The 57,671-nt window shown below is 34.5% G+C and carries 60 protein-coding genes (2 of these 60 only partly in view); 29 read left to right on the forward strand and 31 right to left on the reverse strand.

Annotated features, from left to right (window positions below):
• The 3 genes in view from H5V42_RS04770 to trmB are tightly spaced (at most 5 nt apart) and all read right to left on the reverse strand, a layout consistent with a single transcriptional unit that may run on beyond the window.
• On the reverse strand, positions 1–240 hold the 5' portion of the coding sequence (locus H5V42_RS04770) for an MGMT family protein (protein ID WP_185781984.1). It extends 90 nt beyond the left edge of the window; only the first 240 of its 330 coding nucleotides appear in the window; it begins with the start codon at positions 238–240; its stop codon lies off the left edge, out of view.
• A gap of 3 nt (positions 241–243) precedes the next feature.
• Positions 244–873, reverse strand: a complete 630-nt coding sequence (locus H5V42_RS04775; protein ID WP_185781985.1) for a LysE family transporter — start codon at positions 871–873, stop codon at positions 244–246.
• 5 nt (positions 874–878) lie between these two features.
• A complete protein-coding gene (gene trmB / locus H5V42_RS04780; protein ID WP_185781986.1) occupies positions 879–1,550 on the reverse strand; it encodes a tRNA (guanosine(46)-N7)-methyltransferase TrmB in 672 nt (223 codons plus the stop codon).
• Positions 1,551–1,621: 71 nt separating this feature from the next.
• Between trmB and H5V42_RS04785 the strand changes: the two genes are divergently transcribed.
• Entirely contained in the window at positions 1,622–2,737 is a 1,116-nt protein-coding gene (locus tag H5V42_RS04785) for a glycosyltransferase family protein (protein WP_185781987.1), read from the forward strand.
• On the opposite strand, the gene H5V42_RS04790 is transcribed toward H5V42_RS04785, so the two are convergent.
• Positions 2,623–3,666, reverse strand: coding sequence for a sensor histidine kinase (locus tag H5V42_RS04790; protein WP_390809393.1), 1,044 nt, complete (start codon positions 3,664–3,666; stop codon positions 2,623–2,625). The genes H5V42_RS04785 and H5V42_RS04790 overlap by 115 nt on opposite strands.
• Positions 3,667–3,716: 50 nt before the next feature.
• Positions 3,717–4,403, reverse strand: coding sequence for a response regulator transcription factor (locus H5V42_RS04795; protein ID WP_185781989.1), 687 nt, complete (start codon positions 4,401–4,403; stop codon positions 3,717–3,719).
• Between the two features lie 175 nt (positions 4,404–4,578).
• Between H5V42_RS04795 and H5V42_RS04800 the strand changes: the two genes are divergently transcribed.
• From H5V42_RS04800 to H5V42_RS04825, 6 genes are all read left to right on the forward strand, one after another.
• Positions 4,579–7,506 carry a TonB-dependent receptor gene (locus H5V42_RS04800; protein WP_185781990.1) on the forward strand — a complete coding sequence of 976 codons (2,928 nt, stop codon included), beginning with the start codon at positions 4,579–4,581 and terminating at the stop codon, positions 7,504–7,506.
• Positions 7,507–7,561: 55 nt separating this feature from the next.
• The gene (locus H5V42_RS04805) at positions 7,562–10,594 is read left to right on the forward strand and encodes a beta strand repeat-containing protein (protein WP_185781991.1); all 3,033 of its coding nucleotides are present in this window, start codon (positions 7,562–7,564) and stop codon (positions 10,592–10,594) included.
• Positions 10,595–10,817: 223 nt separating this feature from the next.
• The gene (locus H5V42_RS04810; RefSeq protein ID WP_185781992.1) at positions 10,818–11,132 is read left to right on the forward strand and encodes a T9SS type A sorting domain-containing protein; all 315 of its coding nucleotides are present in this window, start codon (positions 10,818–10,820) and stop codon (positions 11,130–11,132) included.
• 183 nt (positions 11,133–11,315) lie between these two features.
• Positions 11,316–11,612, forward strand: a complete 297-nt coding sequence (locus H5V42_RS04815; RefSeq protein WP_229665604.1) for a T9SS type A sorting domain-containing protein — start codon at positions 11,316–11,318, stop codon at positions 11,610–11,612.
• 69 nt (positions 11,613–11,681) lie between these two features.
• Positions 11,682–12,668: a LuxE/PaaK family acyltransferase gene (locus tag H5V42_RS04820; protein WP_185781994.1), complete on the forward strand. Its 987-nt coding sequence runs from the start codon at positions 11,682–11,684 to the stop codon at positions 12,666–12,668.
• Between the two features lie 102 nt (positions 12,669–12,770).
• Complete coding sequence (locus tag H5V42_RS04825) at positions 12,771–13,307, forward strand: cupin domain-containing protein (protein ID WP_185781995.1); 537 nt, start codon at positions 12,771–12,773, stop codon at positions 13,305–13,307.
• A gap of 2 nt (positions 13,308–13,309) precedes the next feature.
• On the opposite strand, the gene tyrS is transcribed toward H5V42_RS04825, so the two are convergent.
• Entirely contained in the window at positions 13,310–14,605 is a 1,296-nt protein-coding gene (tyrS, locus tag H5V42_RS04830; RefSeq protein WP_185781996.1) for a tyrosine--tRNA ligase, read from the reverse strand.
• A gap of 81 nt (positions 14,606–14,686) precedes the next feature.
• On the opposite strand from tyrS, the gene H5V42_RS04835 reads away from it, so the two are divergent.
• Positions 14,687–15,691, forward strand: coding sequence for an NAD-dependent epimerase/dehydratase family protein (locus H5V42_RS04835; RefSeq protein ID WP_185781997.1), 1,005 nt, complete (start codon positions 14,687–14,689; stop codon positions 15,689–15,691).
• On the opposite strand, the gene H5V42_RS04840 is transcribed toward H5V42_RS04835, so the two are convergent.
• Genes H5V42_RS04840 through H5V42_RS04850 form a run of 3 tightly spaced genes read right to left on the reverse strand, consistent with a single transcriptional unit; the run spans position 15,669 to position 18,170 of the window.
• Positions 15,669–16,100: a DUF4296 domain-containing protein gene (locus H5V42_RS04840; protein WP_185781998.1), complete on the reverse strand. Its 432-nt coding sequence runs from the start codon at positions 16,098–16,100 to the stop codon at positions 15,669–15,671. The genes H5V42_RS04835 and H5V42_RS04840 overlap by 23 nt on opposite strands.
• Positions 16,100–17,437: a dihydroorotase gene (locus H5V42_RS04845; RefSeq protein WP_185781999.1), complete on the reverse strand. Its 1,338-nt coding sequence runs from the start codon at positions 17,435–17,437 to the stop codon at positions 16,100–16,102. Before H5V42_RS04845 ends, H5V42_RS04840 begins: the two co-directional genes overlap by 1 nt.
• Before the next feature lies 1 nt (position 17,438).
• Positions 17,439–18,170: a polyprenol monophosphomannose synthase gene (locus H5V42_RS04850; RefSeq protein ID WP_185782000.1), complete on the reverse strand. Its 732-nt coding sequence runs from the start codon at positions 18,168–18,170 to the stop codon at positions 17,439–17,441.
• A 106-nt stretch (positions 18,171–18,276) separates the two neighbouring features.
• Here H5V42_RS04850 and H5V42_RS04855 point away from each other — a divergent pair, with 106 nt between their 5' ends.
• Genes H5V42_RS04855 through H5V42_RS04865 form a run of 3 tightly spaced genes read left to right on the forward strand, consistent with a single transcriptional unit; the run spans position 18,277 to position 21,342 of the window.
• The gene (locus H5V42_RS04855; protein ID WP_185782001.1) at positions 18,277–19,953 is read left to right on the forward strand and encodes an ArnT family glycosyltransferase; all 1,677 of its coding nucleotides are present in this window, start codon (positions 18,277–18,279) and stop codon (positions 19,951–19,953) included.
• Entirely contained in the window at positions 19,937–20,593 is a 657-nt protein-coding gene (locus H5V42_RS04860) for a DUF4271 domain-containing protein (protein WP_185782002.1), read from the forward strand. Before H5V42_RS04855 ends, H5V42_RS04860 begins: the two co-directional genes overlap by 17 nt.
• A gap of 5 nt (positions 20,594–20,598) precedes the next feature.
• Positions 20,599–21,342 (forward strand): uroporphyrinogen-III synthase, encoded by a 744-nt coding sequence (locus tag H5V42_RS04865; RefSeq protein WP_185782003.1) that lies wholly within the window; start codon positions 20,599–20,601, stop codon positions 21,340–21,342.
• Positions 21,343–21,385: 43 nt separating this feature from the next.
• Here H5V42_RS04865 and H5V42_RS04870 read toward each other — a convergent pair whose 3' ends face one another.
• The 3 genes from H5V42_RS04870 to H5V42_RS04880 all read right to left on the reverse strand — a co-directional run bounded on the left by H5V42_RS04870 (position 21,386) and on the right by H5V42_RS04880 (position 24,171).
• Positions 21,386–21,985 carry a helix-hairpin-helix domain-containing protein gene (locus H5V42_RS04870; protein ID WP_185782004.1) on the reverse strand — a complete coding sequence of 200 codons (600 nt, stop codon included), beginning with the start codon at positions 21,983–21,985 and terminating at the stop codon, positions 21,386–21,388.
• Positions 21,986–22,093: 108 nt separating this feature from the next.
• Positions 22,094–23,710 (reverse strand): phosphoenolpyruvate carboxykinase (ATP), encoded by a 1,617-nt coding sequence (gene pckA, locus H5V42_RS04875; protein WP_185782005.1) that lies wholly within the window; start codon positions 23,708–23,710, stop codon positions 22,094–22,096.
• 80 nt (positions 23,711–23,790) lie between these two features.
• Positions 23,791–24,171, reverse strand: coding sequence for a DUF423 domain-containing protein (locus H5V42_RS04880; protein ID WP_185782006.1), 381 nt, complete (start codon positions 24,169–24,171; stop codon positions 23,791–23,793).
• Positions 24,172–24,244: 73 nt separating this feature from the next.
• Here H5V42_RS04880 and H5V42_RS04885 point away from each other — a divergent pair, with 73 nt between their 5' ends.
• From H5V42_RS04885 to H5V42_RS04905, 5 genes are all read left to right on the forward strand, one after another.
• Positions 24,245–25,618 carry a saccharopine dehydrogenase family protein gene (locus H5V42_RS04885; RefSeq protein WP_185782007.1) on the forward strand — a complete coding sequence of 458 codons (1,374 nt, stop codon included), beginning with the start codon at positions 24,245–24,247 and terminating at the stop codon, positions 25,616–25,618.
• A 47-nt stretch (positions 25,619–25,665) separates the two neighbouring features.
• Positions 25,666–26,136 carry an Lrp/AsnC ligand binding domain-containing protein gene (locus H5V42_RS04890; protein WP_185782008.1) on the forward strand — a complete coding sequence of 157 codons (471 nt, stop codon included), beginning with the start codon at positions 25,666–25,668 and terminating at the stop codon, positions 26,134–26,136.
• A 36-nt stretch (positions 26,137–26,172) separates the two neighbouring features.
• Positions 26,173–26,493, forward strand: a complete 321-nt coding sequence (locus H5V42_RS04895) for a hypothetical protein (protein ID WP_185782009.1) — start codon at positions 26,173–26,175, stop codon at positions 26,491–26,493.
• 96 nt (positions 26,494–26,589) lie between these two features.
• The gene (locus tag H5V42_RS04900; RefSeq protein WP_185782010.1) at positions 26,590–27,108 is read left to right on the forward strand and encodes a ferritin; all 519 of its coding nucleotides are present in this window, start codon (positions 26,590–26,592) and stop codon (positions 27,106–27,108) included.
• Complete coding sequence (locus H5V42_RS04905; RefSeq protein ID WP_185782011.1) at positions 27,101–28,078, forward strand: lipid A-modifier LpxR family protein; 978 nt, start codon at positions 27,101–27,103, stop codon at positions 28,076–28,078. Before H5V42_RS04900 ends, H5V42_RS04905 begins: the two co-directional genes overlap by 8 nt.
• A 58-nt stretch (positions 28,079–28,136) precedes the next feature.
• Here H5V42_RS04905 and H5V42_RS04910 read toward each other — a convergent pair whose 3' ends face one another.
• The 3 genes from H5V42_RS04910 to leuS form a co-directional block, all read right to left on the reverse strand.
• Entirely contained in the window at positions 28,137–28,832 is a 696-nt protein-coding gene (locus tag H5V42_RS04910; protein ID WP_185782012.1) for a zinc metallopeptidase, read from the reverse strand.
• 163 nt (positions 28,833–28,995) lie between these two features.
• Positions 28,996–30,099, reverse strand: coding sequence for an alanine dehydrogenase (gene ald, locus H5V42_RS04915; protein WP_185782268.1), 1,104 nt, complete (start codon positions 30,097–30,099; stop codon positions 28,996–28,998).
• 319 nt (positions 30,100–30,418) lie between these two features.
• The gene (gene leuS / locus H5V42_RS04920; RefSeq protein ID WP_185782013.1) at positions 30,419–33,241 is read right to left on the reverse strand and encodes a leucine--tRNA ligase; all 2,823 of its coding nucleotides are present in this window, start codon (positions 33,239–33,241) and stop codon (positions 30,419–30,421) included.
• An 89-nt stretch (positions 33,242–33,330) separates the two neighbouring features.
• On the opposite strand from leuS, the gene H5V42_RS04925 reads away from it, so the two are divergent.
• The 5 genes from H5V42_RS04925 (at position 33,331) to H5V42_RS04945 (ending at position 36,765) form a co-directional block, all read left to right on the forward strand.
• The gene (locus tag H5V42_RS04925) at positions 33,331–34,209 is read left to right on the forward strand and encodes a cell division protein FtsX (RefSeq protein WP_185782014.1); all 879 of its coding nucleotides are present in this window, start codon (positions 33,331–33,333) and stop codon (positions 34,207–34,209) included.
• A gap of 9 nt (positions 34,210–34,218) precedes the next feature.
• Positions 34,219–34,482 (forward strand): DUF3098 domain-containing protein, encoded by a 264-nt coding sequence (locus H5V42_RS04930; protein ID WP_185782015.1) that lies wholly within the window; start codon positions 34,219–34,221, stop codon positions 34,480–34,482.
• Positions 34,483–35,277, forward strand: a complete 795-nt coding sequence (locus tag H5V42_RS04935; RefSeq protein WP_185782016.1) for an undecaprenyl-diphosphate phosphatase — start codon at positions 34,483–34,485, stop codon at positions 35,275–35,277.
• 5 nt (positions 35,278–35,282) lie between these two features.
• Positions 35,283–35,978 (forward strand): tRNA pseudouridine(55) synthase TruB, encoded by a 696-nt coding sequence (truB, locus tag H5V42_RS04940; protein ID WP_185782017.1) that lies wholly within the window; start codon positions 35,283–35,285, stop codon positions 35,976–35,978.
• 70 nt (positions 35,979–36,048) lie between these two features.
• Positions 36,049–36,765: a hypothetical protein gene (locus H5V42_RS04945; protein ID WP_185782018.1), complete on the forward strand. Its 717-nt coding sequence runs from the start codon at positions 36,049–36,051 to the stop codon at positions 36,763–36,765.
• On the opposite strand, the gene H5V42_RS04950 is transcribed toward H5V42_RS04945, so the two are convergent.
• From H5V42_RS04950 to H5V42_RS04970, 5 genes are all read right to left on the reverse strand, one after another.
• On the reverse strand, positions 36,740–37,372 hold the full coding sequence (locus H5V42_RS04950) for a thioredoxin family protein (protein WP_185782019.1): 633 nt from the start codon (positions 37,370–37,372) through the stop codon (positions 36,740–36,742). The genes H5V42_RS04945 and H5V42_RS04950 overlap by 26 nt on opposite strands.
• A 109-nt stretch (positions 37,373–37,481) precedes the next feature.
• Positions 37,482–38,876, reverse strand: coding sequence for a TolC family protein (locus tag H5V42_RS04955; protein ID WP_185782020.1), 1,395 nt, complete (start codon positions 38,874–38,876; stop codon positions 37,482–37,484).
• Entirely contained in the window at positions 38,873–40,231 is a 1,359-nt protein-coding gene (locus H5V42_RS04960; RefSeq protein ID WP_185782021.1) for an HlyD family secretion protein, read from the reverse strand. The genes H5V42_RS04955 and H5V42_RS04960 overlap by 4 nt, the downstream gene beginning before the upstream one ends.
• On the reverse strand, positions 40,224–41,906 hold the full coding sequence (locus H5V42_RS04965; protein WP_185782022.1) for a peptidase domain-containing ABC transporter: 1,683 nt from the start codon (positions 41,904–41,906) through the stop codon (positions 40,224–40,226). The genes H5V42_RS04960 and H5V42_RS04965 overlap by 8 nt, the downstream gene beginning before the upstream one ends.
• Positions 41,899–42,576 carry a TetR/AcrR family transcriptional regulator gene (locus H5V42_RS04970; protein WP_185782023.1) on the reverse strand — a complete coding sequence of 226 codons (678 nt, stop codon included), beginning with the start codon at positions 42,574–42,576 and terminating at the stop codon, positions 41,899–41,901. The genes H5V42_RS04965 and H5V42_RS04970 overlap by 8 nt, the downstream gene beginning before the upstream one ends.
• A 159-nt stretch (positions 42,577–42,735) precedes the next feature.
• On the opposite strand from H5V42_RS04970, the gene H5V42_RS04975 reads away from it, so the two are divergent.
• Positions 42,736–43,125: a hypothetical protein gene (locus tag H5V42_RS04975; protein ID WP_185782024.1), complete on the forward strand. Its 390-nt coding sequence runs from the start codon at positions 42,736–42,738 to the stop codon at positions 43,123–43,125.
• Between the two features lie 64 nt (positions 43,126–43,189).
• On the opposite strand, the gene H5V42_RS04980 is transcribed toward H5V42_RS04975, so the two are convergent.
• On the reverse strand, positions 43,190–44,122 hold the full coding sequence (locus tag H5V42_RS04980; protein WP_185782025.1) for a LysR family transcriptional regulator: 933 nt from the start codon (positions 44,120–44,122) through the stop codon (positions 43,190–43,192).
• An 80-nt stretch (positions 44,123–44,202) separates the two neighbouring features.
• Here H5V42_RS04980 and H5V42_RS04985 point away from each other — a divergent pair, with 80 nt between their 5' ends.
• Genes H5V42_RS04985 through H5V42_RS05000 form a run of 4 tightly spaced genes read left to right on the forward strand, consistent with a single transcriptional unit; the run spans position 44,203 to position 46,283 of the window.
• Complete coding sequence (locus H5V42_RS04985; RefSeq protein ID WP_185782026.1) at positions 44,203–44,439, forward strand: hypothetical protein; 237 nt, start codon at positions 44,203–44,205, stop codon at positions 44,437–44,439.
• Between the two features lie 2 nt (positions 44,440–44,441).
• Positions 44,442–44,744: a hypothetical protein gene (locus H5V42_RS04990; protein ID WP_185782027.1), complete on the forward strand. Its 303-nt coding sequence runs from the start codon at positions 44,442–44,444 to the stop codon at positions 44,742–44,744.
• Between the two features lie 6 nt (positions 44,745–44,750).
• Entirely contained in the window at positions 44,751–45,713 is a 963-nt protein-coding gene (locus tag H5V42_RS04995; protein WP_185782028.1) for a sodium-dependent bicarbonate transport family permease, read from the forward strand.
• A gap of 9 nt (positions 45,714–45,722) precedes the next feature.
• Positions 45,723–46,283, forward strand: coding sequence for a DNA-3-methyladenine glycosylase I (locus H5V42_RS05000; protein WP_185782029.1), 561 nt, complete (start codon positions 45,723–45,725; stop codon positions 46,281–46,283).
• Here the strand turns inward: H5V42_RS05000 and aat are convergent.
• Entirely contained in the window at positions 46,264–46,926 is a 663-nt protein-coding gene (gene aat, locus H5V42_RS05005; RefSeq protein WP_185782030.1) for a leucyl/phenylalanyl-tRNA--protein transferase, read from the reverse strand. The genes H5V42_RS05000 and aat overlap by 20 nt on opposite strands.
• Positions 46,927–46,992: 66 nt before the next feature.
• Positions 46,993–47,373, reverse strand: coding sequence for a DUF3127 domain-containing protein (locus tag H5V42_RS05010; RefSeq protein WP_185782269.1), 381 nt, complete (start codon positions 47,371–47,373; stop codon positions 46,993–46,995).
• A gap of 121 nt (positions 47,374–47,494) precedes the next feature.
• On the opposite strand from H5V42_RS05010, the gene H5V42_RS05015 reads away from it, so the two are divergent.
• A complete protein-coding gene (locus tag H5V42_RS05015) occupies positions 47,495–48,643 on the forward strand; it encodes a sensor histidine kinase (RefSeq protein ID WP_185782031.1) in 1,149 nt (382 codons plus the stop codon).
• 1 nt (position 48,644) lies between these two features.
• Positions 48,645–48,995, forward strand: coding sequence for a hypothetical protein (locus H5V42_RS05020; protein ID WP_185782032.1), 351 nt, complete (start codon positions 48,645–48,647; stop codon positions 48,993–48,995).
• On the opposite strand, the gene H5V42_RS05025 is transcribed toward H5V42_RS05020, so the two are convergent.
• Positions 48,988–49,380: an HIT family protein gene (locus tag H5V42_RS05025; RefSeq protein ID WP_185782033.1), complete on the reverse strand. Its 393-nt coding sequence runs from the start codon at positions 49,378–49,380 to the stop codon at positions 48,988–48,990. The two genes, H5V42_RS05020 and H5V42_RS05025, sit on opposite strands and share 8 nt — an antisense overlap.
• 75 nt (positions 49,381–49,455) lie before the next feature.
• On the reverse strand, positions 49,456–49,932 hold the full coding sequence (gene greA, locus H5V42_RS05030) for a transcription elongation factor GreA (RefSeq protein WP_185782034.1): 477 nt from the start codon (positions 49,930–49,932) through the stop codon (positions 49,456–49,458).
• Between the two features lie 171 nt (positions 49,933–50,103).
• Between greA and H5V42_RS05035 the strand changes: the two genes are divergently transcribed.
• The gene (locus tag H5V42_RS05035; RefSeq protein ID WP_185782035.1) at positions 50,104–50,541 is read left to right on the forward strand and encodes a Rieske (2Fe-2S) protein; all 438 of its coding nucleotides are present in this window, start codon (positions 50,104–50,106) and stop codon (positions 50,539–50,541) included.
• On the opposite strand, the gene H5V42_RS05040 is transcribed toward H5V42_RS05035, so the two are convergent.
• The 6 genes from H5V42_RS05040 to pnuC form a co-directional block, all read right to left on the reverse strand.
• Positions 50,534–51,517 carry a Gfo/Idh/MocA family protein gene (locus H5V42_RS05040; protein WP_185782036.1) on the reverse strand — a complete coding sequence of 328 codons (984 nt, stop codon included), beginning with the start codon at positions 51,515–51,517 and terminating at the stop codon, positions 50,534–50,536. The genes H5V42_RS05035 and H5V42_RS05040 overlap by 8 nt on opposite strands.
• A 65-nt stretch (positions 51,518–51,582) precedes the next feature.
• Entirely contained in the window at positions 51,583–52,488 is a 906-nt protein-coding gene (locus H5V42_RS05045) for an ABC transporter substrate-binding protein (RefSeq protein WP_185782037.1), read from the reverse strand.
• Between the two features lie 2 nt (positions 52,489–52,490).
• Positions 52,491–54,695, reverse strand: a complete 2,205-nt coding sequence (locus H5V42_RS05050; RefSeq protein WP_185782038.1) for a TonB-dependent receptor — start codon at positions 54,693–54,695, stop codon at positions 52,491–52,493.
• A 454-nt stretch (positions 54,696–55,149) separates the two neighbouring features.
• Entirely contained in the window at positions 55,150–55,311 is a 162-nt protein-coding gene (locus tag H5V42_RS05055; RefSeq protein WP_185782039.1) for a hypothetical protein, read from the reverse strand.
• A gap of 115 nt (positions 55,312–55,426) precedes the next feature.
• Entirely contained in the window at positions 55,427–57,523 is a 2,097-nt protein-coding gene (locus H5V42_RS05060) for a DUF4301 family protein (RefSeq protein ID WP_185782040.1), read from the reverse strand.
• Positions 57,478–57,671, reverse strand: partial view of a nicotinamide riboside transporter PnuC gene (pnuC, locus tag H5V42_RS05065; protein ID WP_185782041.1) — the end only. The gene runs 445 nt beyond the window's last position; 194 of the gene's 639 nt are visible here — the last part of the coding sequence; the start codon falls outside the window, past its right edge — the gene reads right to left on this strand; it ends in the stop codon at positions 57,478–57,480. The genes H5V42_RS05060 and pnuC overlap by 46 nt, the downstream gene beginning before the upstream one ends.

A 57,671-nucleotide genomic window follows, 5' to 3' on the forward strand; every position in this document is an offset into this window, starting at 1 on the left:
TTGCTGCATAAGATTGGTGCCATCAAAATGATGTTTACCTGTTAGCACACCTACCCTATTTACCACTCTATGCGCTGGAACACTAGGCATGCTATGAGAATTATTCATGGCCCAACCCACCATTCTTGCACTTCTTGCTGCCCCTAAATATTTAGCTATAGCACCATAAGAGGTTACTCTACCGGGTGGAATTAATTTGGCAACCTCGTAAACTTTATCAAAGAAATTAGACTCTTCCATTCACTAATAATTAATTCTAATTAGTGTAATTATCAAGAGTATTACCATTAAAACACCTAAAATATAATATGAGTTTTTGGAAAATTTTGAGCTATTGGCGTCTAGTTTATTAAAGTAAAAAACATACAAATACATTACTAAAAAAGTGCCTATACCTGCGCCTGCAATAAAAAATACTTCATCAATAATCTCATAAGTCATAATACCGTTAGCTCCAAAAAAGGTGTTTAAGCCGCTATAAAAAGGTATCTGTAGAAAATTTAGTGATGCTAGAAAAAGACCTTTACCAAAGTCACCAAGTGTTTTGCCCTGTTTTATTTCTGCTGAATGTTGTATTTGTTTTCTTGTTGCCTTTATAAAGAAAAACACGGCTAGTACGGCAAAGACCACGACGGCAGCTTTCATTAACCAACCAACTACGTGAGGATTTCGAATTAAAAATTTTGCAATTCGTACCGAAATATAGGCCTGTATTAAGACCATTACTGCAATACCTAAACTAAAAACAATACCACTTTTCTTGCCTTTTTCAACACTTATCTTAGCAGCATTAACGTTTAAAAGTCCTGGAGGAGCAGACGCTACAATAGCTGCCAGCAAAGTGGCAAAAAACAAAATGGGCAAGTGTTCCATTATTCTTAGTTGGTCAGTCGAAATTGAAGATAAGTAATTGCTTTATCAATTTCAAGATATTGCTTCTCATAAAAAGTCTGAATCTCTAAAACTTCTTTTGGACTACCTGAATTTTTATAGATATTATGATTGGCATACAACACCTCATGACCTAAACCATGTAACAATCCTAAGGTATAGCCATGCATAAATTCACTATCTGTTTTTAAGTGAACAGTACCATTGGGCTTTAGAACTTTTTTATAGTTATCTAAAAAGACTTTGTTGGTCATTCTATGTTTAGTTCTTTTATATTTTATCTGAGGGTCTGGAAAAGTAATCCATATTTCAGAGAGCTCTGCTACACCAAATACATAGGTTAAAAGCTCAATTTGAGTTCTCACAAAAGCCACATTTGGCAAATCTTCATCAATAGCCGTTTTGGCTCCTCTCCAAAATCGAGCACCCTTAATATCAATGCCAATGAAATTTTTATTAGGAAATCTTTTGGCTAGTCCTACTGTATATTCCCCTTTACCACAACCTAATTCTACCACAATTGGATTATCATTCTTAAAAAAAGATTTCCAATTACCTCTCCATTCAAAATCATGAAGCACCTCATCTCTAGTTGGTTGAATTACGTTAGAAAAAGTGGCATTCTCTGCAAACCGCTTTAGCTTATTCTTACTTCCCAAAACATAAATTTAAAGATTTGGCAAAGCTAAGGAAATCATTAGACCAGCCTGTTTTTGTTGCTTTGTAAATTATGAAGTTCTCAACTAAAATTTTGGTAGCCCCATTAAATTGGGGTCTTGGGCATGCCACAAGATGCATACCCCTAATCAATGCTTTACTAGAAAACAAATTTGAAGTTTTTATAGCTTCTGATGGTGTAGCTCTTGCGTTGCTGCGTAAAGAATTTCCGAACTTACCATTTTTTGAACTTTCTTCTTACCAGATTAAATACGCTGAAAAAGGAAAAAATTTTAAGCTAAAGATGCTGTGGGATTCTCCTAAAGTTTTAAAAGCGATGGCTAAGGAGAAAAAGCAAATCAAAAAAATTGTTGAAGCTCATCACATCGACGGTATAATTTCAGACAATAGACTTGGAGTATTTTCAAAAAAAATTCCTTGTGTATTTATAACTCACCAACTCAATGTTTTATCTGGTAACACCACTTGGTTTAGCTCTAAAATGCACCAAAAAATTATTCGAAAATTTGCAGAATGTTGGGTGCCAGACGTAGAAAATAAACCAAACCTAACCGGAAAACTTGGGCACTTAAAAAAATCAAAGCTTAAAATTAGATACCTGGGTCCGTTAAGTAGATTTGAAAAAACTAAGGTCGAAGAAAGATTCGATTTATTGGTGTTATTATCTGGACCAGAACCCCAACGAACCTTTTTAGAAGAAAAATTACTTGAGCAATTAATTAGCTATAATGGCAAAGTTGTATTCGTAAAAGGCAAAATTGAAGAGCAGCAAACTCAAGAAAATATAGCATTAAAGAAAGGAAGCATTCAATTAGTCAACTTTATGCAGTCTAAGGAGTTGGCAGCTGCCATTAATGCCAGTAAGCTTGTGCTTTGCCGTTCTGGCTATACCACGGTTATGGATTTGGCTAAACTTGAAAAAAAGGCGTTTTTTATTCCAACACCTGGCCAATACGAGCAAGTATACCTTGCAAAAAGGTTAGACAAATTAGGTTTAGTGCCTTTTGCTAAACAAGAAGACTTTAAACTAAAAGATTTAAAAAGGGTAAAGCGTTATGAAGGATTAGCTAAACTTGAAGATTCTTCAACCAATTTTTCTGAGTTGTTTTCTGTTTTTTCTAGCGTAAAAGAGAATTCAGAACCCACATCAACTTCGCTTTCTACATAAATTTTTTCTCCGTGAGCTTCCACAATATGTTTTACAATTGCAAGGCCTAATCCTGAACCACCTTCTTTACGACTACCACTTTGATCTACACGGTAAAAACGCTCAAATAACCTAGGAATATGCTGTTTCGGAATTCCTTCACCATTATCTGTAACCCTAACAATAACCTTATTGCGAATTAAATTCTCTACGCTAATTTCTGTTGTACCGTTTTTATGACCATACTTAATTGAATTGACCAATAAATTGGTTAATACTTGCTGTATTTTTTCTTGGTCAGCATAAACCATAATAGGTTCTGGGTATTCAATATCAAAAGTTAGCGTAATTTCTTTCTTGGCAGCTTTCATCTCTAGCAATTCAAATACATTTTGAATTAATTCTATAATGTCAAAATACTTTTTATCTAAACGAAGGTTGCCTGCTTCGAACTTGGTGATTAAATCTAAATCTTTTACTATATAAATAAGACGCTCTACACCTTTACTAGCACGTTCTAAATATTTGGTGCGTACCTTTTTGTCTTTAATTGCGCCATCTAAAAGCGTTAAAATGTAGCCTTGAACCGTAAAGAGTGGCGTTTTTAGTTCGTGAGAAACATTACCTAAAAAGTCTTTGCGGTACTCTTCTCGAATCTTTAGGGTATCAATTTCAATTTTTTTGTCTTCGGCAAACTTTCCTAACTCCTCAGTTAAGGTTTTCATATCTGTCGTAATTGGCTTTGACGAGAATGTGGCAGATTCTAAAAGCGAAAAATCATCATAAATCTTTTTAATTCGACGGTAAATAAATCGCTCTACACGAACTTGAATAACTATAAGGGAAACCACGAAAACTAGCAAGCTAATGCCCAAAGTAGCCCACCAATTAAAAGTATTGAGAATAAGCTGAAAGACAATTAACATAGCGATAACCAATATGAAAATCATAAAAGATGATCGCAATGCAAACCTATATGACTTTACAAGCTTTGTAGCCATTACAGTACAAACTTATAGCCTACCCCTTTTACCGTTTTAAAATGGTGGTCGCCTATTTTTTCACGAAGTTTTCTAATATGTACATCAATTGTTCTACCGCCAACAACTACCTCGTTACCCCAAACCTTATCTAGAATAACTTCTCTTTTAAATACTTTGCTTGGTTTTGAAGTCAATAAAGACAGTAATTCAAATTCTTTTCTAGGTAAGATAATTTCTTCACCGTCATTAATAATTTTATACTCTTCACGGTTAATCACAATATTGCCCACTTTTACAATATCTTCAACCTCTTCTTTATCTTCTTTAAGTCTTCTTAAAAGCGCTTTAACCTTGCTAACCAATACTTTTGGTTTTATAGGTTTGGTAATGTAATCGTCAGCACCAGCTTCAAAACCAGCAACTTGCGAATAGTCTTCACCTCGGGCAGTTAAAAAGGCAATGATACTATTTTCTAATCCTGGAGTATTACGTATAACCTCGCAGGCTTCAATACCATCCATTTCTGGCATCATTACATCTAAAATAATTAAATGCGGTTGTTTCTTTTTAGCCTTAGCTACACCCTCTGCCCCATTCTTTGCGGTGTAAACCTCATAGCCTTCGGCAGATAAATTATAACTAACAATTTCTAAAATGTCTGGTTCGTCATCTACCAAAAGAATGCGAATATCTTTTGTTTTCATGGTTGGAATATTTCTTAACATCCAAATGTAAATATATTAAACACAATGGTTTTCACCCTTAACATTGATTTAATGTGGTAACACTAAAGTAACCTTATTGAAAAAAACACTTAACATACAAGTAACATGACATTTAAAGTGTGTAGCGTTCTTTGCGCCAAATTCTTACCTAGAAATGAAATTGAAATTACTGATTTTTTCCTTGTTCACAATAATGTGCGCAAGTGCCCAGCAAACAGGAAGTGTTGTTGGGAAAGTTACAGACAGAGAAATGAATGATGACCCTCTTCCTTTCGCCAATGTTTTAATTAAAGGTACAACCACCGGTACTACTACAGATTTTGATGGTCTTTATGAAATTGCTGACCTAGAGCCTGGTATCTACACCATAGAATTTAGTTATTTAGGCTATGAAACAGTGGATATTCCTAATGTAACCATTGAAGCTGGTAAAGTTACCACAGTTAATGTACCCATGAGTGCAGGTGGTGGACTTTCTTTAGATGAAGTAGTGGTAACCACAGTTGCCAGAAAAGATTCTGAAGTTGCTTTATTATTAGACCAAAAAAATGCAGTTACTGTTGTTGAAAGTATTGGTGCTAAAGAGTTGGGTGATTTAGGTATTTCTGATGCTAAAACAGCAACAACCAAAATTTCTGGTGTTTCTGAAAGCGAAGCTTCTGGAGATATTTTTGTACGTGGGCTTGGTGATAGGTATTTATCTACCACGCTAAATGGTCTACCTATACCTTCTGATAACGTAGACAAAAAGAATATTAATTTAGGTTTATTCCCTACACGAGTTATTCAGAATGTAAGTATTAGCAAAACGTATGCAGCTAGAACCTCAGCAGACCAAGCTTCTGGTAATATTAATATAACCTCAAGAGAACTAATAGGTAGCTCAGAGCTAAGTGTTGGTATTTCTGGTGGTGTTAACTCATCTGTAAATGAAGATGGAGCTAAAGATAATTTCAAAATTAGCCCCAATCTAGCTGATGAAACCACTTTTGGTTTTTATGACCCTAATAGTAATTTAATTCAACAGTTAACAGAACAATCCTGGGACCCGTCCATAAAAAGCAATCCTTACAACTACGGTTTAAACCTAACTTTAGGTAAAAAGTTTTTTGACGGAAAACTATCTTTTGTACTTACAGGTTCCCATGATGAAAGTTATAGATTTAATAGAGGAGTTTATCAAATCTTAGAATACGGTTTTGTTCAAGTTGGTGCTTCTGATTATACCACTTTTGAATCAGAAATTAACAATACCGCTTTATTAGATTTAACCTGGTTTATTAATGATAAAAACAAGTTAAAATCGACTACTACATATTTAAGCACCTTAACTGATGAGGTAGTTGAATTTGGTAGAAATGGTGAAGCGCAGGTTAGTGATGATACAGGTGCTTTTAGTAGTTTTGGAATTCCTTTAGAATTTGTTAGAGACCAAAATACTAAGCAAACTAACCTGTTAGTAAGCCAATTACTTGGTGAGCATAAACTATCTGAAAAAAACCAGTTAAACTGGGCTTTCGGTTATAATTTATTGAATGCAGATGAACCAAACCGTATTCGTAATCAGGTATTTTTTGATACTACACCAGAAAGTTCAGTAGCGCTAAACTCGCAGGGTGGCTTTAACCAAAGAAAAGCTGCGCAGCTAATTGAGGATAACGAATACAATGGCTACATTAAAGATGTTCTACACATCTTAAAAGAAGAAGATTCTAATAAGGCTTTTGATATTGAGTTAGGTGTGTTCTATCGAAATAAAGAAAGAGACTTTAGTTCTGAATTCGTTGGGGTTGTAGAGTCTAATAATGTAGATAGATTTAGCACACGTTCTTCTAGTTTAGATGATTTAAATTCTATAATTTCTACTCAAAATTTTGGGAATGGTTCACTTGAAGTTCGCAGATTAAGTTTGAATCAAAATGGTGTTCCCCAAGATATATATACTGGAGAATACACTTCTCAAGCGGCCTATGCCGACTTTAATGTAGCCTTAAATAAATTAAATATTAGTGCAGGTTTAAGAGCGCAAAAAGATGATATTAATGTTATTTACGATGTGGGTGGTAGTGGAACACGTTTAGTTGGTGAAACCAACCAAGAATACCAAAATTTCTACCCGAGTTTAAATTTAAAGTATACACTAAACGATAAGCATGCTTTACGTTTTGCCGCAAGTAGAACTATTACACTACCTGAATTTAAAGAAATAGCTCCTTTTAGATATGTTGCTCCTTCTGGACAAGAAGTTACAGGTAATGCTGATAATTTAACTGCTTCTTTTACCAACAACTTTGATATTAAGTGGGAATTCTTTCCATCTAATGATCAGTTAATTTCTTTAGCCGTTTTCTACAAAGACATTAAAGATCCAATTAACAGAACGGTTCAAAGAGGTGGTGAAAGTATTTGGACTTATGAAAATACCGGAGAAAAGGCCGAAGTGTTAGGTTTAGAATTGGAAAGTAAACTAAACTTATTGAAGCCATATTATAATGAGGAGAATGATGTGTATTCAGGAGTAGATTTAAGTTTGGTGTTCAATGCAACAGTAATGCATCATGAACAAGACCTAAAATTTGTACCTACAGATGACGGGTTAAGTGCCCTTGAATTTTTCAAATTTGGAACTAACAACACTACAGGTTTAGAAGGTGCTTCTGATTTTATCTTAAACACCAACCTAAATCTTAAAACCTCATCTGAAAATCCATTTACAGCATCTTTAAATGCTAATTACGCATCAGATAAAATATATGTTTTGGGTAGTCCTGAAGGTTTTGCTATCTACGACTATTCTTATAATGACAACATAATAGAGAAAGGTTTTGTGGTTTTAAACGGTAGAATCAGCAAAGAGTTCGCTGAAAAATGGCAAGTTTCTTTAAGCGGACAAAATCTTTTAAACCCTGAAATAAAAAGAACACAAGGTGTTCTTGATAATAGAAACGAAATAAGAGCTTTTTCTGATGACATTAATGAAAGGTTAGGGCCTAATGCACCAGAAAGAATTATTAGAACAGAAACCGTAAGATCATACAAATTAGGTAGAACTATTGGTATTGGTCTTACATATACTTTTTAACTCTTTAAACACTAAAATTTAAATATTAAACCCTAATTAAATTCTAAACCCTATTATGAAAACGAAAGTCTTTAAAATTACAATGCTTTTCGTTGCGGCTTCAGCCTTGATTTTGTCAAGCTGTAGCAGTGATGATGGAGATACTGGCCCTACCTGTAGTGACGGTATCCAAAACGGAATAGAAACTGGTGTAGACTGCGGCGGTACTTGCCCGAACACATGTGAGGTAGAACCAACTTGTACTGATGGTATTCAGAACGGTGATGAAACTGGTGTTGACTGTGGTGGTTCTTGCGATGCTTGTCCTGCTGAATCAGTTGATTTAACTACAATGAGCCCTATTACTGCTGACATGACCTTAGATGCAGCTGTTGAATACACTTTATCTGGTCAAGTAAGTGTTGAAAGTGGTGCAACCTTAACTATACCAGCTGGTACGGTTATTACTGCTGCTGCTGCCTCTGGTGATGAGACTAGTACTTATTTGGTTATTCAAAAAGGTGGTGCTATTGATGTTCAAGGTACTTCTTCTAGTCCTGTAATAATGACTTCAAGCAACGAAACTCCTGGTGACTGGGGTGGTTTAGTTGTTGCTGGTAACGCTACTACTACTAAAGGTGTAGATGCTACTGCTGAAGTTGGTGAAATTACTTATGGTGGTACTGATGATGCTGATAGCTCTGGTAGCATTGAATACTTAATTATCAACTATGCTGGTGCTCAAATTAATCCTGAGTCTCAATACAACGGTCTTACTTTATATGCTGTAGGTTCTGAAACTACTATCGAAAACGTAGCTATCTTAAATGGTACTGACGATGGTGTTGAATTCTTTGGTGGAACTGTTTCTGCTTCTAAATTCTACTTAGAAAACAACCAAGATGATGCTGTTGACTGGACAGAAGGTTGGAACGGTACATTAACTGATGCTTATGTGTTACATACTGAAGCTGGTTTCTCTACGGCTGTTGAAGCTGATGGTGATAACAACAACCCATCTTTAGTAAACTTTACTGCGGTTTCTACTGTTGGTGGTACTGCTTTACAATTCAAAAAAGAATCTGGTGCTACAATCACTGGTCTTTCTTTAACTGGTTATGACACTTCTATCGACTATAGAGATGGTGGTGCTGTTACTAACGTAACTATCGAAGGTGAAACTTCTAACCCTGCCTTATCTTATGTTGCTCCTGCTACTGTTGATGTTGATATCTTTAGCTGGGTAGGCACTAACAATACTGTTGAAAGTAACGTATTAAGCGGTGCTATAGGTTCTGATTTAACTTTAGACCCTGCAATTGATTACTTCCTAGAAGGTAATTTAAGTATCGAATCTGGTGCTACATTAACTATCCCTGCTGGTACAAGAATTGTTGCTGATGTTCAGGCGGGTGAAGAAACTAGTACGTATATCGTAGTTCAAAAAGGAGCTCAAATTGATGTTCAAGGTACTGCTGCTGAGCCAGTAATTATGACTTCTGTTAGCGAAACTCCTGGTGACTGGGGTGGTTTAGTTATCGCTGGTGACGCTACTACTACTAAAGGTGTAGATGCTACTGCTGAAGTTGGTGAAATTACTTATGGTGGTACAAATGACACAGATAGCTCTGGTAGCATTGCATACTTAATTATCAACTATGCTGGTGCTCAAATTAATCCTGAGTCTCAATACAATGGTCTTACTTTATATGCTGTAGGTTCTGAAACTACTATCGAAAACGTTGCTATCTTAAATGGTACTGACGATGGTGTTGAATTCTTTGGTGGTACTGTTTCTGCTTCTAAATTCTACTTAGAAAACAACCAAGATGATGCTGTTGACTGGACAGAAGGTTGGAACGGTACATTAACTGATGCTTATGTGTTACATACTGAAGCTGGTTTCTCTACGGCTGTTGAAGCTGATGGTGATAACAACAACCCATCTTTAGTAAACTTTACTGCGGTTTCTACCGTTGGCGGTACTGCTTTACAATTCAAAAAAGAATCTGGTGCTACAATCACTGGTCTTTCTTTAACTGGCTATGACACTTCTATCGACTATAGAGATGGTGGTGCTGTTACTAACGTAACTATCGAAGGTGCTACTTCTGACCCAGCATTAACTTATGAAGGTCCTGCCACTGTAAGTGCATCTTTATTTTCTTGGGCTACTGGTAACGCTGAAGCGCAATCAGCAGTTTTAACTGGTTCAGTTTCAGGTGCTGTAACTCTTGATGCAAACATCACTTACTTTTTAAATAGCTCTTTAAGCGTTGAAGATGGTGGTTCATTAACTATCCCAGCGGGTACTTTAATCGTTGCTGATTCAGAAGCTGGTGAAGAAACTAGTACGTACATTGTTGTTCAAAAAGGTGGTACTATTGATATTCAAGGTACAGCTGCAAATCCAGTAGTAATGACTTCTGCTAACGAAACTCCTGGTGACTGGGGTGGTTTAGTTATCGCTGGTGACGCTACTACTACTAAAGGTGTAGATGCTACTGCTGAAGTAGGTGAAATTGCTTACGGTGGTACTAACGATGCTGATAGCTCTGGTAGCATTGAATACTTAATTATTAACTATGCTGGTGCTCAAATTAATCCTGAGTCTCAATACAACGGTCTTACTTTATATGCTGTAGGTTCTGAAACTACTATCGATAACGTAGCTATCTTAAATGGTACTGACGATGGTGTTGAGTTCTTTGGTGGAACTGTTTCTGCTTCTAACTTTTATTTAGAAAATAACCAAGACGATGCTATCGACTGGACAGAAGGTTGGAACGGTACATTAACCAATGCTTATGTTTTACATACTGAAGCTGGTTTCTCTACTGCTGTTGAAGCTGATGGTGATAACAACAACCCTTCTTTGGTGAATTTAACTTGTGTATCTTCTGTTGGAGGTACTGCTTTACAATTCAAAAAAGAATCTGGTGCTACTATTACTGGTCTTTCTTTAACTGGTTATGATACTTCTATCGACTATAGAGATGGTGGTGCTGTTACTAACGTAACTATCGAAGGTGCTACCTCTGACCCAGCATTAACTTATGAAGGTGCTGCAACTGTTGATGTAGCTATTTTTGACTGGGCATCTAACTAAGTTTTAGCAACTAATTATATTCTAAAGCCTCGCAAATGCGGGGCTTTTTTTATGTCTTAGCTTTATTTTTATCAATTATTCTTTTTAATACTTCGATGAACTACACCAATCTTCGGTCAAGTACTGCATTTCATCGATCTTTTTAATTTTTGTCCCTCGCTAACCTTTCTATCTGAGGAGGTTATGACTATATTTGTGGCATACCCTTTGATAACTTACTTGCATGAAGAAACTTTACCTAACGCTTTTCTTATTCTTTGCAGTAGCATCAATGGCCTTTGGTCAACTAGATCAAACCTCATCAGATATTGATGGATTAAAGTTATATCCCAACCCAACTACTTCTGGTAAAATATTTATTAGTACTGCGCAAAATGCTGCTAAACAGATTGCTGTTTTCGACGTTCTTGGAACAAAAGTTTTAGAAACTACACTTCTTGGTAAGGAACTGAGCTTAGCCGAATTAAAAAAAGGAGTTTATATAATTAGGGTTGTTGAGAAAGATAATGTAGCCACTCGAAAGCTAATTATTAAGTAATTACTTACATTTCAAATATTTTAAAGCACACTTTGTCGGTTATTTTTAACCGTTAGTAGACAAGACCAACAGTATTCTTACATACACAACATAAACTATACACAATCATAGTCTAGACGTAATTTTGTTGTGCAGTTCCCCAAATTTTAATGCATGAAACAATTTTACTTTTTTTTCCTACTTATGAGCATCCCAATAGTTGTTGCTGGACAAGATTTGGTTTCAGTAAACAACAAAAATTTTGAAGAAATTAAGGGGCTTAGGTTATATCCTAATCCGGCTTACGGAAACGAAGTTTACATTACTACTAAAAGTAATGATGATAAAGAAATAAAGGTTTTTGATGTTTTTGGTGAGGTAGTATTATCTAACAAGTTAGAAAACAATACGCTCAACATCACTAATCTTACCCCAGGTATCTATGTGGTACAGGTAGAAGAAAACAAAAAAACAATTACCAGAAAACTGGTAGTTAAATAAACCAATTTCAATATTAACTATGAGCCTTGATTTATCGTCAAGGCTTTTTTTATTCGCTAATTTTGCACCATGCAGCAAAGTTTAGAGGCATCCATATTTAAAATTAACACTACATCAGAATTTGATGCATTGGCTTTAAAAGTATTTGAATTTCAATATCATACTAATAGTATTTACAAAAGATATTGTGATTTAATAGGCGTTAACGTCAATTTTATAAAAACACCTTATCAAATACCTTTTCTTCCTATTGAATTTTTTAAAAATCATAAAATAGTAAGTACTACAACTAAACCAGAAATAGAATTTACCAGTAGTGGTACTACTGCCACCGGCACAAGCAAACATTTAGTTTCTAACTTAAGACTTTACGAGCAAAGCTTTATCAAAGGTTTTGAGTACTTCTATGGTCCTATTGAGGAGTACTGTATTCTTGCCTTGCTACCTGCCTATTTAGAACGCCAAGGCTCTTCTTTGATTTATATGGTAGAGTCTTTTATGCAGCGTTCTAAACATTTAGAAAATGGGTTCTTTCTCTACAATCATGACACGCTCTACTCCAAATTACAGCAACTTGAAAAAATCAAACAAAAAACCTTGCTCATTGGTGTTTCTTTTGCGCTTCTAGACTTTGTAGAATCCTATAAAACAAAGCTAAATAATACAATTGTGATGGAGACAGGCGGAATGAAAGGTAGAAGAAAAGAAATTCTTAGAGATGAACTTCACCAAATTCTTAAAGCTGGTTTTGGAGTAAGTGATATACACTCAGAATACGGAATGACAGAATTGCTTTCTCAAGCGTATTCTAAAGGCAAAGGAATATTTGAAACTCCACCATGGATGCGAATTTTCTCTAGAAATACAGAAGACCCCCTAACGCTACAAAATAAAGGCACCACCGGCGGACTAAATATTATTGATTTAGCTAACCTAAATTCGTGTTCCTTTATTGCTACACAAGACCTTGGCCGAGTTCACAGAAATGGTGACTTTGAAGTTATTGGCAGGTTTGACCACTCTGATATTAGAGGATGCAATCTAATGGCCATGTAACCACAACTGCCATACTTACAATACTTTAAGCTTTCTATACAATTTAACCTGATTGATTTTAAGAATGGTCTATCTTAAAAATTCAACCAATCTATATATAATATGAAACGCAAGCAATTTATTAAAACAAGTCTAACGGTAACTTCCGCGGCACTAGTTACACCCGTTTTTGGTTCTAGAACATCATTAAAAAAGAATTTAGACCCAAAAATTGTTAGAGCTAAAGAGGGTAAACAAGTTAATGTTATTGGAGATCAACAAACATTTAAATTAACTGGTGAAGACACCGACGGACAATTTACGCTTATTGAAGAAGTAAATCCTCCGGGAACCATGATACCCCCTCATGTACACACTAAAGAAGACGAAATTTTTAAGGTTCTTGAAGGTGAGCTAGAGGTTACTGTAGGTAGTAATACTACTATTTTAAAAGCTGGAGATTTGGCGTTTGCCCCAAAAAACATTCCACATTCGTGGAAAGTTGTAGGGGAGATACCTTGCAAAACTATACTCAGCGCATTCCCCTCAGGAATAGAATTAATGTTTGAAGAATTGGGAGCATTACCTCCAGGAAAACCAGATTTTCCAAAAGTGGCTGCTATTTGCAATCGCTACGGTATCTCTTTCTTAACCGCTTAGTTCTATTTTACAATAAGAATAAAGTAGTTCTTTTTACCTCGTTGAAGTAAGACAAATTTATCACTAATAAGGTCGGTAGTGGTTATGGTATAACTCTCACCGACTTTTTCTTTATTTACAGAAATTGAGTTTTGCTTCAACTCGCGTCTAGCTTCACCATTGGAACTTAAAAAACCTGTCTTAGCTGCTAAGGCTCCAATCATATCTAGCCCTTCTGTAATATCATCTTTAGAAATTTCGGCTTGTGGAACACCCTCAAATACATCTAAAAATGTTTTTTCATTAAGCTGCTTTAAATCCGCTGAAGTAGACTTGCCAAATAGAATATTACTAGCCTTTACTGCATTTTCTAAATCTTCTGCTGAATGCACCATAGTAGTAACCTCTTCGGCCAATTTTTTCTGAAGTTGTCGTAAATGCGGTTCTTTTTTATGCTTAGCAACTAATTCTTCAATTTCGTCTTTACTTAAGAATGTAAATATCTTTATATACTTTTCAGCATCTTCATCTGAAGTATTTAGCCAATATTGATAAAAACGGTATGGTGAAGTTCGTTCTGGGTCTAACCAAACGTTGCCACCTTCTGTTTTTCCAAATTTTGTTCCGTCTGCTTTTGTTATCAGTGGGCAAGTCAATGCAAAACCTTTACCACCGCCAATACGTCTTATAAGTTCAGTACCTGTAGTTATGTTACCCCATTGGTCACTACCACCCATTTGCAGGGTGCAATTGTGCGCTTTGAATAGGTGCAAAAAATCATACCCTTGTACTAACTGATACGTAAATTCAGTAAAAGACATACCTTCTTTTGCTTCGGCAGAAAGTCTTTTTTTAACTGAATCTTTAGCCATCATGTAATTAACCGTAATATGCTTACCTACATCACGAATGAAATCTAGAAAAGAAAAATCTTTCATCCAATCGTAATTATTCACAAGTAAAGCTGCATTAGGAGCATCACTATCAAAATCTAAAAATTTAGACAACTGATTTTTTATGGCTTCTTGATTATGCCTTAAAGTGGCTTCATCTAACAAGTTACGTTCTGCAGATTTTCCAGAAGGGTCTCCAATCATTCCCGTTGCTCCTCCTACTAAAGCCAGTGGCCTATGACCTGCTAATTGAAAATGTCTTAGTAACATTACCCCAACTAAATGACCAATATGTAAAGAGTCTGCTGTTGGGTCAATGCCCACATACGCAGATTGCATACCTTCTAATAAATGTTCTTCGGTACCTGGCATAACATCATGTAACATTCCTCTCCAGGTAACTTCTTCAACAAAATTCTTCTGCATTTCTAAGCTTATTATGTATTGGATTTGCAAATATAGAATCTTGGTTGGGCTTCAGCGTAATTTATTTAGCTACTTTTAAGCATGATTTTAGTTACAGGAGCAACAGGTCTTGTTGGAGCGCATTTATTACACCGCCTAGTTCTTAAAGGTGAAAAAATCAGAGCCGTTTATAGAACAGAAAAACGGCGTTCTCAAGTTGAAAAAATCTTTAGTTATTATAGCGAAAACTCAAAAGAATTAATTGAGAAAATAGAATGGTTGCCATGTGATATTACTGATGTACCCAAACTTAGTAAAGCGTTTAAAAACATCACCAAAGTCTACCATTGCGCTGCCTTTATCTCATTTGATCCCAGTAAATTATCTCAACTAACAAAAACAAATATCGAAGGCACCGCTAATATTGTAAACTTGGCTATTGCTAATAAGGTAGCTAAAATCTGCTATGTAAGTTCCATTGCCACTTTAGGTTTACCAAAAAAAGATGAAGAAATTGATGAAAATACCGAATGGAACCCCACGAGCGCAAATGTATATTCTTTAACAAAATACGATGCTGAATTAGAAGTTTGGAGAGGTACTCAAGAAGGAGTACCAGCGGTAATTGTAAATCCTGGTGTTATTTTAGGACCTGGAACTTGGAAAAGAGGTAGTGGTTCTTTTTTTAGTCGGTATTCTAGAAAACAAAACTACGCCTTACCGGGAAGCACAGGCTATATTGGCGTAGATGATGTAGTTGCAGTAATGACATTTTTAATGGATGCTGAAATAGAAAATGAAAGATTTGTCTTGGTCGCTGAAAATCTGCCATTCAAAACTGTACAAACACAAATTTTAAAGGCCTTTGGTTTACCTGCACCAAAGTATATGATTAAACCTTGGCAGCTTCAAGTATTCTGGAGACTAGATTGGCTACGGCATAAAATAACCGGCTCTAGAAGGGTTTTATCTAAAAATTTAGCCAATACCATACCTACTCACAGCACATATTCAGGTGAAAAATTAAAACAGTTTTATCCCGAGAAATTAGAACCGATACAAGAAGTAATTAAAAAATGTTGTGCTATTTACGTTCAGGAACATTAGCACTCCTTAATTTTTGAATGCTATCTGAGCGTTTTTCATTAGCCGCTTTTATACTATCTGCTCTTTTCTTTCTAGCCTCATCATACACTTCAGAAGCTGCCAAAAGTCTACTTTCGACTTCTTCATACATTAGTTGATATTCTAACGGTATAGAAGCATAATATTTATCACTACTAACATATTGCATACTATCTATACTGTGTTTTTTAAACAGGTACGGCATAATCTCATCAATGTTATTCTCTTTTAACGATGCGGGATTTGTTGAACGTATACTGTTATAGATAGCCAAATCGTAATAAATGGCTATCATCTTTTCTTTTTCAATAAGATTATTAGGCTCTTCTACCACTTTTTCACCACAAGAAAAAGCCAAAATCACCAATAAAAGAAAACAAAACTTTTTCATTAATCTCTATCAAATGTAAGACGGCGCCCTGCTTTTTGTTTATTTACCTTGCCATTTTCGTAAGCTAAAAATCCATTAACAAAGGTGCGCTTTACTTTGTGATCAAAGGTAACACCTTCAAAAGGTGACCATCCACATTTATACAAAATATTAGCTTTTTTAACCTGCCATTTAGAATTTGGCGCAACCTCAACAAGGTCAGCAAAATAGCCTTCTTTAATATATCCTCTTTTTTCAATATCAAATAATAATGAAGGATTATGGCACATTTTTTCAACCACTTTTTCTATACTTATTTTACCCTCTGTATAACTCTGCAGCATTGCAGGTAGCGCATGTTGCACTAAAGGACCACCTGAAGGCGCTTTAGTATACACATTCTGCTTTTCGTCCCAAGTATGCGGAGCATGGTCTGTTGCTACAACATCAAACCTATCATCTAGTAGGGCTTCCCATAACGCTGTTCTGTCTTTTGCAGTTTTTACAGCAGGGTTCCACTTTATTAATGTGCCTTTTTCTTGATAATCTTCATCTGAAAACCACAAGTGATGAATACATACTTCTGAGGTAATTTTTTTATCCTTTAAAGGAATAGTATTGTCAAATAAGAATGTTTCTTTACCTGTAGAAACGTGAAAAACATGAAGCCTCGCTCCTGTTTTTTTAGCTAGCGCTATAGCTCTAGAAGAAGATAAATAACAAGCTTCTTCACTACGTATAATAGGATGATATTTTATTGGAATATCATCACCATACTTTTCTTTATAAATTGCTAAATTATTTCTGATTGTAGTTTCATCTTCACAATGAGCAGAAATGACCATTTGGGTGTTCTTAAAGATGTTTTCAATAACCTGTTCATCATCTACCAACATGTTACCTGTTGAAGAACCTAAAAACAACTTAATTCCAGAACAACTTTTAGGGTCAACTTTTTTTAATTCTTCTAAATTGTCATTGGTGCCACCAAACAAAAATGAGTAATTGGCGTAAGACGAAGCTGCCGCCATTTGAAATTTTTCTTCTAATTTTTCAATGGTGGTAGTTTGCGGATTGGTATTAGGTTGCTCCATAAAGGAAGTAATACCCCCTGCAATAGCCGCGCTACTTTCTGTTGCAATAGTACCTTTGTGGGTTAATCCTGGTTCTCTAAAATGTACTTGGTCATCAATAACACCAGGAATCACCCAGTTTTCTTCGCAGTCAATAGTTTTAATGTTAGCTTCCGTAATGTTCGAATCTAATCGCTCTATATATTCACCATGAATTAAAATATCTTGAACTTTTACCGTTCCTTCATTTACAGTTTTTGCATTTTTAAGTAGCACTTTACTCATCTTACTGAAAACTTTTTTTATCGAAAATACTCCTAAATCGCATTTTTACAACTCCAAAAATAGCTTCCTTAATAATAGAGGTATTCATTTTAGATTGGCCGTTAACCCGGTCTGTAAATACAATCGGAATTTCTTTTAAATTGAATTTTTTTAGATAGGCTCTATATTTCATCTCTATTTGAAATGCATACCCAATAAATCGAACCTTATCTAAATTAATAGCTTCTAACACCTTTCGTTGATAACAAACAAAACCTGCGGTTGGGTCATGCACTCGCATACCAGTTATTAACTTAACATACCAAGATGCACCATAAGAAAGTAGTATTCTATTCAATGGCCAATTAACAACGTTAACTCCTTTTATATACCGTGAACCAATAGCGATGTCAGCACCATTTAAACATGCTCGGTGTAAGCGCAACAGATCACTTGGAGTATGAGAAAAATCTGCGTCTATTTCAAAAATATAATTGTAGTGTTTTTCTAACGCCCATTTAAAACCGTGAATATACGCCTTACCTAATCCTGATTTTCCTGGTCTAACTTCTAAGAACAAACGCTCTCCAAATTTGGTCTGTAATTCTTGTACAACTTGCGCTGTACCGTCTGGCGAATTATCGTCTACTACCAAAATGTGAAAAGGGGTTTTTAAATCTAAAATGGTCCTTATAATGGCTTCAATATTCTCAATTTCATTATAAGTTGGTATGATAACAAGACAGTCTGACACTGGACAAATTTTAGCTTGTAAAAATAAGGGTTTGTAAAGATATGTAATTAAGCTACCAAACCACGGCAAAGGCTTTTGTAAATTTGTACTTTAAATTAAATCAACCATGCAGAAATACTTCCCTCGGCTTTTTCTATTACTCTTGGGATTACTGTTTTTAATCAACCTTCTACAAAGCAATTTTACACAGTTGATTTATGATGAAGCCTATTATTGGTACTATGCTCAACATATGGCATGGGGTTATTTTGACCATCCGCCAATGATAGCGGGCATGATTAAGCTAAGTAGCTGGATAGCTACTGGTGAATTAGGGGTTAGATTGGTTACCACCGTATTCAGCGTGGGTACATTAGCATTACTATGGTTACAAATAGACCATAAAGACAAAAACAAAAACATACCCTTGTTCTTTCTTTTAGTCTTTGCTATGCCTTTACTCAATGCCTACGGTTTTTTTACACTACCAGACACCCCATTGCTATTTTTCTCAGCGCTTTTTTTACTAATCTATAAACGGTTTTTAGTAGAACCATCTTGGACTAAAGCCCTTGTAATGGGCATTGTAATGGCTGCCATGATGTATAGTAAGTACCATGCAGCTTTAATCATAATTTTTGTGCTACTTTCTAATATTTCTCTTTTAAAAAATAAGTATGCATGGGCCGCTGTTAGTGTAGCTTTATTAAGTTTTGTGCCACACTTTATTTGGCTAAATAAAAACGATTGGGTTACTATATTTTTTCATATTTACGAAAGACCCAATCAAGCATACACTTTTACAGGAAATACCCTAGGCTATCTAGTAAACCTTATTGCAAATTTTGGATTGCTTTTTCCTTTTGTTTATTGGGCACTTTATAAAACTAAAATCACAGATAAATACACTAAAGCACTAGTTTACTTAAGTGTAGGGTTTATTCTGTTTTTCTTTATTTCAACATTTAATAGACGTTCTCAAGCCCAATGGGTTATTGCCCTTTGTATACCGTTAACAGTACTAACCTACAATTGGTTACTACAAAATACAAAAGCAAGAATTTGGACGTTTCGTTTAGGAATAGCCAGTTTATTACTTCTATTGTATGCTAGAGTTTGGCTCATTTACCAACCCTTATTACCAAAGGTTTTTGAGACCCATGGTAATAAAGCATTTACTGAACGTATTTTAGAAAAGGCGGACGGCGCAGCAGTAATTTTCGAGAATAGTTACCGTAGAGCATCAATGTTTAGTTTTTACGCTGGTCAACCTTCTTTCAGTTTAAACAATCTGTTTTATCGTTACAATCAATATGCGCTTGATGATTCTGAAAACTACTTTCAGGCCAAAAGAGTGGCGTATATTTCTCCGCATTATCCTGCAAAAGATTTTAAAGTAATGTATAAGGATAGTAGTTCGTTTAATGGAACTTTTATCGACAATTTTACTTCTTACCGAAAATTAAAAGTAATTATTCCAGAAGATGAGGTTTTACTAGACGTAAACCCTATTGAAATAAAGATTTATAATCCTTACAAGGTTGATATACCTGTAGATTCTTTGAAATTTTACGGTGGATTTACAGATGGGTATAAGAAAATGCAAAAATCTTATCCATTAGAACTCAACAAAGAATATTCACAGCTGCTATTAAAACAAGATACTACTACAGTGCATGTAAATATACCTAGTCTGCCAGAAAACGATTTTGAATATATTAGATTTGGCATTTTAGAGAATAATCTTTTTCCTGGAATAAACAGTAAACCCTATAAACTAGTATCTGGTGGAGGCAATAACTAGACAGATTCAAAATCTTGACCTGGTAACACTATTGTTATTTGTTTCGCTATGCGCCTTTGCAGGAGCTAAAATTTTTGACAAAAATAAATTTGGAGTTTATATAATTCTTCCTGTAAACAACAAATACTTAACCATTCACAATAAAAAAGGAAAACTAATTTCTTGGTTTCATTTACTAAATACAGCTTTTCAACTTCTTAACTTTTCAATTTTCGGGTATTTAACTATTAAAGTTTTTACTGCTAATCAATACTTAGAATTAAAAGACTTGCTCTGGTATTTGCTTTTATGTCTCTTCTTTTTTGTAATGGTTAAGTTGATTTTACAGCTTTTAACTGGTTATATTTTTAATATTGAAAACCGAATTTTAGAATATATTTTCAACAAACAATCTTATTTTAATTATAGTGCCCTTATAGCCTGTGTAGGAAACATTATTTTGGCGTATGTATTACCAGAATCTGTAACTGTGGTATACCTCATTATTGGGCTTATTTTTCTACTAAATATTGTAGGATTAGTTAATACAATAAAAACCCATCAAATCTATATTAAGTCTCACTTGTTGTATTTTATTTTGTACCTTTGCGCACTTGAAATTGCACCCCTAGTAATTTTTGGTAGCTATCTAAAAGGTTGAAACAGATGAAAGTAAAGACGATTTTGGTTTCACAACCAGAACCGAAAATGGAAAACTCTCCTTACTCACGACTTATTGACAAGGAAAAGGTAAAAGTTGATTTTAGACCTTTTATTCATGTAGAAGGTGTTCCTGCAAAGCAAGTACGTGAGCAAAAGATTGATTTATCTCAATTTACGGCTATAATTTTAACTAGTCGTAATTCTGTGGACCATTTCTTTAGAATTGCTGAAGAAATGCGTTTTAAAGTTCCAGACAGTATGAAATATTTCTGCCAGTCTGAAGCGGTTGCCTATTACCTTCAAAAGTATGTGGTTTACCGTAAGCGTAAAATTTATGTTGGTAAACGGTTGTTCAGTGATCTTACTCCAATGTTTAAAAAATATAAAGACGAAAAGTTTTTATTACCATCATCAGATGTTTTAAAAGCAGACGTTCCTAAGGTTTTAGACGATTTAAAATTAGATTGGATAAGAGGTGTTTTTTATAAAACTGTTATTAGCGACCTTTCTGATTTAAGAAATGTGTATTATGACATTCTTGTTTTCTTTAGTCCTTCTGGTATAGAATCATTACTTCAAAACTTTCCAGATTTTGAACAAAACAATACAAGAATAGCGGTCTTTGGTAATAGTACTGTTAAAGCAGCCACGACTGCTGGTTTACGAATAGACATTCAGGCTCCGACACCAGAAACACCGTCGATGACAATGGCATTGCAGAAGTACATTTCTGACGCCAACAAATAAATTAAAAAACCCAACTTAAAAAGTTGGGTTTTTTTATGCTCTTTTACTTACCTCCATCCAATTTATCTTGTAACTTTTTCAACTCATCCCACTTACCTTGATGGGCAAGTTTAGCCTGTTTAGGCCATGAGTTTGGTTTGTGCATGCGATATCTTGAACCTGCATTCTCCAAAATTGTAGCTAAGGTTTTTACCTTTGCTTCACTTAACAGTTTAAAGGTATTTATTCCGTTTTCTGCCAGCAAACCAGCAATTTTAGGACCTATTCCTTCAATTTTTGTTAAATCTTCTTTATTAGATTTTTTAACCGCCCTTTTAGGTTTAACCACATTTGTTAAATCAACTACACTATTATCAATTCCGTGAAAAGGCGATGGTACATAAGAATCTGCGGCATCGTCATTAAACCAAGTAAAATCTAAGTTTACATACCTAAATTCATATTTACTACCATTTTTTAAAGTTACCTTTCTAACATAAGAACCCCTTTTCTTTTCCATTTTAAAATCTTCATCTGCCATTCTCCAATTATTGAAGTCTCCAATTAGGAATATATCTGATTCTGACGGAATGTTATTTGGGTCTAGCTTAAAGGTAACCTCAGTATGTTTACCATCTTTAGTAATATTTTTTTTAAGTGCCATAATATGTGGATTAGATTACAAACAAAAGTACTATTACAATTAACACGCAATCAACTATTTGAGTAAAATAATTGTAAGCTTTTACAATTCCACACAACTCAAATAATACTAAAAAGCGTATCGCTGCGGACCTCCTCGTCTTATTTCTTCACTAGCGTAGGCCTCAAACTTTTTAAAATTATTTCTAAACGCATTAGATAACTTAAATGCCGTTGTGTAATACGCTTGGTCATCATTCCAAGTAGCTCTTGGACTTAATACCTTCGTAGGCACACCCGGACATTCTCTTGGTTGTGCTACCCCAAAAACTGAATGTATGTGATAATTATCGTAGCTATACAGACCTAATTCACCACTTAACGCTGCGCTTATCATTGCTCTGGTGTATTTAAGTTCCATACGCGTACCAACTCCATAAGGTCCACCGGTCCAACCAGTATTAATTAACCATACATCAACCCCAGATTTTTTCATCTTCTTGCTTAACATTTCAGCATAAACCGTAGGATGCAATGGCATAAATGGTGCACCAAAACATGCTGAAAAAGAGGGTTGCGGCTCTACAACACCTGCTTCTGTACCTGCAACTTTTGCAGTATACCCAGAAATAAAATGGTATGCCGCCTGTGATGGCGTTAATTTTGAAATTGGAGGTAGCACACCAAATGCATCTGCTGTTAAAAAGAAAATATTTTTTACGTTTTCACCAATCGAAGGTTCTTGAATATTTTCTATATGATAGATGGGATAGCTAACTCGCGTATTCTGAGTTATAGAAGTATCTGCAAAATTTACATTACCACTATCATCCATAATCACATTTTCTAAAATGGCCCCTTTTTTAATTGCGCCATAGATTTCTGGTTCTTTTTCTGCAGATAGGTTAATTACTTTGGCATAGCAACCACCTTCAAAATTAAAAACAGAATTATCTGGTGTCCAACCATGTTCATCATCTCCAATCAGCTTTCTATTTGGGTCTGTAGAAAGTGTGGTTTTACCTGTACCTGAAAGCCCAAAGAATATAGCGGTATCACCATCTTCGCCTACATTGGCAGAACAATGCATAGGCAATACATTCTTAAATGTTGGTAAAATAAAGTTTAAAGCTGAAAAAATACCTTTCTTAATTTCACCGGTATAGCCAGTTCCACCAATAAGCGCAATTTTTCTAGTAAAGTTCAAAATGGCAAAATTGTGTTGTCTAGTGCCATCTTCTTCTGCATTAGCCATAAAACCAGGAGCGTTAACCACCGTCCATTCGGGTTCAAAATTGTCTAGTTCAGCTTCGGTAGGTCTTAAAAACATGTTGTATGCAAACATATTTGACCATGGGTATTCATTGATTACCCTTAGATTCAATTTATAGTTTGCATCAGCGCATGCATAAGCATCTCTAACGTATAATTCTTTATTGTTTAAATAAGAAATTACCTTATCATATAACTTATCAAACGCTTCTGGTTCAAAAGGTATATTAATATCTCCCCACCAAATTTTCTCCTTAGTTATTGCATCTTTTACAATAAATCGGTCTTTAGGAGAACGACCGGTAAATTCTCCTGTATTGATAGCAATTGCACCAAGAGAAGACTCTTTTCCTAAGTCTTTATCGAGTATTTCTTGATGTAGTTCGTTTGAGGTTAATTGGTATTTAATGTTTTCGTGAGTAATTCCGTAAGTTTTTAACGAAATCGTTTTCGAAGTCTGGGCAGAATTTGCCATGTAAAATATAATTTGAAGTTTAGTTACTACAAAACTATAGATTTTTAACAGTACAGCCCTTTAATTTTGGATTTATAACATTAATTATTGGTTAAAATGCGAAATAGTAAATAACCCCATCCTCCTATTAACATTGTACCACCTATTGGAGTGATAATTCCGATTTTTCTAAAATCAAAGGCAGTTAAATTGTTGGTTGCTAGTAGATAAATTGAAAAAGAAAACAAGATTACACCTAAAGTTATAAGAATATAAACTGGCTTTTTAGCTACTTCATTTAAAGTTAATACACTTAAAAAAATTAAAAATAAAGCATGATACATTTGATACTTTACCCCTGTCTCAAAGGTGTTTAATTCTTCTGGTGATAGTACTTTTTTGAGTCCGTGTGCTCCAAAAGCACCCAAAACCACAGCAAGTATGCCAAAGACTAATCCTGTAATTAAAATTGTTTTATTCATAACTTTTTATCGTCTTTTTATTAGAAAATATAACAAGTTGCTATTTTAGAACTCTGAAAACAAAAATACACCTATGTCTAGAAATATATTAGTTATTGGAGCTGGTAAATCTACTGCTCATTTACTTGATTACTTTTTTGATAAATCAGAAGAGGAGCAACTTTACATTACCATAGCTGATTTAAACCCAGACAACCTGCCTGAACATATTAGAAATCATAAAAATTGTAATCCTGTTAAACTAGATATTACAGATGTTAATGCCAGAAATATTTGCATTGAAAAGGCGGACATTGTGGTTTCTATGCTTCCTGCCCGTATGCATTTAATAGTAGCACAAGATTGTTTAACATTTAATAAAAACCTCATAACCGCTTCTTATGTAAGCAATGATCTCTTAAAACTAGATGAGGAAGTTAAAAAGAAAGGTCTTGTTTTTATGAATGAAATTGGTCTTGACCCTGGTATTGACCATATGAGTGCCATGGAAGTTATTGATAGAATACGTGCTAAAGGCGGTAAAATACTGCTTTTTGAATCTTTTACAGGTGGATTAGTAGCACCTGAAAATGATAATAACCTATGGAATTATAAATTTACATGGAATCCAAGAAATGTGGTGTTAGCCGGTCAGGGCGGTGCTGCAAAATTTATACAAGAGGGTACTTATAAATACATTCCTTACCACAAACTATTCAGACGTACAGAATTTTTAGATATAGCTGGGTATGGAAAATTTGAAGGCTATGCTAACAGAGACTCATTAAAGTATAGAGAAGCTTATGGGTTAACTAATGCGTTAACTCTTTATAGAGGCACTATGCGTAGAGTAGGATTTTCAAAAGCATGGAATATGTTTGTACAATTAGGAATGACAGATGATTCTTATCAGATTGAGAATACAAACGGTATGTCTTACAGAGAATTTGTAAATCTGTTTTTACCATACTCCCCTACAGATTCTGTTGAATTAAAACTAAGACATTACCTTAAAATTGATCAAGATGATATTATGTGGGAAAAATTAGAAGAACTCGATTTGTTCAGCCCTTCTAAAAAAATTACCATTGAAAACGCTACACCTGCACAATGTTTACAAACTATTTTGGAAAATAGCTGGACACTTGGTAGCAATGAAAAAGACATGATTGTGATGTACCATAAATTTGGTTATGAACTAAACGGAGTAAAGAAACAAATAGATGCCAACATGGTGGTTTTAGGCGAAAATAAATCTCATACTGCTATGTCTAAAACTGTTGGGTTACCCGTTGCTATAGCCACCCTGCAAATACTCAATAAAAAAATTACCAAACCTGGCGTTCAAATACCTATTACCAAAGAAGTGTATGAACCTATTCTCAATGAACTTAAAAAGTACGATATCATTTTTAATGAGTTCGAAGTACCGTATTTAGGTTATAATCCTGACTCAGTAGCAAGTTAACAATTGATTGTAGTTTGCTATCTTTAGTTATAATTTGAAAGCTAAAGATGAAATCTTCGAACACAACAATAAAAATAGACGGAATCGACAAGAAAATTCTAAGATACTTAATGGATGATGCCAGAAAACCAATCTTAGAAATTGCCCGAAACATTGGAATTTCTGGTGCTGCTATTCATCAACGTTTACGAAAATTAGAATCTTCTGGTCTAATTGCAGGCTCCAAATTTGTGGTGAATCCTAGAGTTCTTGGATATTCAACCATGGCTTATATTGGCATTTATTTAGATAGAGCAATGAGTAACCCAAAAGCCGTAAAGGCATTAGAAAAAATCCCCGAGGTATTAGAGTGTCATTATACTACAGGTAACTGGTCTATTTTAATAAAAGTGTTATGTAAAGATAACGAGCACCTTATGCATGTCTTAAACAAAAAGATTCAACAAATTGAAGGGGTATCAAGAACTGAAACCTTTATTTCTTTAAACCAACAAATAGACCGACAAATTGAAATTTAACTTGATTCAGTCTAAATAAGCATTATATTTGCGTTCATGCTTTTATTAGAAAAGTCAACATATTATTCGGTTCATCAATCTGAAACTAAACGTTTGTTTCATGTAGATTTTGGACAAAAAGTTGTTAAGCTCAACTTTTGTCAAATGCTTGCACTTAGAGAAAAAGTGAATGCCATTCAGTTAGATTTACTTTTTGATAGCGAAGTAAACAAGCATGGTTTACATATGTTAACCCTTTGCAACAACGAACACCTTTTTGTTCTTAGCATTGAACAGGTGATAGATTTAGTAAGATTAGTGCACAATAGTTTTGCCGCTATGGGACTTTCACAAAAATACGTTCCCGTTTCGTTATAATTAATTTATATTAAGTCTTAAATCATTTACAAAGTAGAACCCGTAGTACTTTTTTGGGTTTGCATTTTGTATTTTTATATTTCAAAATTGGAAACAATGAAAGATATTGCAAGACAACAGTTAAGCATACAAGTTGAGTCTATGGATTTGCTTAACAACCAAATAAAAATGGAGGCACACGCCTCTGCCACATACTTAGCCATGGCATCTTGGTGTGAACAAAATGGTTTTTTTACCAGCGCTAAATTCTTTTTTAAACAATCAGAAGAAGAACGTGAGCACATGATGAAGATTTTTCATTTTTTGGTAGATGTAGGTGGTAATCCTATTTCGCCAGAAGTAACAGGAATTAATCATGAATTTTCTTCAATTTTAGAAGTATTTGAATCTGCCTTAGAACATGAAGTTAAGGTTACAGAATCTATAAAGAACATTGTCAAAAAAGCTAGACAATCTCTAGATATTACAACAGAACGCTTTTTAGATTGGTTTATATTAGAGCAAGTAGAAGAAGAAAATACGGTTCGTGATATTGTTGACATGATTGAACTTACTGGCATGGAAGGTGTTGGCAAACAAATGATAGATGATAAAGTAGCTGATTGGATTGAATAGTTCTATTCCAAAAAGTTTACAAATTAGGGTAAGCAGTTATGAATATAAAACCATAACTGCTTACCTTTTTTTATGTCTTTTTTTCTTTCAATTCAATATTTACGGCCAATTAACCTATCCTGAAAAACAATATAAAAATCAAATAGAAATTGGTCATGACAATGACTTTTTTGTAGTTACAGACCGGTATTATTCTTCTGGCTTGTTTTTAACCTACAGAAAACTTCTTAAGAATACACTAGTTACTCCAGCAGAACAACTAGAATTTAGTTTAGCTCAAGAAATGTATACGCCGAAATATACACTTTCAACTGATGTTAACGATTTTGATAGACCCTATGCTGGTTTTCTCGGGGTTACCACTAAATGGTCTGCACCATTTAAAAATCAGATGAGCAACGTAGCTGTTTTAGTAGGTTTAGCTGGACCCGCTAGTGGAGCTGGTCAACTTCAAAAGTGGTATCATAAGGCCGTGGCTATTTCTGATTCTCCATTATGGATAGATGAACTCAACAACTCGTTTCACTTAAATATCTATTACCAACATGTTTTTGAATGGAAGATAGCCCCAAACCCATTTGGAATATTTATGGCGTTTACACCTAAACTTGCTGCTGGCTCAAGAGACATCTACATTCAACCGGAAGGTGTTTTCTATTTTGGTCGACGTAACGAACTCAAAAATAGTATTGCCTATAATCGATTGGGTAGTAATAATCGTGAAATTTACTTTTCACTTCGTTTTGCTTATCGGAGTGTTTTCTACAATGGTTTAATTCAAGGCAATGGATTCAACACAACCTCTAGCTTTACCACTGAAAGCGCCAAATATCTCTTCATTGGTGGATTTGACTTTAATCATCGTTTTAATAAAAATGATTTTAAAGTAGGTATTCGCTATAATACCAAAGAAACACCGCTAGCAGACAAACACATCTATTTTAAACTTGGCTATGCTTTAGCTTTTTAATAAAAAAAGCCAGTATCCAAAACATACCGGCCATAATTTTTAAGGGAACTAAAAGTAATTAGTCTCTACCCCCTAATACTTGTAAGCCCCAATATACCAAGGTAGCTAAAGACCCTATTGCAGCAACTAAATATGTTCTAGCTGCCCATTTTAATGCGTCTTCTGAACCTTTATATTCTTGTTGGGTCACCATATTTTTTTGCTGTAACCAGACTAAGGCTCTTTTACTAGCATCATATTCTACAGGTAAAGTAATAAAACTAAATAGTGTTGCAGCTGCCATCATTACTAAACCAGCAACAGCTATCCAATAGCCCATTCCTACTCCTGCAGCTGCCCCTAAGGCAAGTCCGCCAAATACTACCCAGGTAGACATACCAGAAGTAACGCTAACAACCGGTACTAATTTTGAACGCATGGTTAACCATTCATATGCTTGTGCATGCTGTACAGCGTGACCAACCTCGTGAGCTGCCACAGCTGCTGCAGCTGCGTTTCTTTGACTGTAAACAGCTTCACTTAAGTTTACCGTTTTGTTTTTAGGATTATAATGGTCAGTTAATCTACCAGGTGTAGAAATAACCTTTACATCTCGTATACCATGGTCGTCTAACATTTTTTGAGCTATCTCAGCTCCGCTCATTCCGTTTTGTAAATGAACCTTTGAATAATGCTTGAACTTACTTTTTAATCGTGAACTAACTAACCAGCTTATTAGCGCTATTGCACCGATTAATATATAATATCCTGTCATAGTGTTTAATTTTTACCTTTTAAATATACTATTATATAACAAAAATCTAGCCAATTCTTTTTTTAACTGAAATCTGACAAAAAGACAACTGTAAAAAAAAGGCCCATGAATTAACATGGGCCCCTTTTGACTGAATTAACTATAAAACTAAACCGAAAATCTTCTATACCAATACGGGCTCATTCCAATTAAAAGCCTCTATAATTTCTTTATATATTATTTTACCCTCTACAACATTTAAACCTTTTTCTAAAGACTTATCTTGCCTACATGCTGCTTGCCAACCTTGATTTGCCAATTTTAAAACATATGGTAAGGTTACATTTGTCAACGCTATAGTAGAGGTATATGGCACTGCTCCTGGCATGTTTGCCACACAATAGTGAACTACATCATCTATTACATAAACAGGCTCTTGATGCGTTGTTGCTCTTGTAGTTTCTACACACCCACCTTGATCTACAGCAACATCTACAATCACTGTACCTGGACGCATTTCTTTTAACATGTCACGAGTAATTAGGTTAGGTGCTTTTTTACCTTTGAGTAGTACACCACCTATAATTAAATCGTGTGTTTTAATATGATTTCTTATACTAAGTTCTGTAGAGTAATCTGTAACTACATGATTAGGCATTACATCATTAACATAACGCAACCTTTTCATGTTAACATCCATAATAGTTACATGAGCTCCAAGTCCTGCCGCCATTTTAGCGGCCTGAATACCTACAGTACCCGCACCTAATACTAACACTTTACCAGGAGCAACTCCTGGCACCCCGCCCAATAATACACCACGACCTTTTTCTGGTTTTTCTAAATATTTAGCACCTTGCTGAATTGCCATTCTACCTGCAACCTCAGACATTGGTGTTAATAAAGGTAAAGACCCATCTTCATCTTCAACCGTTTCATAAGCTATACAGATGGATTTGCTGTCAATCATAGCTTTGGTCAAGGGTTCACTCGAGGCAAAATGAAAATAAGTAAAAACCACTTGTCCTTTTTTTATGAGACCATACTCTTCGTCGATGGGTTCTTTAACCTTTACAATCATATCACTTATAGCATATATCTGACCTATAGTATCTAGAATCTGAGCACCTGCTTCTTGATAATCTTTGTCAAAAAATCCACTTCCCTCACCCGCGCTTGCTTGCACATACACTGTATGGTTGTTTTTTACCAATTCAAAAACGCCAGAGGGAGTCATACCCACTCTGCTTTCATTGTTCTTTATTTCTTTTGGAACACCTACTATCATTTCGTTTTGTTTTTGTTTGTGCATCAAAACTGGTTCAAAAATAAACTTTAAAACAATATACTCGACAAAATGTAGGGTAAAAATCGACAAAAAGATGTTTTTTTATTTTTTACCCCCTTTTTTATAGGGGTATAAAATTATTATTAATATATTTTTTAGAATAAACCTGTGTTTTTAAAGGGTAAAATCTTTTTAGGCTAACAAATAATTATTTTTAGCAATAATTAGTAGTATTTGTTTCTGTTTTAGCAGTTATAACAAAAAACCCTTGCTATCTGAAGACAACAAGGATTTAAAATTGTAAAAGGTTCTTTTGGCGTTAGCCTACAATATTTACGATTTTTCCAGGGACTACAATTACCTTTTTGGGAGTTCTACCATCTAGGTACTTTATTGTTTGTTCGTGAGCCATCACGGTTTCTTCTATTTCTTCTTTAGTTAAGTCTAAAGGTAGCTCAATGGTAAACCTCATTTTACCATTAAAGGATATAGGATATTGCTTAGTGCTTTCAATTAGAAACTTTTCTTCAAATTTTGGAAAAGCTGCATTAGCTATAGATTCTGTATTACCTAACTTCTCCCATAGCTCTTCTGCAATATGGGGTGCGTAGGGCGAAACTAAAATAGCTAACGGACCTAACACTTTTTTACTTGTACACTTTTGTGCCGTTAGCTCATTTACACATATCATAAACGTAGAGACTGACGTATTAAAGCTAAAGTTTTCAATATCTTCTTCTACTTTTTTTATGGTCTTATGTAAGGTTTTAAGATTATCAGCGGTGGGTTCACTGTCATTTTGCGTTAAGTATAATTTCCAAAGCTTCTTTAAAAATCCATGAACCCCTGTAATACCAGCCGTGTTCCACGGTTTTGATTGCTCTAAAGGCCCAAGGAACATTTCATACAATCGTAAACTATCTGCTCCATACTCTTCACAAATATTGTCGGGGTTTACGACATTATATTTCGATTTGGACATTTTTTCAACTTCTCTACTCACAATATATTTTCCATCTTCTAGGATAAACTCTGCTTCTGCCAAATCTGGCCTCCACCGCTTAAATGCCTCAATATCCAATTCATCTGAAGCATTAACCAAAGAAACATCTGCATGAACTGGATTAACCTTTTTATCACCAACTACCCCTTTTGAATACACTTTGTTTTCTTCAACATCTTTATATACAAAAGCACTGGTGCCAGTTATCATTCCTTGATTGATGAGTTTTTTGGCAAACTCTTGTTTAGGAGCAACACCTCTATCAAATAAGAATTTTTGCCAAAAACGAGAATACAATAAATGCCCCGTGGCGTGTTCACTTCCACCTATGTACAAATCAACATCTTCCCAATAATTAATAGCTTCATCTGAATAAATAGCTTCAGTGTTACGCGGGTCCATATATCTATTAAAATATTGAGAACTACCTGCCCAACCTGGCATGGTATTAAGTTCTAATGGTCCTCCTATTTTACCTACCGGATTTGCATTCGTAAATTCTTCTTTGGTTACCACTTTTCCTTCGTCACCATATTGTAACCAATGCCAAGCTTTGGCATTACCTAAAGGAGGTTCACCGGTTTCTGTTGGTAAGTATTTATCAACTTCAGGTAATTCTAAGGGTAAAAATTGTTGTGCTAACATTTGTGGCAGTCCATCTTGGTTGTAATATACCGGAAATGGCTCTCCCCAATAACGCTGTCGACTAAAAACCGCATCGCGTAAGCGGTAGTTTATTTTACCTTTTCCTTGACCTAATTTCTCCAACTCTGCTATAGCTTTTGTCACGGCATCTTTATAAGGCAACCCGTTTAAAAAGTCAGAATTAGCTATTACCGTATTGGCTTTATCAGCAAATGCTTCTTCTGAAATATCAACACCCTCAAAAATATTTGGAATAGCGATATTAAAATGTTTAGCAAAATCATAATCGCGCTGATCACCACAAGGCACTGCCATAACAGCCCCTGTACCATAACTTGCTAGTACATAATCACCAATCCAAATTGGAACTGGTTCTTTAGTAAACGGATGTTCTGCATACGCTCCTGTAAATACCCCAGAAATTGTTTTAACATCTGCCATACGCTCCCGTTCGGAACGTTTTGCAGTAGCTTCTACGTAGGCTTCAACAGCTTCTTTTTGTGCTGGTGTGGTAATTTTTGACACCAATTCGTGTTCTGGTGCTAGCGTCATAAAAGATACACCAAATATGGTATCTGGCCTTGTGGTAAAAACTTCTATTTCACCTTCAACATCTTTTATTTTAAAGGTAACCGATGCTCCTTCTGAACGACCAATCCAATTGGTTTGAGAATCTTTTAACGGCTGTGGCCAGTCAATGGTATCTAAGCCATCTAACAAACGCTGTGCATAGGCAGTAATACGCATCATCCATTGGGTCATTTTCTTACGAATTACGGTATGACCACCACGTTCAGAAACGCCATTAACTATTTCATCATTAGCTAAAACAGTTCCTAAAGCAGGGCACCAATTAACCTCAGCATCTGCCAAATACGTTAAACGGTACTTTAATAAAATTTCTTGCTTTTCTTTATCCGAAAAATTAGTCCATTCCTCAGCAGAAAATTGTGCAACATCTTCGTCACAAACTGCCGCTATAGTTGTATTTCCGTCTTGTTCAAATTGCGCAATAAGCGTCTCAATTTCTTCGGCTTTGTCTGTTTTTTTATTATACCATGAACCAAAAAGTTGAATAAAAACCCATTGTGTCCATTTATAGTAGTCGGGATTAGATGTGCGAACCTCTCTACTCCAATCAAAAGAAAATCCAATTTGATCTAGCTGCTCTCGGTATCTATTAATATTAACTTCTGTAGTAATTGCTGGGTGCTGCCCAGTTTGTATAGCGTACTGCTCAGCCGGAAGACCAAAAGAATCGTAACCCATTGGGTGCAATACATTAAAACCTTTATGTCTTTTATAACGGGCATAAATATCACCTGCTATATACCCTAACGGATGCCCAACATGTAAACCTGCCCCAGAAGGATAAGGAAACATAGACAACACGTAGTATTTAGGCTTATCAGAATTATTTTCAGCTTTAAAAGTTTGATTTTTTGACCAATAGTCTTGCCACTTCTTCTCTATCTGTTGAAAATTGTATTGCATTGCAAATTTCTTCTTTTGAAAGGGCAAAAATAGGGCTTATCCACACAATACCGATTTACTTTTCTATTTTTACATTTACAAAGAGCACTATGGCGAAGTATATTGAACGATACCAAAAGCGAAGACTTATTTCTTCTTACTTTTCTGTTGCGCTAAGCATTGGCTTGGTGCTTTTTTTATTGGGAGTATTTGGACTTTTGGTTTTAAACACTAAAAAACTTGCAGACCACTTTAAGGAACAAATTACCATATCTGTTTTCTTAAAAGATTCTGCAAAGCCTTCTGAAATTGAACAATTGCAAAAAAGTTTATTGTTAGCTGAACACACCAAATCTGCCAGTTACATTTCTAAAGAAGATGCGGCAGACCAGTTTAGTGAAGATATTGGCGAAAATTTTCAGGAGTTTTTAGGCTATAACCCCTTAAAAAATGCCATCGACGTAAAATTAAAAGCAAATTTTGTGACACCTACTCAGGTCGCTGAAATTGCTGACAACTTAGCCACCAAAAGTTATGTTGAAGAAGTTAGTTATGATAAACCTCTACTTTCTTTATTAAATGATAATGTTAGAAGAATAAGTTTTTGGATTCTGGTTGCCAGTGGAATATTTACTTTAATTGCCGTATTACTCATTAATAGTTCTATAAGACTCAGCATTTACTCTAAACGTTTTATAATTAAAACCATGCAAATGGTGGGAGCCACCAAAAAATTTATCCGTAGACCTTTTATCTGGACGAATATTAAATTGGGTATGGTAGGCGCTTTACTAGCTCTTTTAGCTTTAGGTGGTTTTCTATTCTATATTAATGATACTTTTCCTGAGCTTAACTTGTTTGAAGATGCAGTTATGTTAGTTTCGCTCTTTGCAGGTATTTTTCTCTTAGGGATAATCATTTCGTACATAAGCACTTATTTTGCTACCCAACGCTTTTTGAATGTGCGCACCAATGATCTTTATTATTAAATTTGCGCCATGGGTAAAAAAAATCAAAAGGTTAAAGAGCCTTCAAAGCAATTTATCTTTAAAAAGAAGAATTATATTTTTCTATTTATTGGGCTTGCCTTTATTTCTCTGGGATTTATTTTAATGACAGGTGGTGGTAGTAATGACCCAAATTATTTTAATCCAGATATCTACAATTTTAGACGAATTCGCCTTGCACCAACGTTAGTGCTTATTGGATTAGGAATTCAGGTATACGCTATATTGTTAAATCCTGACAAAAAGAAAGACTAATTGGAAGTTATTGATGCTATAATTCTTGGTATTATTCAAGGATTAACAGAGTTTTTGCCTGTTTCATCTAGTGGGCATTTAGAATTGGGTAAAGCCATTTTAGGTGATAATTCTATCCCTGAAGAGAGTTTATTGTTTACTGTAGTGCTACATTTTGCCACCGCGCTAAGTACCCTTGTGGTTTTTAGAAAAGACGTGTTTGATATTATCAAAGGTCTTTTTCAATTTAAATGGAATGAAGAAACTGAGTTTTCTTTGAAAATTATCATTTCTATGATTCCTGCTGCGTTAGTTGGTTTTTTCTTAGAAGACTTTATGGAAGTTTTCTTTGATGGCGCCATAGTAATTGTTGGTATAATGCTAATTGTTACTGCTTTTTTACTGTATCTGGCAGATATGGCTAAAACCACTGAGAAAGGGGTTACGTTTAAAGGCGCTTTTATTATAGGCTTAGCACAAATGGTAGCTATGTTACCTGGTATATCTAGAAGTGGCGCTACTATTTCAACTGCAGTTTTACTTGGGGTAGATAAAAGTAAATCTGCTCGTTTTTCATTTTTAATGGTAGTACCCTTAATTATAGGTAAAGTGGCGAAAGATTTATTAGGTGGTGAAATTAGTTTTGAAAGTTCACAAATGACAGCTATGGGAGCTGGCTTTGCAGCCGCTTTTATTGCGGGTCTTGCCGCTTGTACTTGGATGATTAAAATAGTTCGCCAAAGTAAATTAAGCTACTTTGCTTTGTACTGTTTGATAGTTGGCCTTATTGCCATTGCTTGGAGTATTTGGGGGTAAATAAAATGGATAGCCTTACAAAAGACGACTTTCTTAACGGACAAACCCTTTTAATTGATAAGCCGCTGAACTGGACATCGTTTCAAGCGGTAAATAAACTCAAATGGGCTATTCGTAAAAAGTTCGACTTAGGTAAAAAATTCAAAATTGGTCATGCCGGCACCTTAGACCCTTTAGCAACGGGTCTACTAATAATTTGTACTGGTAAAGCAACCAAAACCATTCCAGCTATTCAAGGTCAACAAAAAGAATACACTGGGGTTATAACATTAGGTGCCACAACACCTTCTTATGATTTAGAAAGCGAAATCGACCAAGAGTTTTCTACCAGCCACATTACGGCAGAACTCATTGCTGAAACCAAGCAACAATTTTTAGGAGAAATTGAACAAATTCCGCCCATATTTTCAGCCGTTAAAAAAGATGGTAAAAGAGCATATGAGCTTGCTCGAAAAGGTGAAGAAGTACAACTTAATAGCCGACGAATTACAATTTCAGCTTTTGAAATTTCTACAGTGCAATTTCCGAATTTGCATTTTAAGGTAAGCTGCAGTAAAGGAACATATATACGTTCTTTAGCACATGATTTTGGAAAAGCCTTAAATTCTGGCGCTCACCTTTCTGCCCTTAGAAGAACCAAAATAGGTGAATTTCACGTAGATAATAGTGTGAGCCCAGAAGATTTTACGGCTAATCTCTAGCTAGAAAACACCTGAAAATCCTTTATGGGGAAATGAAATAATTCTAAAAAAAATTGGTTATAATAGCACTATGAACTTGACCCGAAAGCAGTTATCATTATTGATTACCGTCTTTACTATGGCCAATGTTGTGCTATTATCATACAACATTCACCTTGGTGCTAAAGAAGAAGATGAGTATGTTATTGAAATGAGCCTCGCTGAAGAAGACTTGGAGGAGTTATTTGAAGAGAAAGAAAAATTAGAAGAGCTTGCTCAGAATAACAGCCCTATTGAAAGTCATACCGCCTATAATGAAGCTGCCAAATCATCTTATGGTAACCCAGAACCTCTTAAGACTCTTGACGAACTCTTAGAAGAACGCGAAGCTACTAATCAGCAAGAATTATTAAGTAACGACAACGGTTTTGCTGCTAATTTAAAAGAGCTTGCTAAAAAACGGGAAGAGCGTAAACGTGAGTTAGGTGAAAAAAACGCAGATAAAAAAGAATACACCAATAACTTAAAAGATAAGCGTACCACAATTACCTATTCTTTAGTTGACCGTTCTGCTTACCATATTCCTCCACCTATTTATACCTGTATTGAAGGAGGTAAAGTTGTAATTAATATACAAGTTGATGAATTAGGTAATGTATTCGAAGCTAGTTTTAATGCCAAAAGCTCTACCACTTCTAACGGTTGTTTAGTGGAAAATGCAATTGCTTATGCGTATAAGGCTTCTTTTAACTCTTCAAAAAAACAAATGCAAAAAGGAACAATTACCTATCAGTTTCAAGGTAAGTAAGCAGTACTACCAAATCATTTAATATATCTTTTCCTTTGTCTTTGTTATACCACTTTTGAAGGTCTTGCTTAAATTCTGCCGTTAACTTACCATGTTCTTTTTTATAGTCTTCTACCATTTTGGTAGCTACAAATGACCTTGGACCCCACTCACCTATTACTGCATTAGTTTCTTGTTCTAACATAATTAACTTTGGTATTGAACGAGCACCATTAGTAAGAAAAGCATCCATTAGTTCGAGGTTTTCATCTCTAAGAACTATTTTCAAATTAATATTTGGAGCCAATTCAGCAATTTTATTCATTACTGGTAGACTAGGAGAAGCATCTCCACACCAACTTTCAGTTAATACTAACCATGTTACTTTATCTTTAAATGAATTTATTTTTTGGGTAGCGTCAACATCTAACTTTAATGTTTTATCCCAACGGTTCATTCGTTTATCATTAAGCTGGGTATAATTAGCTAAGCTTTCAGTTTTTTCTGGACCTGTATTGGAATTTTGCTCGGCCAATAATTTAACCATAGCCCTATAATCACTATAACTTATACTTTTTACTAAAGCTTCATTTAATATTTCTGCTGACACTTTCTGAATTGTTTCCATACATTAAAACTAAAGTTCAAAATTAGTATCGTTTTTTATTCCAAAACCTAACAAAAATCATGAAAAAACCACCTATTTAGGTGGTTGTTGTTATTCATTTTATTAGAATTTATAGCGCTTCTGGGTTTATTGCTAAGCTTTTAAATAGGTTAGCCTTTGCTCCCAAAAACTTATTTTGAACTTCAATCTTTTTTAATTGGGCGTCTATAAGTTTACTCTCTCTAGAGTTTATTAAGAATAAAGAACTTTCTCCAAAACTAAACTTACGTTCTTCAGCTGCTAACAGTTGCGAATAATTATTTACTATTTGCCCTATTAAGCCTGTTTGCTCTTGATACGAATCAATTTCTGTATACACTGCCAATATTTTATTTCTAATAGATACCTCAGCATTATCTCTATCAAATTGAGCATCTTGCAATTTAAATTTTGCCAATTTTAAATCCCCTCTCTCTTTTCGTAAAAACAATGGAAAATATAAACTTACCCCGGCCTTGTAATTATCTGTTACCAAAGAATTTAATTGATCATAGCTTTGAGTTAAAAAGTTATACTCCACATCTAATTGAGGAAGTAATTTATTGGCTTTAAGGTTTCTATCTACTCGTAAGCCATCAACCTTATAATTTAACGACCTTAGCTTTGGATGATTCTCTATAGAAAAACTATCTAAGGGTTTTCCTAAAATTTCTAAGGTAAAATCAACACTGTTTTCGGGCTCTATTTCTGGAATTACATCAGGCTGCAACTCCACTGGAACATTATTAATCCATAGGAAATTAGAAAGCTCTAACGATTTTTTTGCCAAGTTTAATTTGGCTTGTTCTAAGCCTAATCTTCTATTTTCGACAGCAATTTTTGCTTCAACCGTATCTATAATAGCTATATCACCTAGTAGCGCACTTTGTTTTACACCCTCAAATCTGGTAGAAGCATTTATTAGAAAATCTCTGTAAATATCGGCTTCGTTATACGCCTTTAACCAATCAAAATAAGCTAAAGATGCATCATACAAAACCTGGTTCACCAACAAATCTTGGTCTGCTTTTGCCTGCTCTCTAAAAAATTTAGCTTTGCGTAGGGTTGCCATTCGCTCATTAATCCAAGAGCCTCTTAATAATGAAGCTGAAACACCAACGGAATATAAACCATCTTCTGGCAAAGTTTCATCAGGATTTATAAAGTCTCCTTCATCCTGTTCAAAATTTCCCTTAATTTCTATACCGTAATAAGTTGGTATTTTAAAGGTGGCATTTAATCGATTCCAATACTCGCTACCTTTAAATTCTTTACGGTTATAGTCAACTTCAATTTTTGGGTCAAAGCCTCCACGCGCTTTCATAAGGTTTGCTTGCCCTATAGAAACAGTTAGCTGAGCTTGCTTTGCTATAGGATGATACCTTTTTACATACCCCAAGTACTCATTAAATGTAAGTACCATATCATCTTGGGCAAAGCCAAAATTGAAGAATATCAGAATTAAACCTAATACCAGACGCTTCATTTTTTTGCGGTTTTAGATGAAGAACCAGAGGTTTCTGGCTGATAATAATTTGGTGGGAAACCATTTAATTGTCGCCATAATTCGAACCAAATTTGCACATCGTCTAGAAGGGCTAATGTGTTTGCGCCTGAACCAACCCTTAAATCTTTTGGCCACTCTTCTGCTGTTGGGTCTGGTGCCACCAAAACCCTATACTTTCCATTTGGGCTTATAAATGTTTCAATTGCCACTATTTCACCTCCGTAGGTACCATAAGATGCATTTGGCCAACCATTAAATACTATTGCGGGCCAACCATCAAACTGTATTCTTATTTTTTCACCAATATGCACTAAAGGCAAATCAATGGGGTCAACAAAAGTTTCAACGGCCATATCATAATTAGCCGGCATAATTCCCACCAATCTATCGCCTTCCTTAAAGGTTTCACCTATACCTGCTTGTAATGCTTTATTGATAAAGCCATCTTGCGGGGCTCGAATGTAATGTAGCTGACTACGCATTTCGTAGTTGGTATATTCATTCTCTAGCTTTGTTACTTGGGCTTCAGAATCAAATTGATTAGACTGAGCCGTCATCATCTCACTACGTGCTTTTGAGATTTTATCAGTGTATTCTGCTTGAACACGCCCAATTTCAACTTGAGCATTAATTACATCATTCTTACTTGCTAAAAGCTTATTTTCTTGTGATATTAATTTTGCCTGAGTTTCTTGTAATTTAAGGCGTTTTTCTTCTGTATCTGTCATTGCCTTTAGCCCTTCTGATTGTAGTTGAACTACACGATCATATTGCCGTTGCGCAATTGTAATATTAGTTTTAGCAGCCTCTAAATCAATACTATCACTTTGTACCTTTAACTTAGATTGCAAGAGCTTATTTTTTGCTTGCTGTAATTTTAAACCTCTTTCTTGGTTTAAAGCACTAATTTGAGTGTTCAACGCTTTTACTTTTTCTTGGTATGAGGTAACAGACATTTCTTTTGCCTTTAATTGCATGCCTGTTCGTTCTACTAACCTAGGGTCAAAATATTCGTTTTTAACCTCTGAAATAAACAGAATTGTATCTCCCTTTTTAACAAAATCACCCTCTCTTACAAACCACTTTTCTATTCTACCAGGTATTGGTGACTGTATAGTTTGTGGTCTTTGATCAGGGGTTAAAGTGGTTAAATAACCTTTACCAGATATGGTTTGGGTCCAAGGCAAAAACAGTATGATTAGTACGATAATGGAAAATGCTAATAAGAACTGATTAAACCTTTTATAGTGTCTTTTATGAAAGACTCTTTCTCCGGCTTTGTACTTAGACAAATCAACCGTTCTATTCAATTTATTTGGTGATATGTTAAGCATTGTTATTCTTTTTTTCGTTTAAGATTTTACCATATTCCATGGTGATTATTCGGTCACAATGATTTAACCATTTGGTGTTTTCACTAACGATGACTAAGGCCCAACCATTAGCAGGGTCTGTAATAAATTTCATCAACTCATCTGCCTCTTCTTTGTAAAATTGATCTAATGGATCTTTAAGCAATAATAATTTTGGCTTATTAATAATACTACGCGCCAATACTATTTTCTTAGAAACGATATAGGGAATTTGTTTTCCTTCAGGATACAAAATGGTATGTATGCCCAAAGGTTGTTCTTTAACCCACTCTGTTAATTTGGTTTTTTCTAATACCCAATAAACTTGTTCTTGAGAAATATCTGGGTTACCAAAAGTGATGTTGTTTAGTAAGGTTCCTTCAAAGGGTGTTTCATCACTTAATGAATGCCCTAAATGTGAACGATAATAATTGAGATGAACGCCTTTAAGCGAAACGTTATTTACATAAATACTACCATTATTTGGCTCTAAAATACCTGCAATTAAACGTAAAAGGGTAGATCTACCAGAGCCTGCCTTTCCTTGTAATAAGATTCGACATTCTGGAGAAATGGTAAGCGAAACATTGTCGATAATAGTTTTGTCTCTTTGAGGAACATTGAAAGAAACATCTTTAAGTTCTACCGTAAAACCTTCTGATTCTCTAAAAGGTTTTTCTCCTTCTTGTGACTCTAGTTCTTTATCTACAACTTGTCCTAGCTTTTCTAGTGAAGTAAGAATATCGTAGAAATTTTCTAGACCTAATATTAGCTTCTCAACTGAGCTAATAACTAATAAAATGATGATTTCTGCAGCTACAAATTGTCCGATATTCATTTCTTGATTAAGCACTAAAAGTCCGCCGATAAGCAATAAACCAGCAGTTACTAGCACTTTAAAGCCAATCATTTGAATAAACTGAATTACTAATATTTTGAAGTGACTTTCTCTGGCATCTAAATAGTTAGCTACCAAGGTGTCATTTTTATCAATTGCATGAGACGTTTTACCAGATAGTTTAAAACTTATAATACTACGAGCAACTTCTTGTATCCAGTGTGCTACTAGATATTTGTTTTTAGATTCTTGCAAACTAGTATCTAAACCACGTTGAGCGGTAAATCTAAAAACAATGTAAATCAATAATAACAGTAGTAGACCGTAAATAATGAAAAAGGGGTGGTAGAAAGACAGCAGTATTAACCCAAAAATAATCTGAAGTAATGCCGCTGGAAAATCAATAAGAATTTTAGACAATCCTTTTTGAATGGTTAACGTATCAAAAAATCTATTTGCCAATTCTGGCGGATAAAAATTACGTAACTCACTCATTTTAATCTTCGGAAAACGATACGAAAATTCAAATGAAGAACGTGTAAATATTTTTTGCTGAACGTTTTCTATAATACGTATCTGCATTAACTGTAAAAGTCCAACAAATGCTACGCCTAAAGTAACTAGAACAACTAACACTATCCAAGACGTACTCACTTGTGCACCTTGAATTAAGTTAATTATAGCCTGAATACCTAAGGGCAACGATAAGTTTACCAAACCTGCAAATATTGCATAGTAAAAGACCTGAAATATATCTTTCTTGTCTAACGAGAGTAGCCCAACAAAACGTTGCCAAGCTGTTAATATGTCTTTAGTCATTGTTGAGTGTTTTTTTGACCATGTTTAGTAAAAATGCACTAGGCTGCTTGTTTTCACTACAATTAGTCAAGGTAGGAAAGTGATCTTTTAAAAAGTGTTGATGTAAATTGGCTTCCATTATGGTGCTAGCCAAACTCGTAGGATAGCTATAATTTGAATCTACCGCAGCTATCATTGTAGATAGCCTGTTAACCATTCTTTTGTAAATTTCAAAGTATCCACTTTTGTTTTCGCCATCAACCTCTTTGGTTAAATACGACTTAGATGACTCTTTAATCACAATTCTACCTAACACTACCTCATTAATATGATTAAATGTAGAATCTTCTTCAATGGTTTTTGTTACTATCTCAATGGCCTTCTCTAGTTTTTCCCAAGGATTAGAAATGCTGTTTGTAGCAAACACCAATTTGTATTCTACCCAACCCCAATACCAACTGGTTAAATACACCAATAATTTGTGCTTGTTTTCAAAATACCGGTAAATAGAACTTTCGTTGGAGCCAATTTTAGCGCCTAACTTTTTAAAGGTAAATGCTTCAAAACCTATCTCATCTATCATTAAAATACTATGAGAAACTATTTTCTTTCCTAAACCAGAAGACTCTGGGTCCTTTAAATAGATTTTATGATTAATAGAGATTTTGACCGAGTTTAATAACTGATCCATGTTAACAATTTTTTGTCAAAAATAATAGTTTTACTATCATAGTATAATAGTTTAACATTTTTTAACGGTAGCTTTACTGTATTCTGTTTTTACATATTGTATTTTTGAGGATACAATAAAAACATATAACAACAATTAATAATCTAAAAATTTAGATATATGAAAAGAGGCAAAATACTATTCGTACTTTTTGGTTTATTAGCAGGTATTGTTAGTGCTCAAGAGAAATTTGATGACATGGTAACAGTTGGTGACACGCTATACATTGGGGAACCTTCTCAAAATACTTATGAATACATCGACATTCCACGTAAAAATTTCATTATTAAGAAAGGTGGAATAGCCAATATTTCTAGTATTAACAATACTACAGTTACTGTTACTAATATTAAGAAATCAAAATCTGGAGAAACAATTGTTACGTTCAAAAAAGCTGACGGTAACAAATTCTTTAAAGCGTATAGAAAATTAAGCGCAAATTTAAATGGAGCAATTAATGCTGGAGAGCTTAATTTTCCAAATAATGAGGAAAATGATTTAGCAAAATAACATAGGTTAGTTAGTTTAAAATTAAGCCCTATCTATTTCTCATAATAGATAGGGCTTTTTACTTTTAATTACTTTGATATTCTTGTAACCATTCAAATTGTTCTATTACAATCTTATCTTTTGCTTCTTCTAAATACGCAAGTAACGCATTGGCAACAGGACTCAGTTTTTTATTTTTTAACCAAACTAAATTCCACGTGGTTTTTATTGGCAGTTTTCGCTGTGATACTATAGATAAATCTCCTTGTTGTAATTCATTTTTTAATCCAATAATTGGCATAATAGAACAACCTAAGCCTGCTATTACCGCTTGTTTTACCGCTTCATTTGATGTTAACTCAATTTTCTTTTCGGTTTGTATTCCTTCTTTCTTTAAGTAGTTTTCCATTGCTGCTCGGGTAGCTGAACCGTTTTCTCTAAATATTAATGGCACCGTCTCCGTATTTGATTTCTTGGCCAACTTTACCTTTTTAAAATAATTTTGATTAGCTACCAACTGCAAAACATTGGGTAGAAGCGGTAATGCATTTAACTTTAAATGTTCTGGCAATACAGAGACTAACGCAAAGTCTACACTGTTAGCCTCTAAATTTTCTACAACATTAAGTTTGTTAGTTACATCCATAACCAAATCAACTCCTGGATGAATCTTCATAAAATCTGATAAGAAGTAGGGCATTACATATTTACCAGTAGATACTACACCCAATTTTAAATTTCCTGCTAATTGTCCACCTAAAGCTCTGGTTCTATAATTTATTTCGTTAGCTGCTGTTAAGACTTCTTGAGCGGTTTTAGCAATTTCTCTTCCAAACTCTGTTATATAAAGTTTTCTACCAATTACCTCAAATAGTGGCACAGGAAACTGATTTTGAAAATTTTTTAATTGTATAGACACCGCAGGTTGGGTTAAAAATAACTCCTCAGCCGCCTTTGTAATACTTTGATAATGAGAGACTCTCTCAAATATCTGCAATTGATGCAGCGTATAATTCATAAATTATATTTATGTATTGAATAATAAATATAAATATTATTTAATGAATTTGTCGCTACATCTTTGCAAAAAGAAACATTATGGAACTTAAAACTATTTCTGAACAAGATGCATCTAAAAATAGTCGAGTAAAACAACATGGTTTATACAAAAATCCTCTACTACTAACCTTTATTGGTTTCATTTTTGGTGGTATGCTAACACTTTCTGCCACAAACGGATTTCTTCATTTTGGGTATTTGGCTATGGGTTCAACAATTGTTTTTGCCTTAATTGGAATACATGTTTTAGGTTCTCAACAAACAAAAAGAAATTAAAAATGACAACAACAGAAACAAGAACTACGCAAAAAATTAATTTGGTAGAAGGTGAGTTTTCAGCTTCAGAAGCTTTAGATGTGGTACAATCATTATTAAACGAAAAAATCAACTTTCATAAACTACAACGTTTGTCTTGGTCTGAAGGTTGTTCAACCGCAGACACGGCATATCCTGATAGTAGAATTCAAGAATTAGAAAACGAAAAGAAAATTCTTAAAGATTTTATTGCCCAGATAAGACAACACGGAAATAAATTAAGAATTCACGGCACCCTCAACATTTCTCTTGTTGAAGAAAACTAATTCATAGTGGACATACATCTTTTAGTAGATAACCTTACTAACCCTGCACTGTTATTTTTCTTTCTTGGCATCATAGCAGTGCAGTTAAAAAGTGATTTAGAAATACCCCCTAACTCTTCAAAATTTATATCTCTTTACTTACTATTTTCTATAGGATTTAAGGGTGGCCAAGAATTGGCTCATAGCACTATTGATGGTGAACTAATTTGGTCCCTGTTATTCGGAATATTTCTTGCATTAGTGGTTCCATTTTACAGCTACTTTATTCTAAGGCGTAAGTTTTCAATTGAAAATTCTGGAGCAATTGCTGCCGCATATGGCTCTGTAAGTGCGGTAACTTTTGTAACCGCAGTTTCATTTCTAGAGATTGAAAACATATCTTTTGGGGGTCATATGGTTGCCGTAATGGCACTTATGGAGGCCCCTTCCATAATAATTGGAGTACTTCTAATGGCCATGTTTACTAAGAAAAAACCTAAAAATGGTGAATTAAAAAAAGTTGTTCATCATTCTTTTACAAACGGTAGTGTTTTATTAATTCTAGGTAGTTTGATTATTGGTTACTTAGCCAGCGAACACCAAGCTCAGGGTATAGCCCCATTCACCACTGATATTTTTAAAGGTTTCTTAGCTGTATTCTTGTTGGATATGGGAATAACTAGCGGTAAAAAACTAAACGATTTTTTGAAAAAAGGATGGTTTGCCTTGTGTTTTGCAATAGTTATTCCGGTGTTTAACGGTATTGTTGTTGCATATACTAGTCAGTTTATTACATCTGAGATTGGCAATCGTTTTTTATTCGCAATTTTAGCAGCAAGTGCGTCATACATTGCAGTACCTGCAGCAATGAGATTAGCTGCACCTAAGGCCAATGCCAGTCTTTATTTACCAATGGCCTTAGCTATTACATTCCCTTTTAACATAACCCTAGGCATGCCTCTTTATATGTATATTGTGCAAAACTTTTAGCATAATAAAATGAAGAAAAAATGTGGTTGGTGTTTAGGAGACGAGCTTTATGAAGCTTACCATGATAATGAATGGGGAGTTCCTGTTTATGATGATAAAACATTTTTTGAATTCATTATTCTAGAAACATTTCAGGCAGGGTTAAGCTGGATTACTATTTTAAGAAAGCGAGAAAACTTTAGGGCAGCATTTGATGATTTTGATTATAAAAAAGTAGCTAATTACCCACCTTCTAAACTAACAGCTTTACAGCAAAATGCTGGTATCATAAGAAACAAACTCAAAATAAATTCAGCTGTCAGCAATGCAAATGCTTTTTTAAAAATACAGGAAGAGTTTGGAAGTTTTAGTCAATATATTTGGGCTTTTGTTGATGGAAAACCTATTAAAAGTTCTTACCTTAATTACAAAGATGCTCCTGCAACCACGCCTTTGTCAGACAAGATTAGTAAAGACCTTAAAAAAAGAGGCTTCAAATTTGTTGGCAGTACCGTGGTCTATGCTTTTTTACAAGCTACTGGCATTGTTGATGACCATGAAACAAGTTGCTTTAAGTTTTCAAATAACTAATAAAAACTTCTCTAGCAATTTCTTCTGCACCTAAACTTTTTAAATGATTAGTGTAGACTTGGCAATCAATTAACTTGTATTTCTTTTTTTCTAACTCTTGCGATAGTTTAATAAAAGCAAATTTAGAGGCATTAGAGACTAAACTAAACATGCTTTCTCCGCAAAAGACTGTTCCTAAATCTATACCATACAAGCCTCCTACAAGTTTATCTTTCTGCCAAACTTCATAAGATTTAGCGAACCCCATTTCATGCAATTGGGTATAGGCATTGAGCATATCTTTTGTAATCCAAGTTCCCTCTTGGTCTTTTCGCTCAACCTTAGAACAATGTTTAACTACCTCAGAAAAGCATTGATTTTTTGTTAACGTGAATTCATCGTTTTTCAAGACCTTTCGCATAGATTTTGAAATTTTTAACTTCTCTGGAAACAACACCATTCTTGGGTCAGGACTCCACCACAAAATCAACGAATCATCATTAAACCAGGGAAAAATTCCGCTACGATAGGCCAATAATAAACGTTCTGGGGATAAGTTGCCCCCAACTGCTAATAAGCCTTCGGCATTAGCGGTTTCTAAAGGAGGAAATTCTAACCGATCATTCAACACAAACAAAGGATGTTGTCTTTGTTGACCGTTCATAGTTTTTATTTCAAAATTTATGAAATAACACCCAAAAAATCAAGTTCTAAAAGCTTAGATTGCCTTTTAAAATGGCAAATCATCATGATCTTCTTCTTTTAAATCGTCTGCCGGTTCAAAAGCGTCCATTGGTGGAACGGGAGGTATATTTGAATTTTCTTGAGAAGCTGTCTCCAAATTTTCAACTCTCCAACCTTGTATTGAATTAAAGTACTTGGTTTCACCCTGAGGATTTACCCACTCTCTACCTCTAATATTAATGCTAACCTTTACCATTTGACCAACTTGAAAATTATCTAACAAATTAGTTTTGTCTTGTACAAATTCTACCAAAATATGTTGAGGATATTGCTCTTCTGTAGTAATTACCAACTCTCTCTTACGAAAACCATTGTTACCATAAGTTTTGGTGTCATCAACCATTTTGATTCTTCCCTGTATTTCCATCATTCTATTTTTAGCAAATTCAAATGTAAACAAATAGTATACTAATCTTACCTTTTTTTAGTTTGGGTTTTCAACAGCTTTTTTACAAATAGTGTATCTTTAATAAACAATTATTTCCTACATGGACTTCACTCCTAAAAGAAGGACTACCAACATAATTTTATTAATATCAGCCTTTGTTATTGTTAGTCTTATTCTTTGGAACACTAATGTGTTTTTTGACCAGTTTAAAGATGAAGAACGCAAGAAAGTAGAAATTTGGGCTAATGCTTTAAAAGAAGTTCAACAGTCTTCTGTTGATGAAGAATTAGGCAACTTACCTTTAGTTGTAATCGCCAACAACACTTCAACTCCAATGATTTTGGTAAATGATGATGGCACCCTAAAAACCCATAATATTAAAGATGAAATAGCCGCTGATTCTACCAAAATTGTAACGCTAATTAAGAAATTCTCTAGTGAAAATGAACCTATAGAAATTGTTTCTGAAGGTGATATTTTACAAGTGCTCTACTACGGTAATTCTGAAGTTTTAAATAAACTAAAATTTTATCCAATAGCCCTTTTACTCATTATACTTTTATTTGGTACCGTGATTTATTACATCTTCAAATCTAACCGTATAGCTGAGCAAAACAAGCTTTGGGCAGGTATGGCCAAAGAAACTGCACACCAAATAGGAACACCATTAACCTCTTTAATGGGATGGAGTGAATTATTAAAAACCGAAAACATAAATGAAGAAATAACAGTTGAAATACAAAAAGACATCTCAAGGCTTGAAACTATTACAGAGCGTTTTTCTAAAATTGGTTCTATACCCGAACTTAAAGCACATAATATTGTAGCTGAAACTAATATGGCTTTTGAGTACCTTAAAAGAAGAAGTTCAAAATTGGTGCATTTTTCGTTTGAAACAGATTTTGATGAAATACCTGTGTTACTTAATACACCGCTTTATAACTGGAGTATTGAGAACTTAGTTAAAAACGGAATTGACGCCATGAAGGGTAAAGGAAATATTGGAATACAAATAGAAAAAAAAGGTGCCAATGTGCTTATTCTAATATCAGATACTGGTCATGGTATTGCCAAAACAGATTTCAATGATATCTTTACACCAGGATATACCACCAAAAAAAGAGGTTGGGGCTTAGGTCTTTCTTTAGTAAAAAGGATTATTGAAGAATATCATAATGGGAAAATTCGAGTACTTTCGTCTAGTAAGGAAGGTACTATTATGCAAATTTCCTTAAAGATCATTAAGTAGTATGGTTAAAGAGAAACAGATTAAAATAAAAGAGGCTGAGATAACAAATAATTGTCCTGTTTGTTTTAATCAAGAATTAATGCTCACTTTCTACCAAAAGCATAAATACACCGCTTTTTACCAAAAAACTACAGACGTAGTAACTAATGAAATTAAATGCAAAAAATGTAGTTCTGTTATTTATCCTGTTGATTGGACCACGGATATTGAACGTGTATACGAGTACTACAACAAACTGGTACAACCAGATAAAACTTCTATAAGATTTACAACACTATTTTTTGTGCTACTATTAATTTTGCTGGCAGCAATTGCTGGTGGTATATATGTGTATCTTGAAGGTATTATTTAACCTCAGCTCGAATTCTTTCTGCCAAATTTTCAAACTCCACTGGAGATAGCTTTTGCTTTGTTTGAAAAGTGGCATCAGCCATAGCGTTTAATGGAATTAAATGCACATGAACATGAGGAACCTCTAAACCTATAACGCTCATACCAACCCTTTTACAATCCACAACCTTTTTTAAGGCGAGAGCAATTTTTCTTGAGAACTGCATCAAACCAATGTAAGTTTCTTCGTCTAAATCAAAAATTTTATCAACCTCCTTTTTAGGAATACAAAGAGTGTGACCTATTGCATTTGGATTAATATCTAAAAATGCATAAAAATTGTCATCTTCCGCAATTTTATAAGAGGGTATTTCTCCGTTTATAATTTTGGTAAAAATGCTAGCCATAGTTCTAAATAGTTCAAAAAAAATCCCATTGACAATCAACGGGATTAAATTAATAGATTTAAAGTAAAATTGAGCCTAATTTCGAGTAATCTCTAAGATTTCAAGCTTCATAACTCCATTTGGCACGGTTACCTCAGCAATATCACCAACAGATTTACCTAAGAGGCCTTTGCCAATTGGAGAATTTACAGATATTTTACCCTGTTTTAAATTAGCTTCGCTTTCAGCTACCAAAGTATATGTCATCACCATATTGTTAGCTGGGTTTTTAATTTTAACTGTAGATAATACCAGAACTTTTGAAGTATCTAATTGCGACTCATCTATTACTCTAGCGCTAGCTAAAGTCTCCTCCATTTTTGCAATCTTCATTTCTAGTAATCCTTGAGCTTCTTTAGCAGCATCGTATTCTGCATTTTCAGATAAATCTCCTTTATCTCTTGCCTCAGCAATTGCTTGTGAAGCCTTTGGTCTTTCTACATCTCTTAGATAATCTAACTCTTTTCTGAGCTTTTTCAATCCTTCTTCTGTGTAGTATGAAACTTTACTCATAACTATATTTTTAGACAAAAAGACACCGTAGAAAACCTTTATTTTGGGCTCTCTCGATGCGCTTTGGTTTTATAAATGAAAAATCCCCAACTTGGGCCACTAAAGGGCTTTTAGCGAGGATTTAACGCAAATATATATAATTTTTGTTCATTTTTACTCAAATTTTAAGTGATGAGAAATCTATTCTTACTGATAATCACTCTTTTAGTATTTTCTTGTGATGACGATAGCGCTAACCGAAATCCGTTCTTACAAGAAACCAATTTTAGCTTTGATTTAAATCTTAGCCTACCCCTTTATAACAATTTAAATAATATTGGAAATCCTGTTTACGTAGGTCTTGATGGTGTGGGTATACGAGGAATTTTTGTTATGCAAGTTAGCCCAGACCAATTTTTTGCTTTTGAAGCAAGTTGCCCTAACCATGCTCCTAATAGTTGCTCTACCATGATTTTAGATGGTCAAAATGTTCGTTGCTCTTGTGATGACTTTGAATACAATTTATTTAACGGACAGTTTTTGAATAGACCAGACGATGGTCAACAGTACTATGATTTACTTTTTTACAGAACTTCTTACAATGGTAATTCTGTTTTTGTGTCTAATTAATTACCCCTAAAATTTTATCCATTACCCAACTCGTATGTAGTCCAGATTCTCCTGTAGAAGGGTGTACAGCTTCTCCAAACAAATGCTTTTTAATATTAAGAACATGAAATTCTTGCACATGTTTAGGATGTGGAATTGTTAGCATCAGTCTTTCATTTTTGTTAACCAAAGTAACTGGTGCTTCATCTAATACTGAAAAGGTTATTTCTCCCTTATCACCCGTAATAACCACCTCATCTTTTGGCTCATGGCTACCAAAGTTCCAAGTACCTGTACCAATAATTCCGTTTTTATGCATCCAAGAACCCGTTATTGCATCGTTGGCAGAATATAAACCTAATTGATTTGTAGCAATACCGGTAGCTTCTTTGACTTCACCTAATAAAAAACAAAATAAATCTAAACCATGGCTTGCTAAATCATCAAAATATCCGCCTGGTGCTATGGCCGAATCTGTCCTCCAATGGTAAGTTCCACTTAAATCTATTGGACTAGCGGTTCTAGTTTTAAGCCAACTTAAGTGCCGAACCTCTCCTATTTTATGGTCATCTAACCATTCTTTTATTTTTAAAAAACGAGGGAGTGACCGTCTGTAATAAGCTATAAACAGAGGAATATTTTGACTCTTAAAAGCTTCATATATAGCTAAACTATCTTTATAGCAAGGAGCCATTGGTTTTTCTACACAACATGGTTTTTTGGCTTGAGCAACTTTTAGGGCATAAAACTTATGAGTATCTGGTGGTGTAGCAATGTAAATAGCGTCAATTTCTGGGTTATTAATAAGTTCATCAGCATCTGTAGTATAGTAGGGAACCTGATGTCTTAAAGCGTAGTCTTTTACTTTTGCTTTGTTTCTACGCATAACCATTTTTAACTCAAAATCTGGAGTTAGTTGGTATGGTGGTCCACTTTTAAGTTCGGTTACATTTCCGCAACCAATAATTCCCCAACGAATAGGTTTTTTAAATTGCATAGCTCAAATAACAAAAAAAGCGTGGAAATTTCACTCCACGCTTCTTAAAATATTGTCTTATTCTATTAAATCAAATTTGGATAAACTAAATCATCAAAATTTAATTTGGTTGTTTCCAATTCATTTAAATTAAGCCAATTAATAAAATCTTGTACTCGTTTTTTACTCATAACTCCCCAACTATCCTCATTTTCTAAGGCTGAAGCAGAAATTTTTAATGAATCTATTAAATCTATTTGTCTGTCTTTTTTAGGTAAAAACGGTTTTAAAATCTCAGCCGCTTCATTAGGATAATCTTTACTAAATAAAAACCCCTTCTTTGTTGCGCTTAGAAAATTAGCATAGACTTCTTTAGACTTAGCTACTCTTGTTCTAGAACCCATTATTATTGGAGAATAGCTATAAGGAATTCCGAAATCTGACAGTTTAAAGCTTCGTAAAACTAGACCCTTAGACGTAGCTTCTACGCCTTCCCAGTTCATAAAAACCCATGTGGCGTCATAGGTTGTATTTTCTATGGTTTGCCAAATACCTAATTTTTGTGGATAAACTACCCGAATGCTTCCTTCACCTCCATCATTCTTAATCATTTGTTTTACAATTTCATCTTCATAACGAGCTTTGTAAGAAGCATAACTGCAATTATCTAAGTCTTTAGGGCTTTTAATGTTTGAATCTTTTCTAACCACTATGGCGCTTAAATCTTCTTGAAAAACAGTGGCAATGGCAACCGCATCAAACGTAACAGCTTTGGTTTGATAACTGATAACGCTTTCAAAAGGACATAACGCTAAATCTGCATTGCCTAATTCTACTTTTTTGGCTGGAGTTCTAGCATAATTATCTAACGCCGGATTAATTATTTCAAAAGCTATTTCAACATCAGCATAAAAGCCCTTCTCTTGAGCCACAAAGAATCCAATATGATTGCTATTGGGAGTCCAGTCTAAAGCCAATCGTAATTTTTTCAACTTTAAAAATTTAGAGTTGCACCTAATAAAAAGTTAGTTCCTGCTTGGGGGTAAAAACCAGCTCCTTCAACTGTAGTAATTACTCCAGGCTGAGAAAAATCATCATCAAATGTGTAGAAATATCCATTAGAAATAATGTCTTGATTGAATATGTTATTTACTAAACCAGATAAAACAATACTTTTTACAAACCCATTTACAGGAAGTGTATACTGTACATTAAAATCGGTTTGTGAATACGCATCTAAAGCAGAACTTTCTGAATCTATGTTACCCATAAATTGTTTACCAACATATTTAGACAGTAATGAAATTTGCCAATCTTGATTCGGCATAAATCCTATGATATTACCGGCAACAACATCTGGCGAAAATGCAATATTAGTATTACCTAAGTTTTGTATTACGCCGTCTCTCTGAAATACAAAATCGATATTTTTATTACTACTTAAAGCAATATTTGGTCTAATAACCCACTTATTTCCTAAAGCAACTGTTGCATCTATCTCTAAACCAAATCTATAACTATCTCCTACATTTGCGCGTAAAGGTGCTCCAACATCATTAAGTTCTCCCGTTAAAACTAGCTGGTCTTTGTATCTCATGTAATACACATTGGTATTTACTTGAACAGACGGATTTATATACCGCCAACCTAATTCAAAATCATTTAACTTTTCTGGTCTAGGGTTACCGTTTTCATAATCGTTTCTGTTAGGTTCTCTGTTAGCTCTAGCATAAGAGAAATAAAAATTATTATTTGAATTTAAATCAAAGGTTAATCCTGCCTTAGGATTGAAAAAATTAAAACTATCATCTACAATACCTGTATCTTCTCCTTCAGCTTCATAAGTAACCCCTCGGTATTGTAAATCACCAAACAAACTCCACTTATCATTTAGATTATAAATTGCCTTTGCATAGGTATTAAAATCGGTTTTTGTAGAAGTATCATCGTAATAACGGTCTCTGTAATCACTATTACTCGCAAAACGAGCCCAGATTACTTCGCCAAAGTGGTCTCCTTTATATTGGTTATAACCACCGCCTAATATTAATTGTAAGTTTTCACTTTTATAATTTATAGAAGCCACCACACCATAAAAATCATTATCTAACCATCTTCTTCTAATTAAATCAGTGGTGTTAATTTCTTCACCATCTACCGTTAATGGCTGAAAACCATAGGTTTCAAAGTCATCATCTTCTCTAAATTGCTCAAAAAAGCCTCTGCCTCTAGTATAATGTAATGCAATATTGGAGTTCCAGTTGCTATTTAGTTGCTCATTCCAATGCAACTGAAAATGGTCTTGCTTATAATTATCCACTTCATTTTCATAAAATTGAATATTACCTGCATCATCAAAATAAACGCCAGCTACGTTAAAAGTTCTGTTTTCTTCAATATTCGGATTTTCTCCTAATGCTTCAACATAAGCAGGTTCAAAACCATACCAAGATTGATAGGTAATTTCATGCCCCCCAAATAACAAAGCTTTTATTAATGTATTGTCATCTTTATAAGCACCTTGTAAAAAGTAGGACTCTAATTTAGACGAAGCTCTATCTATATATCCGTCAGAGGTAATTCTAGAAAGTCTACCAGATATTTCTATGTGGTTATTTAATAAACCTGTACTGAACTTGATATTGTTTCTTAATGTATTAAAGCTACCTATAGAACTAGAGATTTGGCCGTATGCCTCTTCAGAAAAAGCATCTGTAAGTAGATTTAAGCTAGCTCCAAATGCACCTGCCCCGTTTGTTGATGTACCCACACCTCTCTGTAATTGCAAGCTTTGCGTGGATGATGCAAAGTCTGGCATGTTTACCCAAAATGTTCCTTGAGATTCCGCATCATTATACGGTATACCATTTATAGTTACGTTAACTCTAGTAGCATCACTACCTCTTACCCTAATGCCCGTATAACCTACACCGGCACCGGCATCTGAAGTGGTGACTACACCAGGTAAAAAATTCATTAAAATTGGAATGTCCTGACCTAAGTTACGAGGCGCAATCTCTTCTTTGTTTAAATTAGAAAACGTTACCGGAGATTCTTTAGTAACACGCACTGCTTGCACTAGAACTTCATCTAACACTACTTGTTTACCTTGAGTGGTATCTTGTTGTTGATTTTGCTGTGCATTTATCGATAACGAGAGGCCACACAGTGCCATGATTGTGAAAATAGATTTTTTCATCCGTAAATAGTTTACGAATAAAAGGGGCTATTATTCTGGTTAAAAATGATTTTTATTTGAGCGACCCAATGCAAGGTTTTTTTGACAGCTTACTAGCTAGTTTCTTGCTAAAAATATCTAGAAGATATTTTTAAACGCTCTGTCCCTTAGCAGCATTACCTGCCCAGGTTCAATGGGTATAATCTCAGCCTCTAATGAAGCACCCCTTTGAGATGGCTGCAAATGTAAGCGCTAAAATTTTAATAACAAAAAAAGACCGCCTTAGCGGTCTTAACCTTTTGCAAGGTTTTGGCAATGCATGGTTAGTGTGCATAGCATCGCCCAATCATCGGGGCGTTAATGGGGGATTTAGTATAGTGTTTCTTTCTTCTTTTGTTTCTTTTTAAGAAGGGCCGTATCGAATGCTCTTTACGGCCCAATCAATCAACCAACCAAAAATCCGAGACCTTGCGGCCTATTCGGAGTATGTATATTTAACTTTATTGTCTTCTAGTTCTTCTTCTGAAGGCATTTCTTCTTTAGTATCTTGCTCTGCTGCATTAAGTAGTGGTGCTGTAATTGTTAATGTTGCTACCAATACTAATCCTAAGATTGCCGATTTAAAGAATGCTTCCATTGTTTGTTAGTGTTTTACATTTATAAGACACCACATTTTTGAAAAGGTCACAATTGGGCAAAAAAAATTCCTGAAAATTTTCAGGAATTATTTTAACTCTTTGTTTTTTAGGTTATTACGATTGGTGAGAAGGCTTTAATAAATCGTTTACCGTTTTAACCGGATTAAAGGTTACCAATGGAACTTCCACAAAAATTGTATTCCAGAAAGCCATTGCGCCATTCCATAATCCAGGCAATTCTAATGCCTTTAATTCTTTTCCATTCTTGGTTTTACCAGTTATAAAACCTTGTTTATGGTCAACATAATTCATTAAGTCAAATTTTTCTCCTTTATAATTTTTGACACCACAAACTAAATCAACAGGGTTAAAATGTGTTGAATTTCTAAGAATTGAAACTTGCTGCTCATTAGCCACATCTATTTGGGCTGACTCAATTATTTGAAGTGAGATAGCCCCTTCTGAATCTTTTATAAAAAACGGTCCGCCACCTGGTTCCCCTTCATTTTTAACCATACCGCAAATTCTAATTGGACGATTGAGCTTTTCTTTTATTAAATCTATTTTTTCAGTTATTGATAGGGAACTAAAATTTTCTGGCAACACAATATTTAATTGATTTTGGGCAAATTCAACTATTTTATTGAGTTTATCCGCTTCAATAGAAGCATCCAACATTTTTAAATACTCAAAAGTTTGTTGTTGATTCTTTAGTAACAAGCCACCTAACATTTTTTTGCTTTTACCAACAGCTTCTAAATTTTCATCAATAACAACGTTATCTATATTTTTTATGAAGATTACATCAGCATTTTGTTCATTTAAATTTTCAATCAAAGCACCATGCCCTCCTGGTCTAAATACTATTGACCCATCTTCTTCTCTAAACGGAGTATTATCTAGGTTCACAGCCAAAGTATCTGTTGATGGTTTTTGATAAGAATAGCCAATTGTAAATTTTGTATCTGTCTTTTGAGAAATTCTAGGAGCAGAAATGCTTTCTTCTTCTTTAAACATAGCATCGTGCTGTGGCGAAATGGTAAAATGTAAGTTAGCTTTACCATTAGACTTTGCATATAATGCGGCTTCTTTTAAATGCTCTTTAAAAGGTGTAGCGTTACCTCTTTTACAAACGTGAAAAGGCAATAATCCTTTTGGGTAAAATCCAAAGTTTAAACCATCTTCTGCAAGCATTGTTTTTACAAATGCATGTGCTTTTTCACCCTCATTCGTATACTGCCCTTCAATTTTTTCGAGCAAACTGTTGTAAAACGGAAATTTTTCCATTCCCTCAACAAATTGCTTTACTGCCTTGTCTCCTGTTTTGCTTAGATAATCTTCTAAACTTTCTTTAGATGGATTATAATCATCGATAAAATTGAACATTGCCTTAAACATTCTAGAAGCAGCACCAGAAGCAGGAACAAATTTTAAAATGGTTAAATCAGCACTCTTTTCTTCATAATATGCAATTAGGTCTTCTTGCTCTTGCGAACCTACACTAACAATACCTTCTCCAACAACTGCAGCTTTTTCTAAATTCACAAATGGTATACCTTCTTTAAAAGTGGTTATTTGCTGAGCTACCTTTTCTTTTGTAATATTTTTTTCTTCTAATTGTTTTAAGTCTTTAGCTGTAAAGTCTGTCATAGTAAATAAGGTATTGTCTATATAGTTAATTGCGGTTTGTAAACGTTCTTCTTTGGTACCACTTAAGATAGTAAATCTACGTTGATATTTCTCCAAACTTGTTTTGAAAAGGTTAAACATTTCTTCTCGTTGGTCTGGCCTATCTCTTAAGTCATCTTGCACCCAAGGAATGTCAATATCGGTCAAAAAATAATGGTCGTATTGATTTTTTAATGCCCATTTTTCTAGAATTGGGTCGCAATACCCATTATAATAAGCTTCAGAATACACCTTTGTTTCTAAAATATCAGTATCACAAATAAGTATTTTAGTTGCTGTTTTGGTAAGTTTATTTTCTAAACGTATTTGACCCTCTGCAATAGGTATTAAATCTTGCAATTCACACACTTTTTGTTCTCTATTCCATTTTTCTTGCAAATAATCACGTGCAAATTCTGGAACCCAATGCGTTTTATAATGCTTAGCCAACATTTTAGCCAAGGTTGTTTTACCAGTAGATTCTGGCCCGTAGAGTACTACTTTAACAATACTTGAGGGCTCTTGCCTAAGTTTTTCTTCCATGCTTGGTAGCCATAAATGGCAATTATGGTAAATAATAGGTATTGAAATGATGAAAAAACCAATCCTTTATAAAGATACAAGGGTACCGAAATTAAATCACCAATAATCCAAAAAGTCCAGTTTTCTAGCTTTTTCTTTGCCATTAACC

This window comes from Croceivirga lutea, from assembly GCF_014235875.1.
GTDB classification, from domain to species: Bacteria; Bacteroidota; Bacteroidia; order Flavobacteriales; family Flavobacteriaceae; genus Croceivirga; species Croceivirga lutea.

What these genes read in the sequence shown, in the direction of transcription:
- H5V42_RS04775 (WP_185781985.1), bottom strand. Translation starts at nt 873, where the DNA reads ATGGAACACTTGCCCATTTTGTTTTTTGCCACTTTGCTGGCAGCTATT.
- H5V42_RS04785 (WP_185781987.1), top strand. Translation starts at nt 1,622, where the DNA reads ATGAAGTTCTCAACTAAAATTTTGGTAGCCCCATTAAATTGGGGTCTT.
- H5V42_RS04790 (WP_390809393.1), bottom strand. Translation starts at nt 3,666, where the DNA reads ATGATTTTCATATTGGTTATCGCTATGTTAATTGTCTTTCAGCTTATT.
- H5V42_RS04795 (WP_185781989.1), bottom strand. Translation starts at nt 4,403, where the DNA reads ATGAAAACAAAAGATATTCGCATTCTTTTGGTAGATGACGAACCAGAC.
- H5V42_RS04800 (WP_185781990.1), top strand. Translation starts at nt 4,579, where the DNA reads ATGAAATTGAAATTACTGATTTTTTCCTTGTTCACAATAATGTGCGCA.
- H5V42_RS04805 (WP_185781991.1), top strand. Translation starts at nt 7,562, where the DNA reads ATGAAAACGAAAGTCTTTAAAATTACAATGCTTTTCGTTGCGGCTTCA.
- H5V42_RS04810 (WP_185781992.1), top strand. Translation starts at nt 10,818, where the DNA reads ATGAAGAAACTTTACCTAACGCTTTTCTTATTCTTTGCAGTAGCATCA.
- H5V42_RS04815 (WP_229665604.1), top strand. Translation starts at nt 11,316, where the DNA reads ATGAGCATCCCAATAGTTGTTGCTGGACAAGATTTGGTTTCAGTAAAC.
- H5V42_RS04820 (WP_185781994.1), top strand. Translation starts at nt 11,682, where the DNA reads ATGCAGCAAAGTTTAGAGGCATCCATATTTAAAATTAACACTACATCA.
- H5V42_RS04825 (WP_185781995.1), top strand. Translation starts at nt 12,771, where the DNA reads ATGAAACGCAAGCAATTTATTAAAACAAGTCTAACGGTAACTTCCGCG.
- tyrS (WP_185781996.1), bottom strand. Translation starts at nt 14,605, where the DNA reads ATGCAGAAGAATTTTGTTGAAGAAGTTACCTGGAGAGGAATGTTACAT.
- H5V42_RS04835 (WP_185781997.1), top strand. Translation starts at nt 14,687, where the DNA reads ATGATTTTAGTTACAGGAGCAACAGGTCTTGTTGGAGCGCATTTATTA.
- H5V42_RS04840 (WP_185781998.1), bottom strand. Translation starts at nt 16,100, where the DNA reads ATGAAAAAGTTTTGTTTTCTTTTATTGGTGATTTTGGCTTTTTCTTGT.
- H5V42_RS04845 (WP_185781999.1), bottom strand. Translation starts at nt 17,437, where the DNA reads ATGAGTAAAGTGCTACTTAAAAATGCAAAAACTGTAAATGAAGGAACG.
- H5V42_RS04855 (WP_185782001.1), top strand. Translation starts at nt 18,277, where the DNA reads ATGCAGAAATACTTCCCTCGGCTTTTTCTATTACTCTTGGGATTACTG.
- H5V42_RS04865 (WP_185782003.1), top strand. Translation starts at nt 20,599, where the DNA reads ATGAAAGTAAAGACGATTTTGGTTTCACAACCAGAACCGAAAATGGAA.
- H5V42_RS04870 (WP_185782004.1), bottom strand. Translation starts at nt 21,985, where the DNA reads ATGGCACTTAAAAAAAATATTACTAAAGATGGTAAACATACTGAGGTT.
- pckA (WP_185782005.1), bottom strand. Translation starts at nt 23,710, where the DNA reads ATGGCAAATTCTGCCCAGACTTCGAAAACGATTTCGTTAAAAACTTAC.
- H5V42_RS04880 (WP_185782006.1), bottom strand. Translation starts at nt 24,171, where the DNA reads ATGAATAAAACAATTTTAATTACAGGATTAGTCTTTGGCATACTTGCT.
- H5V42_RS04885 (WP_185782007.1), top strand. Translation starts at nt 24,245, where the DNA reads ATGTCTAGAAATATATTAGTTATTGGAGCTGGTAAATCTACTGCTCAT.
- H5V42_RS04890 (WP_185782008.1), top strand. Translation starts at nt 25,666, where the DNA reads ATGAAATCTTCGAACACAACAATAAAAATAGACGGAATCGACAAGAAA.
- H5V42_RS04895 (WP_185782009.1), top strand. Translation starts at nt 26,173, where the DNA reads ATGCTTTTATTAGAAAAGTCAACATATTATTCGGTTCATCAATCTGAA.
- H5V42_RS04900 (WP_185782010.1), top strand. Translation starts at nt 26,590, where the DNA reads ATGAAAGATATTGCAAGACAACAGTTAAGCATACAAGTTGAGTCTATG.
- H5V42_RS04910 (WP_185782012.1), bottom strand. Translation starts at nt 28,832, where the DNA reads ATGACAGGATATTATATATTAATCGGTGCAATAGCGCTAATAAGCTGG.
- ald (WP_185782268.1), bottom strand. Translation starts at nt 30,099, where the DNA reads ATGATAGTAGGTGTTCCAAAAGAAATAAAGAACAATGAAAGCAGAGTG.
- leuS (WP_185782013.1), bottom strand. Translation starts at nt 33,241, where the DNA reads ATGCAATACAATTTTCAACAGATAGAGAAGAAGTGGCAAGACTATTGG.
- H5V42_RS04925 (WP_185782014.1), top strand. Translation starts at nt 33,331, where the DNA reads ATGGCGAAGTATATTGAACGATACCAAAAGCGAAGACTTATTTCTTCT.
- H5V42_RS04930 (WP_185782015.1), top strand. Translation starts at nt 34,219, where the DNA reads ATGGGTAAAAAAAATCAAAAGGTTAAAGAGCCTTCAAAGCAATTTATC.
- truB (WP_185782017.1), top strand. Translation starts at nt 35,283, where the DNA reads ATGGATAGCCTTACAAAAGACGACTTTCTTAACGGACAAACCCTTTTA.
- H5V42_RS04945 (WP_185782018.1), top strand. Translation starts at nt 36,049, where the DNA reads ATGAACTTGACCCGAAAGCAGTTATCATTATTGATTACCGTCTTTACT.
- H5V42_RS04950 (WP_185782019.1), bottom strand. Translation starts at nt 37,372, where the DNA reads ATGGAAACAATTCAGAAAGTGTCAGCAGAAATATTAAATGAAGCTTTA.
- H5V42_RS04955 (WP_185782020.1), bottom strand. Translation starts at nt 38,876, where the DNA reads ATGAAGCGTCTGGTATTAGGTTTAATTCTGATATTCTTCAATTTTGGC.
- H5V42_RS04960 (WP_185782021.1), bottom strand. Translation starts at nt 40,231, where the DNA reads ATGCTTAACATATCACCAAATAAATTGAATAGAACGGTTGATTTGTCT.
- H5V42_RS04965 (WP_185782022.1), bottom strand. Translation starts at nt 41,906, where the DNA reads ATGACTAAAGACATATTAACAGCTTGGCAACGTTTTGTTGGGCTACTC.
- H5V42_RS04970 (WP_185782023.1), bottom strand. Translation starts at nt 42,576, where the DNA reads ATGGATCAGTTATTAAACTCGGTCAAAATCTCTATTAATCATAAAATC.
- H5V42_RS04975 (WP_185782024.1), top strand. Translation starts at nt 42,736, where the DNA reads ATGAAAAGAGGCAAAATACTATTCGTACTTTTTGGTTTATTAGCAGGT.
- H5V42_RS04980 (WP_185782025.1), bottom strand. Translation starts at nt 44,122, where the DNA reads ATGAATTATACGCTGCATCAATTGCAGATATTTGAGAGAGTCTCTCAT.
- H5V42_RS04985 (WP_185782026.1), top strand. Translation starts at nt 44,203, where the DNA reads ATGGAACTTAAAACTATTTCTGAACAAGATGCATCTAAAAATAGTCGA.
- H5V42_RS04990 (WP_185782027.1), top strand. Translation starts at nt 44,442, where the DNA reads ATGACAACAACAGAAACAAGAACTACGCAAAAAATTAATTTGGTAGAA.
- H5V42_RS05000 (WP_185782029.1), top strand. Translation starts at nt 45,723, where the DNA reads ATGAAGAAAAAATGTGGTTGGTGTTTAGGAGACGAGCTTTATGAAGCT.
- aat (WP_185782030.1), bottom strand. Translation starts at nt 46,926, where the DNA reads ATGAACGGTCAACAAAGACAACATCCTTTGTTTGTGTTGAATGATCGG.
- H5V42_RS05010 (WP_185782269.1), bottom strand. Translation starts at nt 47,373, where the DNA reads ATGGAAATACAGGGAAGAATCAAAATGGTTGATGACACCAAAACTTAT.
- H5V42_RS05015 (WP_185782031.1), top strand. Translation starts at nt 47,495, where the DNA reads ATGGACTTCACTCCTAAAAGAAGGACTACCAACATAATTTTATTAATA.
- H5V42_RS05020 (WP_185782032.1), top strand. Translation starts at nt 48,645, where the DNA reads ATGGTTAAAGAGAAACAGATTAAAATAAAAGAGGCTGAGATAACAAAT.
- H5V42_RS05025 (WP_185782033.1), bottom strand. Translation starts at nt 49,380, where the DNA reads ATGGCTAGCATTTTTACCAAAATTATAAACGGAGAAATACCCTCTTAT.
- greA (WP_185782034.1), bottom strand. Translation starts at nt 49,932, where the DNA reads ATGAGTAAAGTTTCATACTACACAGAAGAAGGATTGAAAAAGCTCAGA.
- H5V42_RS05035 (WP_185782035.1), top strand. Translation starts at nt 50,104, where the DNA reads ATGAGAAATCTATTCTTACTGATAATCACTCTTTTAGTATTTTCTTGT.
- H5V42_RS05040 (WP_185782036.1), bottom strand. Translation starts at nt 51,517, where the DNA reads ATGCAATTTAAAAAACCTATTCGTTGGGGAATTATTGGTTGCGGAAAT.
- H5V42_RS05050 (WP_185782038.1), bottom strand. Translation starts at nt 54,695, where the DNA reads ATGAAAAAATCTATTTTCACAATCATGGCACTGTGTGGCCTCTCGTTA.
- H5V42_RS05055 (WP_185782039.1), bottom strand. Translation starts at nt 55,311, where the DNA reads ATGGAAGCATTCTTTAAATCGGCAATCTTAGGATTAGTATTGGTAGCA.
- H5V42_RS05060 (WP_185782040.1), bottom strand. Translation starts at nt 57,523, where the DNA reads ATGGAAGAAAAACTTAGGCAAGAGCCCTCAAGTATTGTTAAAGTAGTA.